This is a genomic window from Paenibacillus praedii (assembly GCF_049725345.1).
In the GTDB taxonomy this organism is placed as follows: Bacteria; Bacillota; Bacilli; order Paenibacillales; family Paenibacillaceae; genus Pristimantibacillus.
Window position 1 is genome coordinate 115,344 of sequence record NZ_JBMWAM010000005.1, and the last position, 57,671, is coordinate 173,014.

Sequence of the window (57,671 nt, forward strand, 5' to 3'; positions counted from 1 at the left end):
CGGGCGGTTATTTCGAGGTTCCGTTCATTCACGAAATCGACTTATTCGATGCGCCCGAATGGGCAAGGAACGCGGTCTTCTACCAAATCATGCCTGATCGCTTTGCCAACGGCGATCCAGACAATGATCCCGAAGGCGTTCAGCCCTGGGGCGAGCCTCCAAGCGGCGACTCCCACTTCGGCGGCGATTTGCAGGGCATCATCGATCATCTTGACCATTTATCAGATTTAGGCGTTAATGCCGTATACCTGACACCGATCTTCACAGCGCCAACGAATCATAAATACGATACGGTTGATTATAAGCAAATTGACCCGCAGTTCGGAGATACGGAGCTTCTCAAGAAGCTTGTACAGTCTTGCCACGAACGCGAAATACGTGTCGTGCTGGATGCGGTATTCAATCATACCAGCGAGCAATTTCCGCCGTTTCAGGATGTGCTCGAGCATGGGGAAAATTCCAAGTACAAGGATTGGTTCCATTTGCACGGTTTCCCGGTTGAAGTCAAGGACGGCATCCCTAACTATGCTGCGTTCGGCTTCTTCGGCAATATGCCCAAGCTTAATACGGCTAATCCCGAGGTTAAGCAGTATTTGCTCGACATTGCAGCCTATTGGATCAAAGAGGTCGATATTGATGGCTGGCGCCTTGACGTAGCGAATGAAATCGACCATACCTTTTGGCGGGATTTCCGGAGAGCCGTCAAGGCTGCTAAGCCTGACACTTTCATTATTGGAGAAGTGTGGGGCAATTCGCTGCATTGGCTGCATGGTGATCAATTCGACTCGGCGATGAATTATCCCGTTACGAACCAGATATTAGATTTTTTCTCGTCCTCCGATAGAAGAGGCTCCGATTTTGCAGAAGAAATCAACAAGTTGCTTATGAGGTATCCACAGCAGACAAATGAAGTTATGTTCAATCTGTTGTCGAGTCATGATATTCCGCGTGCGGCAACAAGAATGGGCGGCAATAAGCAGCGATTAAAGCAGTCCGTCGTGTTTATGATGACATACACAGGAGTTCCGTGCATTTATTATGGCGATGAGATTGGACTTGACGGCGATAATGATCCGGATTGCCGCAAATGTATGGAATGGCATCCCGATATGCAGGATCGTGAGCTGTATGATTTTTATAAAATGGTCATCGCGCTTCGCAAGGAGTTCGGCACGCTGCAGAACGGTCGATTCCGCTTCCTGCATGCGGATAACGAGATTGGAACGATAATCTATGAACGGCTGAACGGCATGCAGCATGTCACCGTCTGGATGAATAATACTGAGGATACGGTATTGCTGAAGCATCCGATGAAAGCAGGCGATTGGCGCGATGCGATGACAGGCGAAGACGTTCCGACGAACGAGGAGCAGCTTCAAATCGAGCTTGAACCGCTTGGCTTCCGGATATTATGCAGAGATATTTAAAAACGTTAAGAGCGCTTCCTCCTTACAGAAAAATGGAGGAAGCGCTCTTAAATGCAGGCTTATAAATTGCTCGTTTACAACAGCTGCTTGTAAAGCTTCTCGTATTGCTTAGCCGAATGTCCCCAGCTATAGTCTCCCTTCAACGCCCGCTCGAGCAGAAGGTTTCGGTGAACGGGATCGGACCAAATGCGTATGGCCCGCCGAATCGTAAATAGCATATCGTCGCCGTCAAACGCCGTAAACGAAAACCCGTTCCCTTCTCCCGTCGTCTCGTTATAGCTTTGCACCGTATCCTTTAAGCCGCCAACTTCTCTTACGATGGGCAGGCTTCCATAACGAAGCGCAAGAAGCTGGCTGATTCCGCAAGGTTCGAACAACGAAGGCATAAGGAATAAATCGGAGGCCGCATATATCCGTCGGGCGAGACCCTCATCAAAACCGATCCAGCTCACCAGCTTGCCGGTATGGCGGTGCTCCGCCTCGCGAAAGGCTTGCTCCAGATGCGGCTCCCCCGACCCAAGCAGCACGACTTGAACATGGTCCGTCAGCAGCAACTCATCGATTTTGTCCAAAAGCAGAAAGAGACCCTTTTGTTCAACCAGCCGTCCGACCAATCCGATGAGGGGGATGCCTCTGTCCACGGTTAGGCCAAGCTCCTGCTGCAAAGCTGTCTTGTTCTGCTGCTTCTTGGCCGCGCTCGTCTTATAACGGACAGCAAGGTGCGAATCCATAGCAGGGTCATACGCATCGGCATCAATTCCATTTACAATACCGATCAGTCGGTCACCCTTGCTCCGCAGCACCCCATCCATCGCATACCCGTATTCAGGGGTGCGTATTTCATTCGCATAGGATGGACTTACCGTCGTCACGCGATCGGCCAATTGAATGCCTGCCTTCATAAAGCTAACCTGGCCGTAAAACTCCACACCCTCTATTGTAAACAGCCAATCCGGAAGACCGAACAAATCTCCAAGCACGCCGTACGGGAAATTTCCCTGATACTGCAAATTATGTATGGTGTAAACGGTCTTTATACGGGAAAACTGTTCACGATTCCAATAATGATGCTTCAGCAGCGCGGGTATCATGCCGGTATGCCAGTCATGACAGTGAATGACCTCCGGATAGAAGTTAACCGCGGACAAAGCCTCTAACACCGCACGGCAGAAAAAGGCGAATCGCTCGCCGTCGTCAAAATGACCGTATGCGGAGCCTCTTTGAAAATACTGCTCATTATCAAGAAAATAATAAATGATGCCGTCAAGCTCAAGCTCCTTCACGCCGCAATAGGCATTTCTCCAGCCTACAGGCACACTTATCTCCGCTACCAGCTTCATCCTGTCCTTTTCATGCTGCGGGATAGCTGAATAATTAGGAAGCATTACTCGAACGTCCAGTCCTCTTCCGCGCAGTGCGCTGGGCAGCGAGCCCATCACATCGGCCAAGCCGCCTGTTTTCAGAAAAGGTACGCACTCCGCGCCGACAAACAGCACTTTCATGACATCTACTCCCTTATTTTTTTCAATGAAGTTCCTTCTTCTTCCGTTTCAAGATGACAACCGACAGAGGCGGCAGTGCGAGCTCAATGCTATGTCGCCTTTTGTGCCACAGCTTTCGTTCCGATGCAATTTCACTGCCTTCCTCCAGCCTGAGCGCCTCATAACCATTGCCGCCGTATTTCACTTCATCGCTATTAAGTGCCACGCGGTAACTCCCCTCGCTAGGCACCCCGATACGATAAGCCGGATGAGCATTGCTATGGAAATTGCAAACGACGATAAGCGCATCCTTACCAGCCTTCGCTTTGCGGCGATAAACAATGACGCTCTGCTCTACGTCAGCGTGGTCAATCCACTCGAAACCGCCGTGATCATGATCAAGCTGCCAAAGCGCTTTTTCATGACGATACAAGTGATTCAGCGCCTTGGTATATTCCTTCATCGTACGATGCTTATCATAGCGAAGCACCATCCAGTCCAGCTCTCCCTCGTCCTTCCATTCGTCGAATTGACCAAACTCTCCCCCCATGAAGAGCAGCTTTTTGCCGGGATGCGTCATCATATAGCCATACAATAACCTAAGGCCCGCAAATTTTTGCTCGTACGATCCAGGCATTTTGTTCAGCAGCGATTTTTTCCCATGTACGACCTCGTCATGCGATAGCGGCAGCGCATGATTTTCCTGCCACGCGTACCAAATTGGAAAAGTAAGCAAGCTGTGGCGATACTTCCGCCGATGAAACGGCTCCTCCATATAAGCAAGCGTATCGTTCATCCAGCCCATATTCCACTTGTAGTTGAAGCCAAGCCCCTCTAGCTCAGTCTTGGATGTGACACCGGGAAATGCATGGGATTCCTCCGCCATCATGAGCGCATGCGGATAATGATGAAACACTGTTTGATTAAGCTCCTTTAGGAAACCGATTGCCTCGAGATTTTCTCGCCCTCCATAAAGGTTAGGTCGCCAAGCCCCTTCAGGCTTGTCGAAATCATGATAAAGCATGCTTGATACCGCATCGACTCTTAGACCGTCAATATGATAGACTTCCATCCAAAACAGCGCATTGGAAATGAGAAAGCTGCGTACCTCCGGCTTGCTGTAATCAAAAGCAAGCGTTCCCCAAACCGGTTTCTCGGCTATCAGCGGGTCCTCGTGCTCGAATAGAGCAGAGCCGTCAAATCTTCTCAGTCCATGCTCATCCTTCCCGAAATGGCCGGGTACCCAATCGAGAATGACGCCAAGACCATTCTGATGGCAGCGGTCGATAAACAGCATAAATTGCTCGGGCGTGCCATACCTGCTCGTCGGGGCGTAATAACCGGTTGCCTGGTAGCCCCAGGAGCGGTCATATGGGTGCTCTGTAACAGGAAGCAATTCAATATGCGTATAGCCCATCTCAACAACATAAGCAATAAGCTCCAGCGATAATTCCTCATAGGTGGCAAAGCTCCCGTCCGGACGCTTCCTCCAGGTCCCCAAATGAGCCTCGTAAATGTTAATAGGACGATCGTAAGGCTGACGCCTTTTACGCATCCAATCCGTATCTCCCCAGCTATAACGGTCAAGCGATTTAACAATTGATGCTGTTCGCGGACGCACCTCGGCATAAAACGCATACGGGTCAGCTTTCAGCATTTTGTCGCCGTTCTGTGTGATGATCTCGTATTTATATAAATCGCCTTCCTGCATATCAGACATAAATCCCGTCCATAAGCCGGAACCCTTAAGTCGATACAAACGGTGATCCTTGCCATCCCATCCATTTCGATCACAAGCAATGCTTACTTCTGCTGCCGCAGGAGCCCACACCGTAAATTGAACGCCGTCCGAGCCCTCCTCATTCCGTATATGCGCCCCCAGCCTGCGGTAGCTTCGCTCGAAGTCTTCATCTTGAATCAGTGAAGCTTCCTTCGAATAGAGAGTATGTACAATCAATCTAATTCCCTCCGCTTCAAAAGATTTTTATTATTAAAACGCTCAAAACATATATTACACCCAAACACTTATTTTGACGCAACGGTTTCAAATTTCTTCCTATCGGTTATAGATACATACGAGATGCTAGAAACAATGCTCATAAAATAAAATAGGAGGTAATTATTTTGACAAATCATACTGACTGCTTAGCTATGCTGCTCGCGGGCGGAGAAGGTCGCCGTCTTTCCCCACTTACAAAAGAATTAGCCAAACCTGCTCTCCCATTCGGAGAACGGCTGCGCATGATCGATTTTCCGTTAAATAATTGCTTTCACTCGAACATTCATACGATTGGGGTGCTGACGCAATATTGTGCGGACAGCATTCATAATTATATAAATGAGAACCGTGCTTGTCAGCGCTTGGAAGCTGAGTCGGGCCGGGTTACCCTGCTTCCTTCTTCCCGAAAAAGCATGAACGGCTATGCCGGGACGGCGGATGCCCTATACCGGAATATCGATTATATCGATCAACATACCCCCGAGCATGTATTGATTCTGTCAGGTGACCATATCTATCATATGGATTATCGGCCAATGCTGGAATTTCACAAAACAAACCAAGCCTCAGCGACGATAGCCGTTAAGCCTGTAGCATGGCGTGAGGCGAGCCGATTCGGCATTCTTCATACTGACAAGCAGCACCGGATTATTTCATTTGAAGAAAAACCGGCAAAGCCGCAAAGTAATCTGGCTTCCATGGGAATCTATTTATTCAAATGGGCCGATTTAAGAGAATATCTGCTTCAGGATGCGGATAATCCTGATTCCAGCCATGATTTCGGCAAGGATATTATACCCGCTATTCTATCATCCCAGGCGAATATGGTTACTTATCCTTTTGAAGGCTATTGGCGCGATGTAGGTACGATCGACAGCTTATGGGAAGCTAATATGGATCTGCTGGATGGCGAGCTTAAGCTGGAAAGCAACGCTAGGGCCATACAAAATGGAACAAGCGATATCGTTGAGAAGCCATACTTGAGCCCCTATGCATCGATTACAGATTGTATTCTTCACCCCGATAGTGCAATAGAGGCGGATGTAGAACGATCAGTAGTCTGCTCCGGCGTTACCATCGGCCAAGGCAGCGAAATCCGCGAGAGCATCATTATGCCCGGAGCTAGAATCGGGAGGAATGTTACGATTCATCGCGCCATCATTGGCGAAGGGGCCATCATTCATGACGGAGCCGTTATAGAACGACTGGATGATGAAATAGCGGTCGTCGGTCCAGGCGAAGCCATAACCCTCATCTCATCGATGACTCAGAGGCACAAAACCGAGCCTTTAGTAAACCTAAACGACCTAGCTGACAAAACGACGTCAACATTGACATTATAGTTAAAACATAAAAAGGTCTTGCGCTAGAATGAAACCATTCGAAGCGCGAGACCTTTTTTGTTCGCTGTTCTATCCATGCTCAATTCGATGTATAAAGCTCTTTGGATGACGCCGCTCGCGTCTCACCAGTCTCTACCGCTTCAATGGCACTGGCCTGACCGATCTCAGCGCCAACTGCTGCACTTATAGCTGTATCATCTGTCAAAGCTTCCGTTTCCTCACTGCCTATATTTCGATGCCGCAGGCCGCTTACAGCAAGCTTTGTCTTATCGGCAATTTGCATGGCCTGACCGCCTATTTGCTTCGCGAAGCGTTCAGTCGTACCACTGACTTGCCCTGCAACCTTAACCGTCGTGTCGCTTACCTTCTGCGCTCCTGCCGAAATATCCTGACGCAGCTCTTTGCCGGCTTTCGGCGCTAGCAGCAATGCAGAAATTGAGCCTACAATCCCCCCTGCTATTGCGCCAAGCAAAAATCCCTTTGGTTGTTTACGTGTTGACATATTGATCGCTCCCTTCATTCTATGTGTGCTCTTCGTCGCGGCTTTTTGAAGCGGATACCGATTCGGATACGGGCTCATGCTCATCACATGCTGATCTTCGGTTAGTTTGCCACAGCTGCCAAGCCGCCATTCCGAGCTCAGCCCATTCCAGTGCTTCACCTGCTTGCCGCTTTGCCGCCGACCGCTTCGCATGCTGCTCAGCCGATTCAGATAACACGGATGTGACGCGCTCGACTGCCGATGTTGTATGTGCGATCGCACCCCCGACATGCCCTGCCGCTTCAAACAGCCTGCTAGCTGCTTGAAGCTGTTGATTAGCTCCTTGAAGCGTCTCCTCCGCTCGCTGGACAAGAGCGCTCAGCTCCGCTGTCAGCTTATGAAGATCCTGCTGCATCGCAGCAGCTGACGCTTGCACCAGCATCAATCGCCCTAGTGCCGTCCGCAATGCCATTAGTATGCCCGCCACTAAAAAAACAAATGCGCCTGCGGCAATAGCCGCGCTCCACGCGATGACCATGCCTCTCCCTCCCTATCCCGCTGTAAATTGCAAAGCAATAGGTTAGCCCGACTAGACGAATGCCCACTTGCGTAATGACAGTATAAGCAGTATGGGCTCGTCTTGACACAACATAATTAAATTACCATTTATTCTAATTGATTCCATGGTTAAATCAATAAAAAATAGGCTGCCTCAGCAAAATCCTCTTGGATCGCCAAAACAACCTATGTCCGTTATTAAACTCGTTAACCGATTCGATAGCTGCACTTGCCCCCGCCCTTAGCCAAACATTCTGTTCGCTCTACGGGCACGTCAAGCAATGCCTTGAACAAGGAAAGCTCGCATTTGCAAGCTTGCTGATACTTGCCGGCAACCTGCGCAATCGGACAATTATATTCGTACAGCATATAGCTGCCATCGCTTAGTGACTCGACGTCCACCATATAACCGCCGGCATTTTGAATAGAGGCCAGCTCGCTAATTCTCTGCTCCAAGCTTTTGTCCGTCATACGCGGCTCATAGCGTTCGAGCAGCTTCTTCTTCCGGCCTTCAAACATCCGCTCAATCAGCACCGCAGTTTCCGGGTCATCCGCCAGCTCATCAAGTAAATCTAACGCAAGCAAATGATATTTTTTTGGAAAAAGCTCATCCGCTTCAGCTGTAAGCTCGTAGACATGGAGCGGTCTTCCCATCGCTTGACGAACAGATACAATGCTCACGCTGCCTTCTTTCTCGAGGACATACATATGCCGCCGAATCGCCATTTCCGTTAGCTCAAGCTCCTGTGACAATTCGGCGGCGCTCATTCTGCCGCCTGTCTTAAGAAGCACCAATAATCGCTCGCGCGTCGTTCCGTCGCCACGAGACTCCACCAAAATACCGGCTTCGCGTTCTGCACCGCTGCGCTTCAACCCTTCACCACCCCTGCAGGCTTGATAGCGTCATTGTAACGTACTTTGTTGCTTTCGTAAATTAACAAACATTTCTGCTGCTGTCCTCTAGAGCTCGCGCTCCAAGTATTCCTCCACCGCCAGCTTGTAAGCCGGTAATAAGGAGGAGAGTGTCCTGCACAAAGGATGAAGCTCGCCTCTTGTCCATAGATGATAGTCCTGTACGAGCGGCTTGCGCAATTTCACCAGCTCAATCAGCGTATTCAGCATGTCCGCTGGAAATACGCCTTCCTCGCCAGTAATCTCGATGATGTCCTCATAGCTGCTCGCATCCCGCATAATAAATCCGTCGATTAGAAAGCTGCCGACATCCGTTACCGTTTCTATAGCTAAATGGAGTGCTCTTTCCTGCGCCAGGCCCTCCAGCATGCTGCCATGCCAATTATCCGCAAACGATTGCATCGTTGATGCGATGCCAGGCAGCGTCTCCAGCCTAATTGCAATTTGTTCGCGATTTACGTAATACATTGATCAATCGCCCGCCTTCAATCTTGTTTCTTTTTTTTCGCTCTTCGTTTTAACCAAGCTACCATAATAACGCTGCTGAGAATAATGACCAGCAAGTAAGTCAATATTTCATACACGTCCCTCATATCATCCATAAAACGTTAACCCGCCTCTCAGCTTTCGAAATCGACGGCCACAGATGCTTCTCGAACCTGCTGCATATGCTCGATTACTTTTTTATGTACAGGATGCACCTGATAAGCCTCCAATGCTTCCATTGATTCAAATTTTGTAACAAGTGCGATGTCATAAGAACGCTCAGAGTGCAAAACATCAATACCGACCTCAATCGACTTCAGCACATCAATTTTGCCCTCCATATCCTTCAATATTTGTGCAGTGCGAGCAACGCTCTCAGCGCTACCATCCTTCAATTTAAAACAAACGATATGAGTAATCATTTTTAATTCCTCCTTTGATTTATCGCATGGCTTTTATCCTTTTGTCACATAATAACCTAAGCAGTCGCATTACGGCAATCTTTAACGCGAAGGAGACTAGACGTCATGCGTTATCCCGTTACCATCGCAGCTACCCTTATCGGGGTTGCGATTTGCTTATTTAACTACACAGGCTATGACCCGCACAACTTTGTTTTCTTCATGCTGAGCATACCTGCATGGATTGTCGATTTGTTCGTCGATGTGCATGAGGTTAGTGTACTGTTTATGTACGTACTTACCATTATCTCATGGGCACTGCTTGGTTATATTGCCGATGTACTCATCGCCCGCGGACGCGAGCAGGATTCACCGCGCCGCACAGCAAGATAGCTGTCATTTCAACAAAAAGGAGCCTCGCGGCTCCTTTTTTGCATATTTACTGTTGTCCTACGCTGCTTCGATGATCAGCTTGGACTGCATCGTAGCATGTCCTTGACCGCATGGAATCGAGCAGTAAATAACGTACTCCCCAGGCTCAGTAAATTCCAAATCGGTTTCTGGGTTGTCGTTGTCCAAAACGACTTGAAGCTCATCAATGTGAACACCATGAATACCACTCTTATTCTGAAGCTTCAATCTTACTTTGTCGCCAACCTTTGCCGTATACACCTCTTGATCAAATACGAAATCATTTGATGCCACAACCTTCATCAGTGTCATACCCTCTGGCAATGAGGCTGCTTCATCGACCGGTCTCTCAGGCAGTGCGAATGTGAGCAAATATACGCCCAGCAACGACGCTGCTGTCATCAAAATAAACATAATCCACTTGTGCATTGCTATGTGCTCCCCTTTGCGATCATAATGTCTACCTCTTATATTACATAAGATCGTCCGAAGTTCTCAACCTTAAACTACAGAAAAAGGAAAAGTTTTTTTGCGTTTTTGACAAAACCATGAACAATTTCAAGTCCTGCAGGATAAATACTGCTTCAAGACGCGTTCGGACTCCGCCTTAACAAAACCCCAAAGCATAAAAAAATGATGATGGTAGCCGCGGCACATATAGTTGGCATGCAAGCCATCCGTCTGGCGCTTCTCCTCATATACTTTAATGCCCATCTCGCGAAATTGTCTTCTTATCGCAGCAAGATCAAGCAATACGCGATCCTGCATCCCTCTCAGCATCGATTCGTAGAACCTCGGCAGCTTGATTGCCGAGGTGCCGATGACTTTAATATCATGATCCAAAATCCGCATCACAATCCCGAGCAGCACATAGCGCTTAACGAGCCCCAGCTCCTCCTCGGTCTGTATGGGCGTATGCGGTGCCGTCTTCACCCCGCCTCGGGCTTCTTCCTCATTAGCGGCCATTGCCACCCCTCCACATCAGAACGTATGTTCTTATTATAGTCAGGGACGGCTGTTTCATGCAAGTAAAATTGCACATTGAAAAATATTCGGCATGCTACGTCAAGCGACCGAGCCCGGATCATCTGAAAATTGGCTATTATAAAGCTCTGAATAAAACCCGCCTTTCTCCAGGAGCTCCTCGTGTGTACCCTTCTCGATAACGTCGCCATGATTCATGACCAGAATAATATCGGCGTCCTTAATCGTTGACAAACGGTGAGCAATAACAAAGCTTGTGCGACCGTCCATTAGACGGCCCATCGCCTTCTGAATTTGCGCTTCCGTTCTCGTATCGACGCTGCTTGTCGCCTCATCGAGAATAAGGATGGCCGGATCCGCAAGTATCGCCCTGGCAATCGTAAGCAGCTGCTTCTGCCCCTGTGAGATGTTGGAGGCATCCTCATTGAGCAAGGTGTCATACCCATTAGGCAGCGTTCGAATGAAATGATCGGCATGCGCGGCTTGTGCCGCTTCAATAATATCCGCTTCGCTAGCCCCTTCGCGGCCATATGCGATATTATCGCGAATCGTTCCGTTGAAGAGCCATGTATCCTGAAGCACCATACCGAACAGCATCCGAAGCTCGCCTCTCTTCATCTGCGTAATATTTACGCCGTCTATCGTAATGCTGCCATCATTTATTTCATAAAACCGCATTAGTAAATTGACAAGCGTCGTCTTGCCGGCGCCGGTGGGACCTACTATAGCAACGGTCTGTCCCTGTTTCACATCAATGCTCATATCGCCAATAAGCGCAGTATCCGTCTTATAGCCGAACTTAACATGCTCGAAGCGGACATCGCCCTTAGGCGATCTGAGCGCGACCGCCTCCTGATCACTCGGTTCAGACGCCTCCTCCTGCTCGTCCAGCAGCTCGAACACCCGCTCCGCCGATGCAATCGTCGATTGAATAATGTTTGCGATATTCGCCGTCTGGGTTAAAGGCTGAGAGAATTGCCTTGCGTATTGAATAAACGCTTGGATATCTCCAATTTTAATCGCTTGACGCGTTACAAGAATACCTCCAACAACACTAATTAGCACGTATCCGATATTGTTAATAAACCCCATTAAGGGCATCATAATACCGGTAATGAATTGCGCCTTACGGCCGGAATGGTAGAGCCGGTCATTAATTTCATCAAATGCGGCAATCGATTTTTGCTCGCGTCCGAAAGCTTTAACAATTTTGTGACCGGTATACATTTCCTCAACATGTCCGTTCAATATTCCCAGCTCTTCCTGCTGTGATTTGAAATAGCCCTGCGACCGGGAAGCAATGGCTTTCACTACAACAAAGCTAAGCGGCAGCGTAAGCAGTAAAATAACGGTCAGCAGCGGACTGATCGTCAGCATCATAATGATAACGCCGATTAGCGTCGCGATAGAAGTGATAAGCTGTGTCAAGCTCTGCTGCAGCGTATTGCTGATGTTATCCACATCGTTTACTGTTCTGCTTAAAATTTCGCCATGCGTGCGGGAATCGAAGAATGAGAGCGGAAGCTTGGCAAGCTTCACGTTCACATCGCTGCGAAGTTCATAAACCGTTTTCTGGGCTACACCCGCCATCACATACTGCTGCACATAAGCAAACAGCGAGCTTAGCAAATATAGACCAATCAAAATAAGCACAATCTGCATTATCGCCTCAAAATCAACGCCGCCATTCATGATGCCTTCAAAAATTTCAGTCGTTGCATCTCCCATCAGCTTCGGACTGACGATTGAGAACACGGTGCTTAGCAGCGCCATCAGCACAACGATGATCAACTTCGTCCGCTGCGGTTTTAAATAAGCGAGTAATCTGCGAAGCGTGCCTTTGAAATCCTTTGCCTTCTGAACCTTCATGCCAAGCGCCCCCATCGGTCCAGCCCCGTGCCCCATTGGCCCTCTGCCGGGAGGACCGAAGCCAGGCCCGCCTCCTGTTGCATGCGGCCTTTTATCCTGCGGACGGTCACTCATGCAATCTCCTCCTCTGACAGCTGCGAGGATACGATTTCGCGATACACCTCGCATGCCTGCAACAATTCGCTATGCGTGCCGATGCCTGCAATCTCTCCTTCATCCAGCACAATGATTTTATCAGCGTGGATAACGGTGCTTACCCGCTGCGCCACAATAATGACCGCGGCATCCCGCGTCTCTTCCTTCAGCGCCGCTCTCAGCTGCGCATCGGTCTTAAAGTCGAGGGCAGAGAAGCTGTCATCGAATATATAAATTTCCGGCCGCCTTACCAGCGCCCTGGCAATGGAAAGCCGCTGCTTCTGACCGCCCGACACGTTCGTGCCGCCCTGGGCGATGACCGTATCGAATCCATCCGGCATTTCCGCAATGAAAGATGCTGCTTGAGCAATTTTCGCCGCATGGCTAACCTCTTCGTCCGAGGCGTCCTCTTTGCCGTAGCGGATATTTTCGCTGATCGTCCCTGTAAATAATACTGCTTGCTGAGGCACGTAACCTATCTTTGCCCGCAAGCTTTGCTGCGTAAGGTTTCGAATGTCCATGCCGTCAATCCGCACGCTGCCGGCCTCCACGTCATAGAAGCGGGGAATAAGATTTACGAGCGTGGACTTCCCTGAACCGGTCCCGCCAATAATCGCTGTCGTCTCGCCCCGTACCGCAGTGAACGAGATGCCCGACAACGCCGGTTTTTCCGCGCCCGGATAGCTGAAGGTAACCTCTCTGAATTCAACTGTCCCCTCTTTGACCTCTCTTCCCGTCGTTTGTCCGGTCGCCGCTGCATCCTGAATACCGGGCTTCATGCCAAGCACCTCGTTAATTCGAGCCGCCGATACAGAAGCGCGGGGCAGCATAATGAACATCATCGCCACCATAATAAGCGAAAACATAATTTGCATCGCATATTGTAGAAAAGCCATCAGATCCCCAATCTGCATATCGTTATTGCTGATCCGGATACTTCCGAACCATAAAATTGCCACGCTCGAAAAATTCAGAATGAGCATCATGATCGGCATCATAAACGCCATAATTTTGTTCACCTTGATCGCGGTCTCGGTCAGATCCTTATTCGCCGCGTCAAAGCGACGCTGCTCGAAGCCTGTCCGATGGAATGATCGTATGACGCGAATGCCCGTCAAGCCTTCACGAAGCACTAAATTCAGCTTATCGATTTTGAGCTGCATCGCTTTGAACAGCGCCACGCTTCTGGAACCGATCCACAGGATAGCTCCTGCCAGCACCGGCACAACAACAACGAAAACAAGCGACAGCGTCGCATCTTTGGAGACGGCCATAATAATGCCTCCGATACACATCATCGGCGCCATCACCATCATACGCAAAATCATAATCAGCACCTGCTGCACCTGTGTCACATCATTCGTCGTTCTCGTAATGAGCGATGCCGTTCCGATTTTATCGAATTCCTGCAGGGAGAAGTGCTCAACATGGCTGAACAGCTTGCTGCGAATGCGCTTGCCGAAGCTTGAGGCAATCGATGAGGAATAGTAACTGGCCGCTATCGAAAAAAGCACCCCAGCAGCAGTAACAAGCAGCATCAATCCGCCCAGCCTCAGTATATAACCCGTATCTCCTTCTAAAATGCCAATGTTTACAATATCGGCCATCAACGTGGGCAAATAGAGCTCTGACAGCGATTGCAAAAAAACGAGCAGAAACACGAAAGCGATCATTAGCCGGTATGTCTTTAGGTTGTTTCGAAAAATTTTTAACAGGACGCATCATCTCCGCTCATCTTCTATGCATTGCTAATTCTCATTCTAGCATAGCAATTTCATGAAATTCAAAGAAGGCTAAGCGGCAAAACGAGTAGTCTTATAAATACAAAAGGAATCATCGCTGTATTGGGCGTGATTCCTTCGGTGCTTCTTATTCAGCTTCGCCTGCTTTTCCTGCAAATTCGGCGTGCGTCTCATCGTTGGATTAACGCCCTGCCAGCTTCCCCTCAGTATTTCTGGCGTCAACTGTCCTTGCCGGACCAGCTTTTGTCTTGCTTTTTTCGCTTTGCTTATGGCCATTACCGTTGCCTCCTGAGCTGTATTTTGCATCCTAAACGAGCTTCACTTTATTATATGCTTAATATCGGTTTCATGGAAGATCCTGCTGCCGCAGCAGCGAGAAGATAAGCAGATCCATAAAACGGCCTTTCTCAAACTCATATTTCCTCATCTGGTCTTCTTGGTGAAAGCCAAGCTTTGTCAGCAGTCTGATCGAAGCTATATTCGCAGGCTCCACCTTAGCCTCGATCCGATTCAGACCCATCTCCCGGAACCCAAATGCTACAATCCGCGCTGCAGCCTCTGCCATCATTCCTTGTCTCCAGAAGCTTGGAGTCAGGTCATACCCTATCTCCGTCCGGCTGTTTTCCTTAGAATAATTAAGAAAACCGCAGCTCCCAATCACTTTGCCGGATTGTTTCTCTTCCATTACCCAGCGCAGTCCGATTTGCCGCGTGAAAATTTCCCAATGCCAATACATTTCCTGCACCGCATCCTCCTGCGTCGAGAATGGAGATAGCGGGGTGTACCGCATAACCTCCTTGTTGGAATAAAGCTCAAAAATATCCCGAACGTCCCACTCCTCCGACTTGCGCAAAATAAACCGATCCGTTTCCAATTGTGGAAATGATTGAAATGAGAACATCGTATTCATGTCTACTTCAGTCCCTTCAAAGCTGCGTAACTGCATAATTCATGTTCAAGAGTCTTTCTTTTTAATACCCTATATACTGCTGCTCCACCCAAAGAATGACCAATCAGCCATTCAAAAAGTAGAAGCCAACCTCTGACTCCCGTTAAATTTTTCTGATCCATCCTTATAAAATTGTTCATTTAACCGCATCCAATTGTGATAATATGTAGAGGTGATCATAAGTATAATCATGCTATACCCAATTGGAGGAGGAATAGATATGTCAATTACTTTCAAACAAATGGTGGCAAAAGCTCGTGAGAATGTACCTGGTGTTACTTCTGCAGAGGCTAGAGAGAAGATTAATGCCAACCCGAATACCTTTGTTATTGACGTGCAGGATGCAGACGCTGCAGGCGCATGCGGCTTGATTCCAAGCAGCGCGAATATATCATTGGGAATGCTGGGCATCCGTGCGGATCTGGAACTTCCTGAGCAAATGAGAGATTCACGCCTAGCAGATAGAAACCGCCCTGTTCTAGTCACTTGCGGAGCCGGTGGACAGGCTGCGCTTGGAGCTTATCTTTTACAACAAATGGGCTTTACAGACGTAGCATACATAGACGGAGGAACCACAGCGTGGAAGGCTGCCGGTTTTGAGGTTGAATAATTAGATCTAAATGGCTATGTAAAAAGGTCAGTCTGCTGATGCAAACTGACCTTTTATAGTTCTATTGTAAAAGCGCAGCACAACCTGTTTTATGACCTTTAGGTTCAGCTTCTAATGTACAAAATACATTAGAAGCAAAAAAGAAGTGCTCTAATCATAGGCCTACGTTATGATTTGTTTTTGAACTGATGAAATTTCACAAGCATATCTGATACAGCATCGATAGTAAGCGGTTTGCTCATGTAATTATCCATACCTTCTGCTAAATATCTTTCTCGATCTCCTTTTAATGCATTCGCCGTAACTGCGATAATATAAGGGCATCCCTCTGGCTTTAATGTTTCTCTTATCACTTTTGTCGCTTCAACACCACTCATCTCAGGCATTTGAATGTCCATAAAGATCATATCATACGTTTCGTATGCAACGGTTTGAATTACTTCTTTTCCGTTCGCGGCAATGCTTGCATCGTAACCAAGCTTCTTGAGCATTTTTTGTAACACCAGCTGATTGATTCGATTATCTTCAGCAATTAGAATTTTTAGAGACTTCGTTTCTCCTTGATTTCCTTCATCTGAAGCATCCTCTCGGACGGCATCTCGCTGTATTTCTTGCCAAAAATTGGCTGTGAATACGAAAACTGCCCCTGGTCCATCCGCAGGCTCAACCCATATATTTCCTCCCATGAGTTCTATGAGCCTTTTGCTGATGGCTAAGCCTAACCCGGTTCCTTCTACATTTCGCGTCATAAAATGCTCTGCCTGATAGAAGGGTTCAAATAAATGCTGGCGCTGTTCTTGGGGAATGCCGATCCCGGTATCTTTTATTGTAAACTGAATTTGCACCTGGTTATGGTCACAAATCTTATTTTGCACGGAAATGGCAACACTGCCGCTATACGTGAACTTAATCGCATTCCCTATCACATTAATAAGCACTTGTCTTAACCGATTAGAGTCCCCGGTCACATGCTGGGGAACTTCAGGACTAACCGTTACGGTCATTTCTAATTTTTTTTCCCGTACCTTGGGCGATAAGAGTTCAATCGTTTCTGTAATACAGTCCCTCATATTAAAAGGTTCTTCATTTAACGCTGTCTTGCCAGATTCAATCTTGGAAATGTCCAAAATGTCATTTATAAGGGTAAGCAGCTTATCTCCGCTTTTTTTGATAATATCTGCATATTCTTTTTGTTGTTCGTCCAATTCTGTCGTTTCCAGAAGCAAGTCTGTCATGCCAATGACCCCGTTCATCGGGGTTCGAATTTCATGACTCATCATAGCTAAAAATGCACTTTTTGTTTGGTTCATCCTCTCTGCCGTTTCCTTCTCAATCAATAGCTTCTTTTGCTCCGTAATATCCTTAGCAATAATATAATAACCGACTGATTGCTTATTAATAATGATGGGCGCTATCGTAGTTAACACCTCAACCTGATGACCATCTTTATGATTAATTTTATCAATATTTCTTTCAATAGCCGCAAGGTCCCTAGTATCCGAACGTAATTTGCTGAGATTGTCCACACCTATAAATGTTGAAATGCTCAAACTAACCATCTCTTTAACACGATAACCCGTCAGCTGTTCTGCGACTGGATTAGTGTTAATAATATTGCCTTCCAAATCAAGCGAGATGATTGCATCATGGTTGTACTTTTTTAACGATGTATATCGTTCAATGCTTTCTTCCAGTTTCAATTCTGCTTTTTTTCGTTCCGTTATTTCTTGCGTAGTTCCAATCACCTTCACAGGTGTTCCTATTTCGTCAAATTTTACCGACAAGCGTATATGTAAATACTTAACCGATTCATCAGGCTGTAAATTACGAAATTCAAAATCAAATGCATTCCCTTTCATGGCTTGTGCAAAGCAATCTAAATAGCGCTGCTGATCCTCTGGATGAATTAGATGGATGAGCTCGTCATTAGAGATGAGGTTTTTTTTGTCTAAACTGAATATTTTATAGCATTGATCAGATAATGTTACTTTATTTTGGAGGATATCCCATTCCCAGCTGCCAAGCGACGCAATTTGCTGTGCCTCGGCAAGATTATCCTCATAATTCTTTCGCTCCGTAATATCTCGCGCTATACCCAATACTTTCTGTACGTTGCCATGTTCATCTCTGATCGTTTTAATCGTTGTTTCAAACCAGATGTAGTTGCCATTTTTGTGACGCACACGACAAGAAAACAAATCATTGTCCGCATACGTTGTAGCTTGCATCACTTTCAAGTCATCAGGATGATAAAGCTCAAAATTAGCTTTACCGATGACCTCTTCCGGCTCATAGCCCAATAGTTCACGGATGGACGGAGAAACATAACGAGTTACGCCATCAGGGGTGATGTAGGTGATAAGATCTAATACATTTTCGGAAATAAGCTTAAATAATTCCCTGTATTCAAGCAATTCAAGCTCAGCATTTTTTTTTTCAGAAATATCAACAATATGAGTTAAAAAATACAAAGGGGCTCCTAACGTTTCATCACGAACTAGAGCAACATGTATACCCGTCCAAACCATATTGCCATTTTTTTGTATGTATCGTTTTTCCATCTCATAAAACGAGGAACCGCCATCCAACGCTTCTTTTCTGAGATCATTATTTTTTTCTAACTCGTCGGGGTGAGAAATGTCCCTAAACGTCAAACGCTTTAATTCCTCTTCTGTATACCCTAATATTTTACAAGCCATAGGATTAACCTTTATCCAACTTCCATCAATCGATACCAAGGCAATCCCAATTGGGGCGCGTGTGTATAACTGTTCAAAGAACGTATGATGATCGATCTGTAATTTGTCCAAATAAAGTCCCCCCCATCGCGAATATACCATTTACTCACAAAAAAATTCCTAATTATTAGTATACTATTTAAAAGTACAAAAGAAAGTTTTATATTTGATAGTATATCCCCCAGCAGACGTTGGATGGCATTCCCACTTTGCTTCCTGTCTTAATCCTCGTACATGTTCTCCTCGTCCGCAATGCTTTGAATATCCTCAGAGCTGATACTGATGTACGTGTAGCCCTCCGCCTGCTGCTTCTTCAGCGCTTTTTCCTTGAAAAACCGCGGACTGCCTTCACCTGCGTCTTCATCGTAAACGAGCAGGATGCCATCCGTTTTCCGGAACAACAGCTCGTCCCGCGCTGTGAACTGCCAGATGCCGCTGTACGGCTGATTGCTGACCGCCGCGTAATAATCGACTCCTTTTAACACCTGCTGGTAAAACTCCTTCTTATCGTCCTTCCATTTCTCTTCCGGATTGCTGTATGCGGACAGGATCGAGAGCCTCAACTGAGGATAGATCTCCTTGAGCGAAATGACGACCTCGCATGCCCAGAGATCAACACCGTATTGGCCGGGAGTGATGACCCATTCCAGTCCGTCTTCGATAAGCGGGACAAGCTTGGCCGTTAATATTTTTTTGATATAAACGATTCCCTCATGCTTCTGGCTAAAAATATTAAGCTCATGCGCGCGATAACCGGTAACGAGCAAGTTTTTCATGCGTTCAACGCCTTTTCGGATAATTATGGTTTACATCTCTCCAGTGTATGCTATAGTAGAAAAAAAACAAATTGAATATCGAATTTAATTCACTAGGGGAGTCTACCGACTGAGACGGAGCGCATGCTCCGGACCCTTGGAACCTGATCTGGATCATTCCAGCGGAGGGAAGTGGAGCAGACACTTTCATACATGCGCGCATGCGTTTTTGAAAATAATGACCGCTCGTTTCCTTTTGGAGACGGGCGGCTTTTTTTATAGAAGCTGACGCTAATTTGTAGAGACATAAACGGAGGAGAACATCCATGGCGACTCTAATCCATACAAACGAAAATGTTGAAACTGCACATAAAGCATTGACAATAGCCGGCTCGGACAGCGGCGGCGGCGCAGGTATTCAAGCGGATCTGAAAACATTCCAGGAGCTTGGCGCATATGGCATGTCCGTCATAACCGCTGTCACTGCGCAAAACACGCTAGGCGTGCAAGGTGTATATCCGATGGAGGCTGAGGCGGTCAGCATGCAGCTAGATTCGATTGGCGAGGACCTGACGCCTAATGCAGTCAAGACAGGAATGCTGTACAGCGCTGAAATCATTCAATTGATCGCGGACAAAATAGCCTTATATCAGTGGAGAAATCTGGTGATCGACCCCGTCATGGTCGCCAAAGGCGGCTCTCCTCTTCTTCAGCAGACTGCTATTCAATCACTAATAAAGCATTTGGTGCCGCTCGCGCTAGTCACAACTCCTAATATCCCGGAGGCCGAGCTGCTTACGAGAATGGCAATCCGCACACTAAGCGACCGAGAGGAAGCGGCAAAGCAAATGATTCAAATGGGCTCGCGATATGTCGTCATCAAAGGCGGACACGATACGGGCAGCCGGCTCGTCGATCTTGTGTATGACGGCGATCGCTTCACTTATATGGAGAGCGATCGTATCGATACCCGCCATACTCATGGCACCGGCTGCACCTACTCAGCCGCTCTAACAGCCGGGCTGGCAGCCGGCAAAACCGTAACGGAAGCAATTGAAACCGCAAAAAGCTTCATTCAAGCGGCGATCGAGGATCAGCTCGGCATTGGCGGCGGACATGGACCGACGAATCATTTCGCTTATCGTCGAATTCGCGTCTGATGGCTCAAAAAAAAAAAGAGCACTTGAGCTGCCGATTGCGGCATCGTTCAAGTGCTCTTTCAAATGCTAGCGATTGTCGACCTTCTCTGGGTAAAGATCGTGGTTCATGAGACGGTGCTCCGCCATCGACTCATATTTAGTGCCGGGTTGACCCCAGTTGCAGTAGGGATCGATGGAAATGCCGCCGCGCGGCGTGAACTTGCCCCAAACCTCGATGTAACGGGGATTCATGAGCGCGATGAGATCATTCATAATGATATTCATACAGTCCTCATGAAAATCGCCGTGATTACGGAAGCTGAACAAGTACAGCTTGAGCGACTTGCTTTCGACCATTTTGCGGTCGGGGATGTAAGAGATATAGATGGTCGCAAAATCCGGCTGCCCCGTCATCGGACAAAGACTCGTAAATTCCGGACAGTTAAATTTAACGAAATAATCCCGATTCGGATGCTTATTATCAAACGCCTCCAGCACGGACGGCGTGTAATTGAATAAATATGAGGTTCCTTGGTTGCCGAGCAGCGTTATGCCGCTCAGCTCTTCCTTGCTTCTGCCTTCCATGGTAGCTTCCGCCCTTCTTGTTTTATAGGTGTTAAACGCCCTTCTTATTGCCCCATACCCATGTATGAAGCTGAGGCAGCACATGCACCCGCTTCAAATCCGGATCAGGCATGACGCGCTCGATCAGCCACTCATAGCGCTCCAGCAGGTACGGAAGCATACGGTTCGGCTCCGTTTCCTGCAGATTGGCGTTGCCTGCCTGCACGTAGAATGGAACCTGCGGGTACCGCAAATGAACAAATGTCGCATATTCGAGGTCGATCTCATCGAACACGACCGTTTTTACGGAAAAGCTTCTCGAGCGTTCGTTCAGCTTACCGACAATGTCATCGAGTATACTCCAGTCGGTTTTCATACCGGAGCTTGGAGGCTTGGGAGAAAGCGTCAGCTCATCGATGCTCCAAAACCAATCCTGCCAGCGGCTACCCTGCGTCTCCAGCGCGACACTCATCCCTTCCTCATGAAGAAGATTGACTAACGCCCCAAGCTGCGGCAGCAGTGCCGGGTTACCTCCGGATATCGTCACATGTTCAAACGTGCTGCCCCCGGTTTCTTTAAGTTGTTCCACAATATCATGTGCCGTCAGCATGCGAATATCGTCCTTTGCGCTGCCGTCCCAGGTAAAGGCGGAATCACACCAGGAGCAGCTGTAATCGCAGCCTGCCGTGCGCACGAACATCGTTTTGCGGCCTATCACCATGCCTTCTCCTTGCACGGTCGGCCCGAATATTTCAATAACAGGGATTCGTTTCTCGCTAGTCGTCATGCGATCCCGCCTTCCGCTTAGGACGATAAATGCAATAGCTCGTCGGCGTTTCACGCAAATACACCTGTACGCACTGCGCGCCGTTTGTCACACCGTCCAAATGCTTCTGCACAAGCTCGCAAATGGTACGAGCCACCACCTCGGTTGTCGGGAAAAGCGCTGGATTGTCATCGCTGAAGTTCGATGTGTCATCATTCAGCACGGTGTGGTCGAATCGGTCGTGGATCAGCTTTTTGATGATGCCGAAGTTTACGAGAAAGCCTGCCGAATCGAGCTCGTCGCCTGCTATCGTTACGTTTGCAAAATACGTATGACCATGCATTTGACGGCATTTTCCCGCTTCCTCCGCAGGAATATAGTGAGCCGCAGCAAAATGGAAATCTTTATTAAGCTCATATTGAAAAGGATGATTAACGGCTGGATAAATTTGCTGCAGCATCAGGAGTCCGCCTCCTGACTGTCGCGGATTGTCAAATAATCGTTTAGCCCTTTTTGGCGCAGCAGACATGCTGGGCATTGTCCGCAGCCGTCGGCCACGATGCCGTTATAGCAGGTTAAGGTCCGCGTCCTCACGAAATCGAACGCCCCATGCTCGTCGGCCAGCGCCCACGTCTCCGCTTTGTTCAACCACATGAGCGGCGTATCGATGACAAACGGATAGTCCATCGATAGATTCAGCGTCACATTCAGCGATTTTACAAAAACGTCCCTGCAGTCGGGATATCCGCTAAAGTCCGTCTCGCACACGCCAGTGACGATATGGTTAGCGCCAATTTGCTTGCCCAGAATAGCTGCGAAGGTGAGGAAAAGCAGATTGCGTCCGTCGACAAAGGTTGTCGGGAGCTCGCCTTCCTTTTGTTCAATGGCGATATCATTTCTAGTGAGTGCGTTCGGCGCCAGCTGGCCCAGCAGCGACATATCGAGAATATGATGCTTGATGGAGAGCTCAGCCGCAATGCTCGCTGCGCATTCCAGCTCCTGCATATGCCGTTGTCCATAGTTGAAGGTAACAGCCTCAACCTCCTCGAATCGTTCCATCGCCCAGAAAAGGCATGTCGTGCTATCTTGGCCGCCGCTAAATACAACGATTGCTTTATCTTTTTTCATGCTCTTCTTCCTCTCTTGAATGAGAAGACAGAGATTGCCCGAATTCCTTCTTTGCTCGCTAAAAAAAACCAAAGAAACAGCGCGAAGCGGTGAAGCCCTCCTCGCGCCGAACGCAAAAACGACGATGTCTCCTTACGGGACAATCGTTTTGCATAGTTTTTTATAGAGGGAGTTCGCGAACCTCTCCCGGAAGCCCATCATGTCTAAGCACGAGACACCGGAATTTCTTCTTCAGTTGTTCATCATCTAGTACTATAGCACAGTGAACGCAGGATGGGAACAGAAAGGTTTTTTACAGCGCAATCTCTTGCAGCTGTTCAAGCGACAGCAGCATATGCTCGATGAGCTCTGGCAAATCCTCCATTTGCTCCTCGGTAATTTTACGATTAAAGCTGAGCTCGATCGTATTCGAATAAACAGGCGGCGACATGCCATGAACATAGCTGATCGTTTGGGTTGGCGCCGTATCCGGCTGCCAAACCCGCTGGAGAATTTGCTCTGCTTGCTCGCAAGAAAGCTGCACATCGTTTATCTTCATATAAAAGCGCAGTCGCAGCGTACATGCCGGAGTTTCTCCTTTCAGCTCCAAAATTTCGGCTGCCAGATCCTTAAGCGACGCACGCAGCTGTATCTCTGCAGTGACGCCGCTGCGATCCGCCAGCGCAAACTGCAGCGCGAACTCTCTGGACATCACCGCCAGCTCAAGCCGATCCCGGCGATTCGTGATGTCTATTCTTCGGTCCAGATTGTCTAAGTCATAAAGCTGATTCTCAAAGGCTACCTTCAGATTTTCAAATACTGTCGGGTCAAACATGATGCCTCCCTCGCTTATCCTGCTATGTTGTTGCAGCTATTATAACAGAAAATAGAGCCGCTCTTCGTTGGAACGTATAAGTCGAGTGGCTACAAAGTACCTCGACAACTACCTTGTATGGTTCTTGTTTGTAGACAGTCGAGGACATGAAAGCAGCAAACAGAACATCAATGATATGCTTATTTCTTCGTTTGCTTTTGAAATGCCCGAAATATTTAATAGTATCCGTTTGTCAGCTTTAAATTGGGCAAGTTAACGACAAAGGGGCTGGAAAAGTTTATAATATTCTTAGAGTTGAGCAGAGTTGAGTATAGAAAGGTGAGCTGAGAAAATGGCGCAAATTAAAGTTTATGGGGTTAACGAGAAGTTGAATCTTATTAAGGAAAACCTTTCGGAGGTAATCCACTCTTGTGTAGTTGATGCTTTTCAATTCCCTCCAGACAAAAGGTTCCATCGGTTTTTCCCAATGCAGAAAGAAGACTTTATTTTTGCAAATGGTCGTTCAGATGCGTATACAATCATTGAAGTCAGTATTTTTGAGGGAAGGTCAGTAGAGGCTAAAAAACAGCTAATTAATCTGTTATTCCAGCGAATTGGCGAATATGTGGGTATTACGCCGAATGACCTTGAAATTACGATTTTTGAAACCCCAATACAAAACTGGGGAATCAGGGGAGTGCCCGCAGACGAACTGCAATTAAACTATAAAGTGAATGTTTAAAAATGTTGAGCAGCCGAAAAGGGCTGCTCTTTACTTTCATATGAAATCAACAATAAATTTTAACAGAGCCTTAAAAATAAGGTAAGCGGTGACAAGCCAAGCTCGCGAATACCCTCGGCTACGAGTCCGGCGACCAATATGCCGCCATGCTCTTGGAAATGCGTTTCATCCTGCGCGCCTTCGACGGCTCATCCCCAAGCTCCTCATACAACGCTTTACTTTTCGCAGCGAGATCGAGTCATTGCAGCACCTTCCTATGCGTTTGATAGGCCAAACTCACTCCTTATGTTATCACTGCCCTTGAAGAAGCTAGTTTTTGGCTTATTTTAGCATAACAGAACGTATTCGAATATAAAGCCAATTAATCGACCTGTTTGTTCAAAAAACAGACCCGTGCAAGCCTCAATCCCTGCATTCTGACAAAATTTGCGTTAAGCACATAATTCCGTATACTTATAGATAGGTATTATGCACGATCTACTTACTGATTGAGGTGAAATGGTGGAGGAATTGAAACAAGCCTATCAGACAATGGGGCTGCCCGAATTTGCAGCCAAGGAGGAAGTGGAGAAGCGTTATACGACGCTTATGCGTCAAGCGCGCTCCAGATCGAAGCAGCAGGATCAAAACGCGGAGGACGCGGAGGCTTCCTTTGCGAAGATTACGCAAGCGTATCGGCTGATTTTGGAGCATGAGGACCGCAAGGTAACGGAAGCCTTCAACGAGCAGGAATACGGAAAGTACAAGAATATGGCGGGAAAAGCTCAGAAAATGGACCATTTCTGGCGCTATTACAAGTTTCATACGATTGGCGCCATTGCGGCGGTAGCACTTATTATTTATGGTATTATCAGCTTCATCGATTATCGTGCGGAGCAGGAGCGGCTTGCGAATCTGCCGCCTGTTGACTTGGATGTGGCTTTCATGGGCAATTTCATGCTGAAGGAAGAAGCGCCTAAGGATGAGCCTCTGGAAAACGCGCTTTTGACCGCGTTTCCTGATTGGAAACGGTTCGTGACGAAGGTGACCTTCGTTCCTCAGGATGATGCAGCGCAATTTGCCTATTTGCAGAAAGCCGTGCTTGAGCTGGCAACAGAAAAACCAGATGTGTATATTATGGACAAGAGTATTTTTGAATGGATCGGTATGCAGGGCATACTATTGAAGCTCGATGAAGCAGCAGAAGGCGAGCTCCAGCCGCTACTGAAGGACGGTGATGCGCTTATGCTGAAGACGGAGGACGATACTCAAGAGCATGTATATGGTATCGATCTGGGCGAGACCGCCATCGTCAACGATCTCCCGATCTATTATCAGGACATGATTATCGCCATCCGTGTCGATAGCCAAAGACCGGATAAAGCGTTGGCTTTTATGAAGAAGTATTTGAAGACCTCGAAGGAATAGTTTTTAATCAAGCCAGCCCTTTGCCATCAATTCAAGTTGATAGCAAAGGGCTGGCTTTTTCAATTCCAATTCTCAGAGTTATTTTTTCTTCTACGATCCGATTTTTCACACCGTTGATGTTATGATTAGAGACTGATAAAAGCACTCGATTTCTATAGGACTAGCCCTTCTGAAATCATTGCAATATTGCGCTTCGACAGCTTCTCCACATCTAGCAGCGGTATGGTGCTGCACCTCCAATCATGAACAGCTCGGGCTGCATCACGTGCAATAAACACTTTATAAGCATGGCAATTTTATCATCCTTTATCCAACAAGAAGCGCATAAACAATGCCAGGTCCATGGACGCCAATCGTCAGATCATTCTCTATATCGGAGGAACGGCTGGGTCCTGATATGAAATGAATACCCGCCGGCAGCTGTTCGCGTCCAGCTTCATCGAACTGGACTAGCACCTCTCCGAGCCTTGTTTTCAACCGCTCAACAGGAAGGATAATCATCAGCACGGTAGGCAGCAGACTGACGGAACGGCCTTTATTTTCCGCTGAAAGCACAGTTACCGACCCCGTATAGGCGACTGCATGATCAGCAATGACAATGCCGAAGTCCGCTTCTGCCGCTCGGGCGCGCCAGTATTGCTCCGAATCGGTATTCCACGCGGTCACCTGCGAATCGGACAGCGCTGCTTCCAGATCAAGAGCAGCCAGCTCAGGCTGATTTTGATGAATAACGTATTTGGCGCTCATTTCTTCAGCCTTCTGTACGATGAATTGTTTCGCATCGTCCATCGTTTGAAGACGGGCAACATGGCCCCCGACAGAGAGAAAATTGTCCGTGAACTCCTTAATTCGCTCCTCCTCAGTCCATTCGAACTCCTTCCAAAAATCCGGGGCGCCGCGGAAAGGATGGAGCGGCTTCTCAAACATTCTCGGATGCCTCAGCTTAGCTGCAATATCGTTCATGAACAGCTCCTGCTTCACGCGAGATTCCGCCTCCAGCTTATCCAGCCACTGCTTATGCGTATGATCAGCCATGTCCGTGCCCTCCTTTGCCTTCCTTCTGCTCTTGCTCGCGCTTTCGAACCAGCTCCTCCATCCGATTTTGCATCGATGGCTCCACATCCTTGAGGCCTTGCTTCAGCTCCTGATCGAGCGTCGCCCAGCGGTCGCGGAACGATTCCTTTGGAAGACTCGGCGTTACGCGGTAGGTGTTCCAGCCTTTGAGCGGTCCTAGCTTGGTTTTAATCATGCCGCTTCGGACGACTAGCTTCTGTCCCAGCTTGCCCAGTCGGAGCATACCCCCGAGGCGGGCGGAGCTGCCCATCACAGTTGCAAAGCCCTGCATGCCGATCGATTCCAGCTTGCTGCCATTGCCGCTCTCCACCTTGCGCCTGCGCAGGTAGACAAGCATATCATGCAGCGGAATTTTGACAGGGCATGCTTCATAGCAAGCGCCGCATAAGCTTGAGGCACTCGCGATGTCATCCCACTCCGCGATATTTTTATTAAGCGAGGGCGTCAGTACTGCGCCAATCGGACCACTGTAGGTGCTGCCATAAGCATGGCCGCCAATGTGGCGGTATACCGGGCATGCATTCAAGCATGCTCCGCAGCGAATACAGTTCAGCAGCTCTTGAAACTCGGGGTCGCCGAGTTGGAGCGATCGTCCGTTGTCTACTATAATAATGTGCATTTCGTCAGGTCCGTCGGCGTCCTTCACGCGGCGCGGTCCCGTAATGCCCGACATATACATCGTCAGCTTCTGGCCTGTTGCGGAGCGAGGCAGCAGCGTGGCCATCACTTCAAGATCTTCCCAGGAAGGAATAATACGCTCCATCCCCATCAGTGTAATTTGTGTCTTCGGCACCGTCGTCACCATACGTGCATTGCCTTCATTTTCGAATAGCACCATGGAACCCGTCTCCGCAATTGCGAAGTTGCAGCCGGTCATGCCAATCTCGGCCTCCAGAAACTTCTCCCTCAGCTTCTTCCGAACGAAGCCTGCTAAAGCGGTCGTGTCCGGCGGCAGCTCGTAGCCCGCTTCCTTCGATAATAGCTCCGCAATTTGGTATCGATTCTTGTGGATCGCAGGTATAACGATATGCGATGGCATCTCCCCTGCCAGCTGAATAATATATTCGCCGAGATCCGTTTCCACCGCTTCAACGCCGATCGATTCGAGCGCTTGGTTGAGATGCAGCTCCTCCGACACCATCGACTTCGATTTCACAACTGACTTCGCCGACGCATGCTCGGCAATGCCGAGAGACAGCCTCACCGCTTCCTCACCCGTATTGGCAAAATGAACATGCACACCGTTTGCCCGCGCATGATTGACGAACAGATTTAAGTAATAATCAAGATGAGCAATGGTATGAAGACGAATTTGCTTGCCGCGCTCCCGCCATTCCTCCCAGTTGCCATGCTCCTCAGATGCCTTTTTCTTTCCGTTGCGTAGCCGCTCTGTCGTGAAACGCACCGCTTTGCGAAGAAATTCATCATTTAGCGCAAGCTCCGCTCTCGCTTTGACCGTTGCTTCTGTCTTCGCTCCAGCCCCCATGCTACTGCACCCCTTCATAAAGCAATTCTGCCAAGTGCATCACTCTTACAGGCTCATTGCGATAGTGCAAATTTCCTGCAATGTTGAGCAAGCACGCCATATCGAGACCGACCAGCACCTCGGCTTCCGTCTCCAGCACATGATCTACCTTTTCCGTCACCATTGCACCGGAAATATCCGCCATCTTCACCGCAAACGTACCGCCAAAGCCGCAGCAATCCTCTGCGAAAGGCAGAGGTACAAGCTCAAGCCCTTTCACATTCTGAATAAGCGCGAGCGGCTCATCCTTAATGCCAACAATTCGGCTGCCGTGACAGGATGGATGGTAGGTAACCTTATGCGGAAAAGCCGCTCCAACGTCTGTCACGCCCAGCACCTGAACAAGAAATTGCGTAAACTCATAGGATTTGCTGTGTAATTTGTTTGCCCGCGCGAGCATAATCGGATCATCCTCAAACAGCTTCGGATAGTGATGTATCATGCCGGTACAGGAGCCAGAGGGTGAAATGACAAAGTCGCTGTCCTCAAAAGCATCGAGTATCGTCTTCGCCGAATCTCTTGCTTCCTTCCAATAGCCGCTATTAAAAGCAGGCTGACCGCAGCAGGTTTGCACCGTCGGAAACTCCAGCAAGACGCCGTACTTCGCAAGCAAACGCACCATCGCCTCGCCTACGCGCGGATACAGCGCATCGCTCAAGCAGGTAATAAATAACGAAACCTTCATCCCTGTACCCCTTTCATTACAATGATTTAATTTATAACAGGTTATCAGACAGGTTAAGCGAAAAAAGGAACGACGCGCTTGATTTACATGATGCTGCGCTCGAATCGCTCCGTTTTGTGCTATGCGATAATCAAGTATAAAGTATGCACCTCGTGTGGGAACATCTTGTCAGATCAGGTTGCTGGATAACTTGTTTTAGTTTCGTTAAAATCAGACGAAGCACGAATCAAATACTACCGGTAAGTTAGCTAAACCGTCGTTACGGTAATCTGTTTCTCCTGAAGCTGCGTCAGCAGCTCGCGAGACAATCTTCTGTCCGTAATAATCGCATCGACATCGCTCAGATCGGCTACATGCGTGAACGCCTGCACGCCGAACTTGCTGGAATCGGCCAGCAGGATGACCTGATCCGCCATACCGACCATTTTGTGCTTGATGCGTGCTTGGAGCTCATTCGATTCGCTAATGCCGCGTTCCAGATGAACACCCTTGCACGAGAAAAATACCTTATCAACATGATACGCATCGAGAGATCGCTCTGCCAGCGGTCCGACATAGGACAACGAGCGTGAAGCTAATATGCCGCCGGTTGAAATCACCTCGATTTTCCCCTTGCTGCTGAGCTCCATCGCTACTTTTATGGAATTCGTAAGCACAGTGAGCGGTATATCCGGCATGCTTGCCGCCATATACCACGCCGTCGTGCTCGCATCAAGCAGGATGCGCTCTTTTGGCTTAATCAGCTTAACCGCTTCCTCGGCGATTCGCTTCTTCTCATCGGCTTGCGTGACCTCTCGCTCGAAATAAGGAATTTCCGGCTGCTGATCCTTCACGCTAACCGCACCGCCATGGGAGCGGCGCAATCGTCCGGCTTGCTCCAAGCGGTCAAGGTCGCGCCGAATCGTTTCCTCGGTAACCTGACATTGCTCGCTTAGCTCCGTTACTCTAATGCTGCCTCTCTCATTAACCAGCTGTACAATTTTGTCGTATCGTTCCGCAACCAGCATAGCGTACCTCTTTCATATTTATAGATTTGAATGCGCAGCGAGCGCTTAAATGCCTGTCTTCTCTTTAAAAGCTGCGTAAACGCTCTCCCACTGTTCATGCTGCTCCGGTTCATACACGTCAACCGGAAAGGATTCGCGAATGACTTCACGCGCTTCCCATATATCCGCCAGCTTGCCGCTGGCTATCCACTGCACGACCATGTTGCCGATCGCGCTGCCCTCTACAGGCCCCGCCCATACCGGCTTGCCAATCGCATTCGCGGTCCACTGACAAAGCAATGTGTTTTGTATACCGCCGCCTACCATGTGCAGACCGTTGAACGAATGACCGGATAGCTGCTCCGTCAATTCAAGCACATGTCGGTATTTGAGCGCCAAGCTTTCCAATATGCAGCGCACGATTGCTCCCTCGCCCACCGGCACAGCCTGACCCGAGCGCAAGCAATACTCAGCAATTCTAGCCGGCATGTCCCCTGAATGAAGGAATATCGGATCGTCAGGATCAATGAAAGCAGCGAACGGCTTCTCTTCATCGGCCAGCTTAACTAATTCGGGGAAGCTGTATGAATTTCCTGCCCGCTCCCACGAACGTCTGCATTCCTGCAAAATCCACAGCCCCATAATGTTCTTCAGCAAGCGGAAGGTGCCGTAAGCGCCGCCCTCATTCGTAAAATTCAGCTCCTGAGCCAGCTCGTTAATGACCGGCTCACTAACCTCTGTTCCCATCAACGACCACGTACCGCAGCTAAGAAAAGCGAATGAATGCTCGAGTGCCGGTACCGCCGCAACCGCTGATCCCGTGTCGTGCTCAGCAACCGCAAACACAGGAACAGGCTCCATGTTCAATTCCTCGCATAGGGACGAGCGAAGCTGACCCACCTGCGTGCCTGGCTGAACGACCTTGCCGAACAGCTCAGGCGTGATGCCGATCGCGCGTATAAGCTGTTCATCCCATCCTCCAGCAACCGGATTAAATAGCTGCGTCGTCGTTGCATTCGAAAACTCATTGAACATTTCTCCAGTCAGAAAGTACCGAAGCAAATCAGGTATCATCAGAAAATGCTTCGCTTCCCGCAATAAGGGTGAGTCGGCCTGCTTCAAAGCAGCAAGCTGATAAATGGTATTAAACGGCAAAAATTGAATGCCTGTCTTCCCGAATATTTCAGAAGCCGACAGCTCCTGCATTACCCTATCCATAACCCCATCGGTATGATGATCGCGATAATGGTAAGGATTTCCAAGCAGCTCGCCGTTACTTCCGATGAGACCGAAATCGACCGCCCACGAATCAATGGCGATGCTTTCCAGCTTAATATCACGATGCTTAACCTTCAGCAAGCCCTGCTTCAGCTCATGGAGCAGCCGCAAAATATCCCATTGAAGCCGGTCTCCGAGCTGCACCGGATCGTTTGCAAACCGGTGCAGCTCCTCAACCTCGATCTTGCCTTCATGCAATCGGCCGAGCAGCGCCCTTCCGCTGCTCGCCCCGAGATCATAAGCGAGGATCGTCACCAGCTGGCACCGCCCTTGCCTCTCACAAGAATATCCTTGCCGTAGCTGCTGCTCAAATATGCCTTCATGGGATCGAGCGGCAAGCCCTGCTCTTCTCGGATCGCGTGAAGCAGCGGCGTCACGTCGAATTCGAAAGCGCGGCGGACGGCATCCTCTGCGCCCAGAACATCATTATTTTCAGCAGCCGCCTCTACTTCTTCATGGTTAATGAGCAGCGCCTTCGCGAACTGCGTTTGCACGTTCAGCACGGAACGAAGCATCGCTGGAATTTTTTGCTCAATGTTGTGGGATTGATCGATCATATAAGCGATATTTTCAACGTTTTTGCGGACACCCGCATCCGAGTCTCCCGCAGCGCTTAAAATTTGATAGAAAATTAAGAATAGCTCATAGGGATTAACAGAGCCCACAATGAGATCGTCATCCGCATATTTGCGGCTGTTGAAATGAAAGCCGCCGAGACGTTTCTCATCAAGCAAATAAGCCACAATATGCTCGATGTTCGCGCCTGGCAGGTGATGGCCGGTATCAACAAGCACCTCCGCCTGCGGTCCCAGCTTTTGCGCCATATTATATGCCATGCCCCAATCCGCGAGATCGGTATGGTAGAAGGCAGGCTCGAAGCATTTGTACTCAATCAGCATCCGCATGTCAGGCGTCATCGCTTTGTACATTTCTGAGAGCGCTTCAAACATCCAGCCCTTGCGCTTGCGGATGTTCCCTTGGCCCGGATAATTCGTGCCGTCTGCGAACCAAAGGCTAAGATCACGAGAACCGGTTTCCTTCGCAATGTCCACACACTCCAGCAGATGCTCCGTTGCTTTGCGGCGAATAGCCTCATCAGCGTTCGTTACGCTGCCAAGCATATAATCCTCATCCTGAAATAGATTTGGATTCACCGCACCGATAGATAGCCCAAGACTCTCGGCATGGCTTCTCAGCTTGCTGTAGTCCTCCACTTTATCCCAAGGAATGTGAATCGCAACAGACGGAGCGAGACCTGTCAAGCCGTGTACCTGGGCAGCGTCTTCGAATTTTTCGAATGGATTTCGGGGCACGCCTACCTTCTGGAAAACTTTAAAGCGGGTACCGGAATCGCCGTAGCCCCATGAAGGCGTTTCAATTTTTAGCGCTTTCAATTTCGCTTTTACTGCTTCTACATCAATGCCTCTTGCCTTCTGCTGCTCCTCAAAAAACGCATATGCTCGGTCGGACATCCCAAACACCCTTTCATCTATGAAAATAATTTATTGAATTGGATAAGCGATTGTGGACATAAGCGTGTTCTCCGCTTGTGTCGAATCGAGCCTGCTGTATTGCACAATGATCGGAATATCACTTAGCACCTCGATGGCGTAAGGAACGCCGACCGATTCATGGCTCGTTAGCGACCCCGTACTGTCCGGCGGAATATATCCGTCCGGTATAACCCAATGCTTTTCCCCTCGAGCTTGAAACATAACTATTCGCTCCTCTACTCTATCGAGTGAATGCCGCGGGCACGCCGCCGTCGATCGTCAGCATGCAGCCGGTTGTTTTGTCCGCTTTGGATGAAGCAAAGAAAGCAATGCCTTCCGCAATATCACGCGGATAGATGTTCACGAGCAGCGTTGTACGCTTGCGATAATATTCTTCCAGCTGATCCGGCTCAATGCCGTATGCCGCAGCGCGCTCATTGCGCCAGCTTCCGTTCCAAATTGCTGAGCCCTGCAGTATCGCATCCGGCAAAATCGTGTTTACGCGGATACCGAACTCGCCGCCCTCTGCCGCGATACAGCGGGCAAGATGGGCTTCCAATGCTTTTGCCGCGCTGTAGGCAGAAGCGTTTTTACCGGCATAAACAGAGTTTTTCGAGCCGATAAAGACCATGTTGCCGCCAATACTCTGCTGCTTCATTAATTTGAAGGCTTCTCGCGCGACCAGGAAGTAGCCTGTTCCAAGCACGTTCATGTTCAGGTTCCATTCCTTCAATGAAGTCTCATCGAAAGGGCTTGAGGTCGCTAGTCCCGCATTGTTCACGATAATGTCAACGCCGCCATAAGTAAGAGCGATGTCAGCGTATGCCGCAGCAACCTGCTCCTCGCTCGTTACGTCCATTTTAACAGCTGTCGCACGGTTCTCCCCGTATTTCTCGTTAATTTCTGCAGCTACCTTCTGAGCGCCTTCCAGGTTAAGATCAGCCAGCACAACATGAGCACCCTCCGATACAAGTCGGCGTGCCGTTTCGCTTCCAATACCGCCTGCGCCGCCTGTAATAAAAGCAACCTTGCGGGAGAACTCCGCTTCTGCTGGAGCGAGCGACAATTTGTACAGCTCAAGCGGCCAATATTCCACGTTATAGGATTCATTCTCGCTCAGCGACACAAAATCGCCAAGCGCCGTCGCGCCGCGCATGACGGCGATCGCACGGTGATAGAGCGCTCCGCTAACCTGCGACATTGCCCAGCTTTTTCCTGTATTGATCATACCGATACCCGGGATGAGGATCACGCGCGGAGCAGCTTCGAACATAACGTCGCCTTCGTTTTTATTGCGTTCAAAGTAAGCCTTATATTGTTCTTTGTACACAGCGATTCCCGCTAATAATTTCTCTTTAAGACCATCGATATCCTCTGCATTAGGAGTCCAATCAATAAATAGCGGAACAACCTTCGTATGCACGAGATGGTCTGGGCACGCCGCGCCAACCTGGGATAGTTCAGGCGAATTGTGACCGCTGACAAAAGCAAGCACGTCCGCTTCGTCATCGAAGGATAAAATCATTTTTTTCGTATCGCTTACCGCGCCGCGAATCGTTGGCATCACCTGCGCAGCTATGCTTCTGCGCACATCTTCTACGAGCACCTCATACTTCGCGCCGCCGAACAGCTTGGCTTCGTCGATCCGCGCCTCGATGAATGCTTCCGCTTCAGAGATGATTTTGATTGTTTGCGCATAACATGCCTCAGACGTTTCGCCCCAAGTAACAAGGCCATGCTTCTCCATGAGCACGAGCTCCGCGTTCGGGTTGGCAAGCACGCCTTCCGCAATCATTTTCGACAGATTGAAGCCAGGGCGTACATAAGGCACCCACACAAATCGATCACCGAAAATTTCCTTCGCAAGCGCTCTGCCATTATCCGCGCAGCAAAGGCTGATAATAGCATCCGGATGGGTATGATCCACATGCTTAAATGGAAGGAAGGCATGCAGCAAAGTCTCGATGGAAGCACGCGGGTGCTTGGCATCGATCATGCAGTTCGCCAAGTAAGCAACCATTTCCTCATCAGGCATCTCTTCAAGCTCGTACAATGGCCGAATATCATCCATACGAAGGCCTGTGAAATTACCCGGTTTCATTGTTGCCAGATCAGAGCCGCTGCCCTTCACATACATCACTTCAATATCCCGGCCGCGGAAATCCTTCACAATCGTTTTGGTCGACGTATTGCCGCCGCCGTAATTGCAGACGCGGCGATCCGCTCCTATTATGTTCGAGCGGTATACAAGCTCTGCCAAGCCGACCTCAAGCCTTGATGCTTCTTCCTTATTCCACAAGCTTTGTACCATGAATATACCTCCGAATAATATTTTGTTTTCATTTGAATCGATCGTATCACATTTGTTTATTTTTGAATATATATATTTCAAACAAAAACGGAAATAAAATTTCCGACATAAACAAAAACAAGCGAATCTTATAGGAGGTTTATTTATGAATTTCCATACTATTCGGGTCATTGATGATGAAACAGGTGAGGACGAAGGCGTAAAACGTTTCTATTTGAATGATCCGTTCGGTCATCGACTTGCATTTCTTGAGCAGCTTTAAAAAATAAAAAAAGCTTTATAAACAGAAAAAATGACGCACAAATTGTTGGCAATTTGTACGCCATTTTCTTGGTCAATTCATAAACATGACTTATGCACTTCGTAGAAAGAAATCGTGATCATCATGATCAGGCATCCGCTCACAAACATTTACATTGTGCTTCATACGCCCTATTCGTCTCTAAAACACCCTACTCACACCGAAGCGTTACTTCAATGTCCTGATTGTAATTCCCGAAGCCCTTCCCAAACAGCGTTACGCCGCCGCAGTTTTTGGCTGTGGCACTGGACGAGATGCGGAATAAAATCTCCCTGTCGTAAGCCAGCATGAGCTGATCGATCGTAACATCGGACACCTGTACCCCATCAATAAAGGAGCCCTGGCGGTTAACGCGAATCGTTTTAATCAAGCCGTGCTGAATGTTTTTGTTCCACCATGCTGGTGTATAGGCACCGCGGGTGCTGCCGAAATCGCCGGGATAGGTCCATGTGCCGATATTCACCTCATTTAACAAGAATGCAATGTCGGACGGCAAATGATTAACGGTACAAGGTGTCTCCGAGCAGATTTCCATCGATATTTCAAGCGACTCCGGTCTTTCATTATTGACCATATAATTCGGAATCCGATACTCAACAAATCCTGAGCCAAACCATAGCACCCTGGCCTGAACATGCTCAGGGTCCGCGAAATATCTAGGGTCGTCGCACATGCCGATCATTTGCGTTTCCGAGGCAAGTCCGCAGGTGGGCTTAATCTGAGAGGACGAATAATGCCCAATCGGCAGAGATACGAAATACCGTTTTGTTGCATCGACAGCGGGTACGCCTTTAAACAAGAGCATGGCATGCGTAAGCTGCAGATAACATATCTTCTGCATGCCGCGCTTTCCCGCTACACTTTCGCACCGCACGATCCCCGCTTCCTCCAGCATACGGATATGCCTCGTTACAATAGGAGACTTAATGTCTAGCGCCTCAGACAGGCTCTTTATATTAAGAGGCTGCACATTCAATAATTCGATTATTTTAACCCGGGTATGGGATGAGAAGCATTCAAGAAACTTCATATTTCGACTGCTTACTTCTATTTCCATGATTGCTTCCCCTTTATCCATCCATCTATTTACTCATTCATTATATAACTAAAAAGTTAACGTTTCAATCGATAAATGACCATCAACTTGACATTCCATCCCAATTTCACTAAAATAAACGCGTGTACATAACAAAAAAATAATATTTAGATACTTTTAAAGTTATCTAAATAATTACAGGAGGTAACAGATGAACAGCTTTCAATTTGTAAACCCGACTCATATCGTATTCGGAGAGGGCAGCGCTGATCAGGTTGGCCAATTAACCTCTAAGTATGGCAAAACAGTTCTCCTTGTATACGGCTCCGGCAGCGTAAAGAAGACTGGCTTATATGATCAAACGATCAAACATCTAAATGATGCAGGCATCACAGTTCACGAGCTTCCTAATATTGAACCAAACCCGCGGCTGTCAACTGTAAAAAAAGGTATTGCGATTTGTCGCGAAAATCAAGTGGACTTCATTCTCGCCGTCGGCGGCGGAAGCGTAATTGACGCGTCTAAAGCGATTGCTGCGGGCGTCCTATACGATGGCGATGTTTGGGATTTCTACACGAATAAAGCGGTTGTGGAAAAGGCGCTCCCGCTCGGCACAATTCTGACCCTAGCCGCGACCGGCTCGGAGATGAATGGCAGCACAGTTGTCACGAACTGGGAAGAAAATCTGAAGCGTGCCTTCGGCAGCCTTCATACCTACCCTAAGTTTTCAATTCTTGATCCAACGCTTACTTACACGGTCCCTCGCAATCATACGGTTTACGGCTCCGTCGACATCATGTCGCATGTGTTCGAGCAATATTTCAGCTTAACGGAAAATACGCCGCTGCAGGAGCGCTTCTGCGAATCCATTCTGCAAACGGTAATTGAAAATGTAGAAATCGCGCTAGCGAATCCTGAGGATGCAGCCGCACGCGCTAACCTGATGTGGTGCGGAACGATTGCGCTTAACGGGGGCCTCATTAGCGTCGGCATGGCCAACGACTGGGCTTCGCATGGCATTGAGCATGAAGTGAGCGCTATTTATGACATTCCACATGGCGCCGGTCTCGCGGTTATTTTCCCGAACTGGATGAAATATGTGTATGAGCAGCGCGTCGATCGTTTCGTTCAATACGCCGTTCGCGTATGGGGCATTGATCCGGAAGGTAAATCAGATAAGGAAATCGCGCTCGAAGGCATTCAGGCTACAAGAGACTTCTTCACGCGTATTGGCGCAGAATCCCGTCTCGCAGACTTTGGTATCGGCAGCGAGAAGCTTGACCGGATGGCAGAGGAAGCCGTTCGTTACGGCGCAATCGGATCGTTCAAGCGTTTGGAGAAGCAGGATGTCTATGCGATTCTAGAAATGTCACTATAATTGGGAGGAATGATAAAAATGAGTAAACCACTTACAGAATCCACAGTACTTAGCAATGGCGTGAAGATGCCTTGGTTCGGTCTTGGTGTATGGAAGGTTAAGGATGACGGCGAGGCGGAGAGAACGGTTGCCGCCGCTCTCGAAGCGGGCTACAGAAGCATTGATACAGCAGCTGCCTACAACAATGAAGAAGGCGTCGGCGCAGCCATTCGCAATAGCGGCATTCCACGCGATGAAATTTTCCTTACGACAAAAATCTGGAATGCGAACCAAGGCTATGAAACCACGCTGGCCGCATTCGAAGAAAGCAGGCGGAAGCTCGGCGTTGAGGTCGTTGATCTGCTGCTTATCCACTGGCCTGTAAAAGGCAAATATGTCGACACTTGGCGCGCGATGGAAAAGCTTTATCGCGACGGCTCCGTCCGTGCAATCGGCGTAAGCAACTTCCAAATTCATCACCTGAAGGATGTAATGGAAGCCGGCGAGATTGTTCCGATGGTCAACCAAGTGGAATACCATCCTCTTCTCACCCAAGAAGAGCTGCTTGCTTTCACGAAAAGCAACAATATCCAGCTCGAAGCTTGGAGCCCGCTCATGCAGGGCAACCTTGACCACAGCATTCTAGCCGAGATTGGTGCTAAATACGGCAAGTCTCCAGCTCAGGTCGTGCTTCGTTGGGATCTTCAGAACGGGGTCGTTACGATTCCGAAATCGACGAACCCGGTTCGCCTGAAGGAAAACGCGGATATTTTCGATTTTGCGTTAACGACAGAAGAAGTCGCGCAAATTAGCGCGCTTAATCAAAATCACCGTTTTGGTGCGGATCCGGACAACTTTGACTTTTAATAACATGATAAAATGAAATCAGGGCAGTCTCCGCAGCAACTACGCTGCTTGGGACTGCCCTTCTTTATTTTTTAAGCATCAAATCTCATTATAAGCGCGAAGCAGCGTGTAACGATTCGGTCTTACATGATGCGCCTCCCGCAGGCTGCGCATGAGCAGCTCATTATTGACGCCCAGCTCCTCGGTCGAGGAAGGCCCGCCAACCTGGCGGAGCCAGCCCCGAATATCCTGCTCCGTGGGAAGCGCCGCAATGGCTGCGCGTACCTTCTCTGGATTAGCCGTAAAGGCAAGACCTCCTTCCTCTCCAGCGAGACGATGATAAAGCTTGGAAATTTCCGCACAAGCTACGCCAACCTTGGCGCCGTGCAGCAGCTGTCTACGCCCGAGACGAATATATTCCATCTCCCAGAAGTGCGATAAATGATGCTCGGAGCCGGATGCGGAATGCGATTGGCCGAAAAGCAGCATCGCAAGACCCGACTCTATCAGCGCTTCAATTAGAATACGAATGCCATCCGGATTTCGGCTGGCAATTTGATCGATGTGCTCTACGCATTTGTTCAAAGCCAAACGGGTAATTTCTGCGACTTCATCGGAATAAGGCTCGCCGATCTCAGCCGCGCCAAAGCTCCAATCCAGCAAGGAGGTAAATTTACCGAGCATATCGCCGAAGCCAGCCGCTACCATTTTGGCAGGCGCCGCCGATAGGATAGCTAAATCTGCAAAAATAGCATCCGGGCCGATAGCAGCGATCGTCTTCTTCTCACCGCGGATAATGATAGGCGCACCTTTGGAATTAAAGCCGTCCACGGACGGCGCGGTTGGTACCGATACAAAAGGAATTTTTGCTGTATAAGCCGCATATCTGGAAATGTCATGGATCGTTCCCGAGCCAGCAGCAATAACGACCTCTGCTTCCCGCTGCTGGATGTCCAGCAGCAATTGAACAATCGATGCTTCGTCGGCTATGACATCGCCTTGACGATCAGGCATGATGATTGTTACATGCGTGGCAATCCCAAGCGCCGCAATGGCTTCCTCAAGCATTTTCCCTGCAACTTCATACGTAATGGCATCGGCTGCTACAATGACTCTCTTATAGCCCTGCTCCTTCAAATAGGGGGCAGCCTGATCTATCGCTCCTGATTCTATGAATAGAGGGTTAATTTCAATTGATCTAAGCGTCTGTTCATCAAAACCTGTAGCAAGCTTCTTCACTCTATCAACTAGTGCTGACATTCACCACGCCTCATTTCGTTTACGTCTATACTTCATTTTGCTATTTCCAGGCGCAGCCTGTCAACTTTTGTAAGGGAAGAAAACTGAAAGTATAGAGGAAGCGCGGCTAATCGCATTCATTCGCATAATGCTCGAAAAGGTCTTTTAAAGTCATTATCTGACGCTAAGTAAGTACTGCTTAACAGCAGCGTAAGGGTGAACAAATGACAGACATGGGAGAGTGAAACCGACCATGAAAAATTTCTCCGTTTCCCCCTCCCCAGTGTTACTAGTCTATCATCTATTTAAATTATTTTATTACCCTATTGCTGGACCGGTCATAAGGCCTTAGTTGCCTCTTACACTAAAGCTCCCGCATTTTGCACGACCTGCAGCGCTTTTTCATGATCCTCTTCCTCTACCACAACAGTCAAACATATGTCGCGTCCCGTCATTTGATTATCTGGCCCTCCAGAGCTCATTCCGCTTGCGCTGACGCTTGTTGCCGCTAATATGCCTGCGCTCGGCTCTGAAAAGTCTCCTCCCAGCGTAAGATAGCCCAGACCAGGAAAATCGCTGGTCAACGGATTCATGATATGATCGCTACCATCTCCGGGATACCCGTCAATCCGGTCAATTGAACTGTCAACGATACGCAGCGACTTTAATTGCTCCAAAGCCTTTTCCGCTTGCTCGGGACTTTTAAAAAAAGCCAGGATGTTTTTTTCACTCATCTTAAACTGCCTCCTTCATTCATATAGACGCCTAAACGCTATAAATCCATTCTGATCCATTATTTGTTAGCGGCTGCGGATTTATTCGCCGAGCTATTCTTAAGCCCAAAGGCCTCATAAAAAAACCGCATCAAAAAAGATTAAAACGGTCATTCTATAGGAGGTACGATGAAAAACGAATTATGAATGAGGTGGGATTGAGAATGGAAAATGTAAAAGCGATACAAGGGACAAACGAAGGAGCAGAAGCCTCTAGCAGCCAGCCAAAGATTGTAGCCCAGCTGCCGCAGGACAAAAAACTTAAGAGCCCGGAGGAAGCGGCGAAAAATGATGGATATCCCGGATCTTGTCAGATCGATTAAATGAGGTTGCCAGATACTTCCGGCGGATCTCTTTTTTATTTTCTCTCATAAAGCATTCATTCAAATCACATGATAATTTCAACGTCTAACATTAAAGGATAGGCACGCTTCATTTTTCCTGTTTGATAAAATGAAGCGTGCTTATCGTTATACCCGTCTATGCCTTAAACTTCGTAACCGTGCCGTTTAGCTCCATCGTCAATAATCGCAGCTTCTCAGTTGAAGCAGATATATCCTCCATATATCCGCTGCTAAGCTGAGCTACTATCCATAAAGTCAGCAATCATCACTTTACGTCCCGTCTTCGCACTATCTAGCGCGGCCAACACCATCGCCATGCTGTAGATGTTGTCGCTGCAATCTGTTTCGGGCTTACGGCCTTCCTCCAGTGAGGTGAACATTTCCTCAAGACAGCCATGGTGGCCAGTCTTGTCCATCGCCGGCAGCTCGCCATATACGCGTTCATAATCTCGCATAAACTTTCCGGTTTGATCACCTGCTGCCACGAACTCTGCATAAATTTCATCATGCCCATCCCAAATGGCTGTGCCCTTCTCACCGGTCACACGCCAGACTGCTTCCCAAGAAGTAGTCGCGCCTTCCGCGCACCACGAGCCGCGATAGTTGAACACCGAGCCGTCGGACATTTCGTAAATACAAATTGCCATCGCATTGCCCTCGTACCATGAGCCGGGAGGATTAAACTCATGGCAATAAACCGATACCGGATCCGCTCCGATAATAAACCGGGCTTGGTCGAACGTATGAATCGCCATATCCAGCAGCAGCGGGCTCTCCATCGCGTCGCGGAAGCCGCCGAAATGTGCGCCAAGAAAGAAATCCGCGCCGATAAAGCCTGGTTTTCCGATTGTGCCTTCCGTAATCAGCTTGCGATAAGCGCGTATGCGCGGATCGAACCTGCGGTTTTGCATCACCGCGTGTATGTTGCCTGTACTGCGGGCCAGACGCACGATATCCTTGCAATCGTCCATCGATTCCGCAAGCGGCTTCTCCCCAAAAACATGGCAGCCCAGCTCTAATGCCGTTTTGCCGATTGTATAATGGCTGGCTGGAATCGTCACGTCGAATACCATATTCGCATCGGTAGCCGCGATCGCTTCCTTCAGATCCGTAAAGGTTGGACATGCAAGCTCCTTCCGCTCCGCCATGGCCTCAGCAAATTCTTTTTTAATGTCAACAAGCGCAACGATTAATGTATCTTCTCTGCCCTTGGCATAGTCCACCCACGTATTTGCCATACCGCCGCAGCCTGCAACGACGACCCGATGCTTAATTGTCATTTTGCTCAAACCTCCCTAAACTGGATTCGGAACGAAATCGCCGCCGCGGCAGCGTTTTAAGTAATGTAATGCATGCACCTGACCTGTCATTTCGAGCTCGTCCTTGTAAACCGGATCATGCCAGCCCTCGATATCGATCGTGCCCCGATAGCCATTTTGTCTCAAAATCGTAATAATGTCCGCCCAATTGCTGTCGCCAAAGCCTGGCGTCCGATGCCATACATACGGCTTCGGTCCGTGTACGCCGTACTCTCTTACGACATCCCAAGCGATCGTCGCATCCTTACCGTGGACATGGAATACCTTGTCTACCCACTTGCGAAGCTGTGGAATAGGATCGATTAGGCTGACCATTTGATGGCAAGGCTCCCACTCCAATCCGATATTTTCCTCCGGTACCGCATTGAACATCAGCTCCCAGGCTGTAGGATTATGCGCAATGTTCCAGTCTCCCGTCGTCCACGTGCCGCCCATATCGCAGTTTTCAAAGGCAATGCGAACGCCGCGATCCGCCGCTCTGCGCGTCAGCTCGCCGAATACTTCCTTAAACTTAGGGATAGACTCGTCAATGGGCTGGCCCGTCAGTCGCCCCGTGAAACCGGATACAATATTGGCCCCAAAGAGGTGTGCATGGTCGATCAGCCGCTCCCAGCTTGCAAGCGTATCTGCATTGTCCCCTGCTCCCGTCAATGGATTGCCAAACACGCTGACTGCCGGAATAATGAAATCATGCTCCTCAGCGAGTGCCTTGACCCGCTTCGCCATTTCTACCAAGTCTGTCTTTCCAGTCGTCTGCCAAAAGGTGAGGTTAAACGATTCGAAGCCGTGCCGTACAATTTGCGGAATGACCTGATCCGCATTTCCTCCGCCTACTAATGTTCCGATACGCAACTGGTTATTCATCCTTGTATATCACTCCAATATTGGCTTATAGTTGTTGTAACAACTCCATTATAGCTAGGAGTTATGCAGATTACTCTACACAATCTTGAGCAAAACTAGTCTAATCTTGTGGTGGTGGTGAATAACGCAGATGACCTATCCAAGAGAGCTATGGGAAAATACGCGTCTTGAGCATAAAACGAACCCCATTCAGCTATTTCAGAACCGCTGCTACAGCATGAAGCCGAATGATTGCATGCTGTATTTGCATTGGCATGAGCATTTTGAAATTATCGTCGTACGGGAAGGAAGCGCGCTGCTGCATATCGACAGCCGCCCCTATATCGTAACGGCTGGTGATGTCGTGATCATCCCGGGGGGAAGCCTTCATGTCGGCTATGCGCTGCGATATGAGGATATTCATTATGATTGTATTGTCTTTAACGCATCATTGTTTAATGATTGGGTGCATGATCCCGTTCATTCGCAGTTTGTCGCTCCTTATTTGGAGGGACGCTTGCGATTTCCCGTCAAGCCGGTCGATCAGGATAAAGCTTGTCTCAGCTTCACCTCCTTGCTGGATGAAGTCATTGCGGAGCTTGCCGAGAAGCCGCCTGCCTATCAGCTAATCGTTAAGTCAAAGCTGCATTCGTTCTTTACTTTGCTGTCCCGCACCTTCAGGCCGCGGCAGCTTGCCGACAAGCAAGCGGAGTCGTATTTCGCGAACCGGGACCGTTTTAAGCTGCTTATCAGCCGAATTGAATCTGACTTCAAGGAGAAAATCACAATTGAGCAGGCCGCGAAGCAGGTCAGTCTCAATCCTTATCATTTCTGCAAGCTATTCAAAAAGCTCACCGGACGCACTTTTGTCGAATACGCCAATGTATGCCGCATGAATGAAGCGGAGCGGCTTCTTCGCGAGAGCAGTGACACTGTCACCGAAATCGCGGCCAAGGTCGGCTGCGACAACCCGAACTATTTTACGAAGCTGTATAAGCAGTATAAAGGGACGACGCCTTCTCAGGTAAGGAAAAGAAATTTATGAGCCTTGCTGCGCAGGGCGCAGGGCTCACACAAATAAGCTGAGGCTGCATTTAAGGTAAAATAACCTTTCAAGGCAGTCTCAGCTTTTTATCCATGTTCCTTTAGATGCGATCGTAGCTCCTTTCCCTATTTCGTCCTCTGCTTCAGCAAGCATACGGGCACAAAGCCCAAGACTTTTCGCATGCAGTATCGAACGAAGTGAGAGGTGAGGATTCATTTTCCTGAGGACATGCTCATTGTGTCATTTGGCGATCTGGAACCGAATTCAGAGGTCGAGTCGCGCATGCGTACATGTCTGGCGTTTCTCCGCCGGAAATCTGTAGGCGCTTGGCCGCTCCATTTGTGAAACTGCTTGCTAAAAAACAGTGGGTCATTGTAGCCGACAGAGGCTGCAATCTGTGCAATCGTCAGCTCGCTGTCGAGCAGCACCTCCGCCTTTTTCATCCTCACCTTGAATAAATACTGCATAGGAGACAAGCCCGTTGCATCCTTGAACAATTTGTTTAAGTGCGCACGATGATAGCCTAGCGTTCGAGCAATCCCTTCAATGGACAGCTGCTGTCCATATTGCAAAGAAAGCAAACGAATCGCTTGATCAATCTGACGATAGGAGCGGGACGGAAATATTTTTTGCTCCGCCGTCTCCCTCCTCTGCAGCTTCCCCAGCTCATGCATAATTAGTCGCAGCCAGGCCGATGCCTCCATATTTCCGAGCGCCGGATCATCGGCTTCCTCCATACCTTTGCGCAAGCGCCGAAACATTTTTCGCAGCTTCGGCAGAGAGCCATCGCGAATGACCGCCCTGTCCGGCGTTATGCCGATCGAGCTCAGCGACGTCTCCACAATGTCGCCTGAGAATCCAATCCACATATATTCCCACGGATTGCTCATGCTCGCTTCATATTTAACTAGAATATCCGGAAAAATGACGAACATATCCCCTGCTCTGCACGAGTATGTCTCTCCGAGCGTTTCAAATTCGCCCTCCCCGCCCAGCACCACATGGATCAAATAATTATCATGTACGGCCGGTCCGATAAAATGACCTGCCATTGGCCGCCCCTCACCGACAAACAAAACCGACATTTCTCCCTTTAAGGGAGCTGCATTAAAGCTCAATGAATGACTATGATGCATTTCCAATTGAGTACCTCCAACAAGCTAGCTCTCATCATCATACTAAATGCTGCAACATTTCTCCATACAATACTTCGTTCCTTCCATATTCATTTATGTCGGACATCCTTATACTGAAGGAGTCAGCAATCATCCAATAGGAGGCTAACCAATTATGTCGAAAATTACATTTATCGGAGCAGGAAGCACTGTATTTGCGAAAAACATTCTCGGCGACGTCATGCAGACGCCTGCGCTGCAGGGCTTTGAAATCGCTTTATTTGATATTGACGCAGAGCGTTTGAATGACTCCGAGCAAATGCTGCTCAACCTGAAGCAAACGAGCGGCAGCACCTGCCGGATCAAAGCGTATTCCGATCGCAAGGAAGCGCTGCGCGACGCCAAATACGTCGTCAACGCCATCCAGGTCGGCGGCTATGATCCATGCACCATTACCGATTTTGAAATTCCAAAAAAATACGGCTTACGCCAGACGATTGCTGATACGATCGGCATAGGAGGCATCTTCCGCAACCTGCGCACGATTCCGGTCATGCTTGATTTTGCTAAGGATATCAACGAGGTTTGTCCAGATGCTCTGTTCCTGAACTATACCAATCCGATGGCCGTTCTGACTAATGTGATGAACACTTACGGCGGTGTACAGACCGTCGGTCTTTGCCACAGCGTTCAAGTTTGCGTACCGCATCTGTTCGAGCACCTTAACATCGACCCGACAGGCGTCAAATATAAAATCGCAGGCATTAACCATATGGCTTGGCTCCTTGAAGCGAGCAAGGATGGCGTCGACCTCTACCCTGAGATTAAGCGCCGCGCCGCTGAGAAACAAAAGGAAAAGCACCATGACATGGTTCGTTACGAGCTCATGCTGAAATTCGGCTATTATATTACAGAGTCGTCCGAGCATAACGCCGAGTACCACCCTTACTTTATTAAGCGCAGCTATCCAGAGCTTATCGAACGCTTCAATATTCCGCTTGATGAATACCCGCGCCGCTGCGTCAACCAAATCGAAGGCTGGAAATCGATGCGCGATTCCTTGGTCAACGATCGAAATCTTGAGCATTCCCGAACCCATGAGTATGCCTCGTACATTTTGGAAGCAATCGAGACAAATACGCCATTCAAAATCGGAGGAAACGTCATGAATACCGGATTAATAACGAACCTGCCGAAGGAAGCCTGTGTCGAGGTCCCTTGTCTTGTCGACGCGAACGGCGTTACGCCAACCTTTGTCGGCGACCTTCCGCCGCAGCTGGCTGCACTCAACCGCACCAACATCAACACGCAATTGTTAACGATTGAAGCGGCTATCACAGGTAAACGCGAGCATATTTACCACGCTGCGCTTCTCGATCCGCATACGTCCGCTGAGCTGTCGATGGATGATATTGTATCGCTTTGCGATGAATTGATTGAAGCGCATGGCCATTGGCTTCCAACCTATAAATAAACAACGCCAATCAGCAAGAAGGGCAGCTCCGCAAAGATCTCTATAGATCTAAGGGTGCTGCCCTTTTCACGTTAATTGAATCCAAACATAAAAATGCTCATGCATGCTTCTCCCAGCGACTGTCCCCAGGCAGAGGACATGCGCGGTCCCTGTATTTAGCGGCAATTCGCACGAAGCAGCCACACATGGCGCAGGTCGTGCCGGATTGGAGCTTTGGACAACCGCCGCACTGCTTCAGCCGGTGCACATACACTTCATCGGGTACGCAAAGCTCCGAACCGGCTTGGAACATTGGCGCAGACAAAATCCGGTCAATCTGCTCATCTGTCACACGGTAATCGTCGCTGCAGCCCTTGCAATTGCCATTGCTGCTCATGTTGAAACACCTATTCCGCCGAAATAAGCTCAAGCACCGTAACGGACATCGGCGATAGCTTCGCGCTAATCGTAGTCCCTTCAACGGAGAAGGCATGATAGTCGGTTGGCTTTACCGTGTCTGGCTGCTCGAACGTATTGTGGGCATCTTTGACCGAAGCTGTCAGCTCTGTGCCTGTTACCTTCAGGCTGGATCCAGCAAGTCCGCGAAGATCAATCTGAACATCTGCCCCGGCATGATTGTCTAGGTTGCAGAGGCTGACGTGTATACGGCCTTCCGCATCCTTCGAAGCGCTAATGGATACCTGAGGGATTTTCTGATCGTTATGCGCATATTGCTCGCTCTCCAACTTTGTCGAAAGCAGTGTCGCGTCCTGATGCACCTTGTACATATCAAAAACATGGTACGTCGGCGTCAATATCATCTTCTCGCCTTCTGTTAGAATGACGGATTGCAGAACGTTGATGACCTGCGCAATGTTCGCCATTTGCACCCGGTCGCAATGATCATGAAAAATATTAAGCGTGACGCCGGCAACCAGCGCATCGCGAATCGTGTTTTGCTGGTAGAGGAAGCCCGGATTCGTTCCCGGCTCCACGTCGAACCAAGTGCCCCACTCGTCTACAATAAGACCAACGCGCTTGTTTGGATCATATTTGTCCATGATGGTGGAATGACGCTTAATGAGTTCATCCATCCAGAGTGCTTTCTTAAGCGTGGAGTACCATTCATCTTCAGAAAAGCCCGTAGCCGCACCTTTGCTCGTCCAGAACTCGCCTGGAACTGTATAATAGTGAAGCGAGATCGCATCCATCATCCCATGCGCTTCTCGCATAACGGTCTCCATCCAGCGGTAATCGTCCACGTTTGGTCCGCAGGCGATTTTATGAATTTTATTCTCACCGTAGTTACGCACGTAAGTTTGGTATCTTCTATACTCATCTGCATAATATTCTGGACGCATGTTGCCGCCGCAGCCCCAGTTCTCGTTGCCTACGCCGAAATATTTCAGCTTCCAAGGCTTCTCTCTGCCGTTTTCCTTACGCCACTCCGCCATCGGCGACACGCCGTCGAACGTCATGTACTCCACCCACTCCGACATTTCCTGAACGGTGCCGCTGCCTACGTTGCCGGATATGTAAGGCTCGCATTCGAGCATTTCGCACAGCATTAAAAACTCATGCGTTCCGAAATGATTGCTCTCGACAACGCCTCCCCAGTGGGTGTTGATCATCCGTTTGCGTCCCTCGCGCGGTCCGACGCCGTCTTTCCAATGGTATTCATCGGCAAAGCAGCCGCCTGGCCAGCGAAGCACCGGAATTTTAATATTTTTGAGCGCAGCCACGACATCGTTGCGAATCCCGTTCGTATTCGGTATCGGTGAATCCTCGCCTACCCAGATCCCTTCATAAATGCACCGGCCCAAATGCTCGGAGAAATGCCCATAAATATTGCGGTTAATTGTGCCTTCCGCCAAATCGGCGTTAATCGTTACGCGGTTTGCCATAATGTAATCGCCCTCGCTTTTGTATGATTTTATAAATTGGCTAAAAAAAATAAACAGGATTAATATTTATATTTATTCTTGAATATAAATATTAATCCTAAATAAATCATAATCGCAGCGTTTGTATTTTGCAACCCCTTTCAAAAACATTATCGTCAAAAAAATACAATACCGCGTTATCGTATTTTCATCGCAATTCTCGGCTGATTTCATCCGTATTTATGACAACCAATTTCACTATGAGACGCAGCGCTATCTTCTGAAGTGGACGCATAATAAAGAAAACAGCCGAACAGAATTACAAAATCTGATCGGCTGCTTTGGATGATTATTTTCTCGCTGCAAATACTCGTCTTACTTCTCTAGAGGCAGCCAGCGCAGGAAATGCTGAATATGCGTGTCCCAATAGCCCCACTCATGGGTGCCGGGGCCTTCCTCATAGGTGAGCGGGTAATCGGCATCCGCACAAGCGTCGCGAAATGCGAGATTATCCTCGTAAAGGAAATCGTCCGTCCCGCAGCACTGGTAGAGCGCTGGCATCGGAGCATCAGTCGCGGCCAATTGCTTGACGACATGCAGCAAATCATCGTCTGTTCCTTCAATATCCTTCTCGCCATAGATTAGTCGGAAATACGGCACCATATGCGGATAGGCGGGGTCCTTGATGTGTTTAGCCATATCAACCGCGCCGGACAGGCTGCCCGCAGCCGAAATTCGGTCCGGATGACGGAGCGCCCATTTGAACGCGCCATAGCCGCCCATAGACAGGCCTGCAACGAAATTGTCCTCCCGTGCGTCGGATAACGGAAAGAACGAGCGTGCTATAGACGGCAGTTCCTCGGTCAGGAACGTCCAATATTTATTGCCATATTCCATATCCGTATAAAAGCTCTGATGCACATTCGGCATGACAACAGCCAATCCAAGCTCTGCAACATACCTTTCGATGGATGTTCTTCTCAACCATATCGTATCATCGTCAGACAAGCCATGCAGTAAATAAAGCGTTTTATGCAACGATTGACTGCTGCGGTTGTTCAATCCAATTTGCGTGGAAGTCTGCTGCGGTAAAATAACGGTCATAGACGTGCTTAAGCCTAACACCTCTGAAAAAAAGTTACAGGTAATAAGAGCCATACATACTTCCTCCCTACTAATCATATAAACAATTGTCCTTTGTAATGTAGCATCAAAATGAAACGCTTGCAATTGTAATACTGTCATTCCTCCTCCCTCTCTCTCTCTATTGTGCCATAAGTGTAGTTAGTGAACTTTTTTTCAGTGCTTATATGATTTGAGAATGAAAGGTATAATAGTAACCGTCTCAAGTCGGACAATAATGATATGGAGTTGATGGAAAATGAAATTGATGCCCTTAGAGCGCCGCGGAATTTCGAATAGCCGTCTTGCGCTAGGCTGTATGGGACTAGGCGGAAGCTGGAATGCTGCTGAAGCCTTTACGGCTGAGCACGTCCGCCAGGCGGAGAAAGCAATTGAGGCCGCGCTGTCGATCGGCATTACTTTTTTCGATCATGCAGATATTTATACTCAAGGGAAAGCGGAAGCTGTTTTCGGTCAGGTCCTCAAAAATCAGCCAAAGCTGCGTGAGCAAATCGTCCTCCAATCCAAGGTTGGCATTCAGCTTGCCGACGGCTATCTGCCGGGCCGCTTTAATTTCTCGAAGGAGCATATTCTGTCCTCGGTAGACGGCATACTAGAACGGCTCGGCACCGAATATTTGGACGTCCTGCTGCTTCACCGTCCGGATCCGCTCATGGAGCCGGATGAAATCGCGGAAGCCTTCACGAAGCTGAAGCTGTCGGGCAAGGTGCGCAACTTCGGCGTATCGAATATGAGTCCAGGACAAATTCGCTTCTTGCAGCGCGCGCTGCCAGATCCAATCGTTGTAAATCAGCTCGAAATGAGTCTGCTCCGTCATGACTGGGTCGATCAAGGCGTCCATGTTAATCAAAAAGCAGGCTTAAAGGATAATTTCCCAGAGGGGTTAATGGAAATGATGCAAATGGAGGACATTCAGATCCAGGCATGGGGACCGCTTGCTCAGGGTAGATTTTCCGGAAAGGTGTCGGAGAACGCTTCTGAGGAAGAGGTTAACACAGCTGCACTTGTTAAAAAGCTTGCAAATGAGAAAGAGACTACGCCGGAGGCCATCGTCCTAGGCTGGCTTATGAAGCATCCAGCGCGCATTCAGCCGGTTATCGGCACAGTTAATGCGGAGCGCATTATCTCCTGTCAGGATGCGGTTCGTCAGTCTGAGCTTATGACGAGAGAGGAATGGTATACGCTGCTCGTGAGCGTAAGAGGCGTCAATTTGCCGTAAATCCTTGCCTTTATCATCTTTGCAAGCCAAATTTTATTAATATTTTTTCATTTATTTCTCATAATTGCTGGTTTCCCTTTGTTTTGCTGTGTTTTCATTCTCATATGCAAAATTTCCCTGTTTCAACATGTGTTATAGTCAAATACATAAAACGAAACGCGGAGGGACATCCTGACAGCATGAGAAAATCGAACCTACTAAAATCGATTGCCAAAGCAGGCATTTGCAGCGCGATCGTACTATCGACTATCACATTAGGCGCTTTTGCGCAAAAAACGGAAGCAGCAACACCAGAAACAATGAATCTGATTACAAACAGCAAGCAACTAATCGGCACACCCTATAAATTCGGTGCACCAGCTGGCGTTACATACGCTTTTGATTGCTCCTCATTCACGCAATTTATTTTTAAGGGGTTAGATATTAATCTGCCTCGCACCTCGGTCGGTCAAGCATCGGTCGGAAAGAAGGTCGCCAAAGGCTCGCTTAGCATGGGAGATCTCGTCTTCTTCAAGACTAACGGGAAATCCATCAGCCATGTGGCTGTATATGCAGGCAATAATAAAATCCTGCACAGCTCCAGCAGCAAAGGTGTAACGATCTCGGATATGAGCTCCGGCTATTGGGCGAAGTACTATGTTACGGCTAGACGTGTAACCTAATCCATGAATAAACGCTATATTTTTTTAAGGAGCAATGACTGCTGCAAGCGGTCATTGCTCCTTTCTCTTTCCTTTAACACAAAGACAGGCTGCAGGAAAGACGCTATGAGAAAAGGTGATAAACATGTCCTTCCGCATACCTTTCATTAATGACCTTCAGCCAGCTTTCATCGTGCCCTGCCAGATAGAAGCTGTCCTTCCTTTTGCAAGCAACGCCTTCAAGCTCTGAGCGCTTAACGAGCTCAAAGAGCCGCGTCCCTTAGAAAAGAAACTTCCCTTTAGCCGAAAAAATCGTTAAAATGGGATAGAGTTGTCTACTTTCATCTATTACATAAGCTGATTCTATTTGAGAAAGGAATATTCCAATATGATTATTCAACCGAAAACTCGCGGTTTTATTTGCACGACCGCACATCCGGAGGGCTGCGCACAACAGGTGCAGCGTCAAATCGACTATGTACAAGGACAGCCGGCTATTGAAGGGCCTCGCAACGTGCTTGTAATCGGCGCTTCCACAGGGTACGGATTAGCTTCACGCATCGTGTCCTCTTTCGCCGCAGGCGCGAATACGGTCGGTGTATATTTCGACAAAGCGGCTGAAGGCGCTCGTACCGCATCTGCGGGCTGGTACAACTCGGCAGCATTCGAAGCAGCCGCTTCCGCAGCGGGGCGCAAATCGTACAGCATCGTTGGCGATGCGTTCTCTGATGAAATTAAAGCCAAAACGATCGACCTGATTAAAAATGAGCTAGGAAAAATCGATCTCGTCGTATACAGCGTAGCTTCTCCTCGCCGTACGCATCCGAAGACGGGCGAAACCTTCGCTTCTGTTATTAAGCCGCTTAACGACACCTATTCGAACAAAACCGTTAACTTCCATAATGGTGAAGTAACTACTGCTACAATCGAGCCTGCAACCGAGGACGAGCTTCGTCAGACAATCGCAGTTATGGGCGGCGAGGACTGGCAAATGTGGATCGATGTGCTGCAGCAGGCTGGCGTGCTTACTGAAGACGCTACTACCGTCGCTTATTCATACATCGGTCCGGAAATTACGCATGCTGTTTATCGCGAAGGAACCATCGGCGCTGCCAAGAACGACCTGGAAGCAACCGCTCGCCGACTGAATGAGCAGCTTGGCGCGAACGGCGGACGTGCATATGTATCTGTGAACAAAGCGCTCGTTACGCAATCAAGCTCAGCGATTCCTGTTGTGCCGCTTTACATTTCCGCACTTTACAAGGTTATGAAGGAGCAAGGCATTCATGAAGGCTGCATCGAGCAAATGTACCGTCTCTTCTCTGAGCGTCTGTACGGCAAAGGTGAGACGCTTGTTGACGAGAAGGGCCTTATCCGCGTTGACGATTGGGAAATGAGACCTGAAATTCAAGCGGAGGTTGCGAAGCTTTGGGCCGATCTGACGACAGAGAATGTCTATGAGCTATCTGATCTCGAAGGCTATCGCCGTGAGTTTTTCCAGCTGTTCGGCTTCGAGACTGACGGCATTGATTACGAGGCTGACGTGAATCCAGACGTGAACATCCCTAACCTGCGTTAGGAGCAAATAAGAAGCCAGTTAGACCCGTTGATCCGGACTATCTGGCTTCTTCATTTCGTTTTCTTGCTAAAAGAACCAAAAATATCGCCGAATACCTTACTAAGGTGTCCGGCGATTTCTCATTTAGCCTATTGCAGCTTTACGATTTGCCAAAAAATCGATCATCGAGCGGGCCTGCACCTTGCCTGCTGCTGCGGGCTTGCTTATCGCCTCACCGCTTACACGGAAGCGGAATTCCACGGTTTTGGAAACGCCTGGAATGAGGTCGAAGTAATTGTCGCTGAACAGCCCTTCTCCTTCAGCCGTCAACCATACTTGCTTCGCTAACACATCTGTCTCCAGCGTAAATTTCGTACCTGCGCTTCCTGCGACTTCTGTGATACGAACGCTGCTTTCCGTAAGCTTAAGCTCTTTGGCATGAACAAAATAAAACGCTTTACTGTCCACCTTTTGCCCGCCTGCTGTAAGCTCAGCGTACAACACAACGCTGCCCGCGTCGAGGCCTTCGAGCCACTCTTGCTCGTTTAGTGTAAACATAACTGCCGCACTATTGCCTTGAAGCATTGCTTGAACGGTTTCCTGCTTCAGAACCGAACCATTAAAATCATACAGCGTCACACGAAGATCGCCTGCTAGCGGTGTCAATACATCTGTTACGACATATACTTGAATCGATCCATCGTCCGTACGATCGAAAGATAACATCGTGTCGGCAAAGCTCTTTTTCGCGTAATACTGCATAGCTTTCCACTTTCCGTAGTAATCCATGCCCGCCCATGAAGCGACCGGCCAGCAATCGTTCATTTGCCAGTACAGCGTACCCATGCAGAAAGGCATTTTGCGGCGATGCGCTTCGATCGCCATCTTCATTGCCTCTGCCTGGAGCACCTGACTCATATAAAGAAAGGATGGGAAATCCTTCGGCTCGCTCATATAGATATCCATATATTCCTTAATTAGACGATTGCCGTCCCCGTTCTTCTGATGCGCCCTCATCACCTTCGAGTCCAGCTCTAAATCCTGCTCTACCGCGAAAGTCATGACCGTTTCATATTCCGGGAAGGACTGGAATCCATACTCGCTCATAAAACGTCCGACTTTTTTATTGTAATTTTCGAACGGTTCAACCGCATGCCAGACGCCCCAATAGTGAATATCTCCTTCTGAGGAGAGGGGATGCGCATGTTGATTAATATCTCCAGACAACGAGATGAGCGGCGATGAAGGCCAATAATCGGTTCCCGGCGCGAACGCTGAGACTGTATCCGGAAGAATGTCATGGAACACAGCCTCATAGTCGGCCCAAATCTTCTCCCTCTGCTCTGCTGTATAGTTTTTCTTCCAGCCCCATCCACCTGTCTCATCATATTGCGCCCAAGCCGAGTCAATCTCGTTGTTGCCGCACCACAAAGCGATGCTAGGATGATTGCGCAGACGCTTCACGTTTTCTTCCGCTTCAAGACGAACATTAAGAAGGAATGCGTCGTCTCCCGGATACATGCTGCAGGCAAACATAAAGTCCTGCCATACCAGAATGCCATACTCGTCACAGAGCTCATAGAAAATTGACTGCTCATAAATACCGCCGCCCCAAACGCGCAGCATATTCATATTGGATTCAACTGCTGTTACAATTTCATGTCTGTAGCGTTCCTCTGTCACGTCTGTAATGAAGCTGTCATTTGGAATATGATTAGCTCCTTTGGCAAACACAGGCACACCATTCAATTCAAAATAAAAGCTTGCCCCCGCCGCATCTTTGTCCCGTACTAGGCGGATCGAGCGTAAGCCGGTGCGGACAGATTTGTCAGCAATTACCTTATCCTCACGCAGCAGCTCTGCCGTAAAGGTGTATCGATGCGCATCTCCCAGACCTCTGCTCCACCATAGCTGCGGCTCCTTGATCACAGCCGGCACTTGAACCTTATTTAAACCTTGCTTCAAGTCTACCTCTTGCTCCCAAGCATGGCCTTGCGTGCTCAGCTTAATCGTGCCCGCCCAATTCTGCTCGGCTTCAACCTCCACGGTGATTGTCAAGCTGGCCTCAGCTGCGGTTACATTGTCCTTCTGTACATAGACATCGTTTATTTTGCTGTCCGACCAGCCTTCCAGCCTCGCATCACGCCAAATTCCGCTCGTTACGAAGCGCGGACCCCAATCCCAACCATAATGATACGGCGCTTTTCGGGCAAAAATACTAATCTTCTGCTCTCCCAGACCGCCAAGCTCAGATTGATCGTTCGTAGCCGGCAAGTTGTAGCCCAGCTTATCGATTTTCGGAAGATCCTCCTGAACCGGTGACCGGAAGCGGATCGACAGCTGGTTATTTTTTTCTGTCGCGATTGCTTTCACATCAACCTTCCAAGTTCTGAACATATTATCGGCGGATAACACATGTTTTCCATTCACAAAAACATCGGCATACGTATCTAGACCATCGAACACAAGCTCTAGCTTAGTGGAGCTGTAAAGGCTCGCCGGAATGTCAAAGAAAGACTGATATTCCCAATCTATCTTGTCTATCCATTGTAAATCATGCTCATTTGTTGCATAGAATGGATCTGCAATAACGCCATTGCGCAGCAAGTCAGTATGGACACAGCCCGGTACTGTTGCTTTCAGCCATTCCTCATCCTTGCATGCTTTAAACTTCCAATTGCTTAGTGCTTGTGTCATCTGTCCCATAATATCCTCCTAGGTGCTTAATGCGCATAATTACTCGTTTGACAATAACATGTTATTATATCTGTTTTTATATTACATAACAAAGGTTATCACCAAGTGCTTCATTGGTCAATTTCGTTTTTAAATATATTCATTAAATCGAGCATTTAAACGGTGTAGTTATTCAAAAAAATCAGTTATACTGATAGTAGGAATGACCAAATTAACAGATAACAAAGGATGAATGTCGTGAAGGGAAAAGTTACGATACAAGAGATCGCTGACCATATAGGCTTGTCGAAATATGCTGTATCCAGAGCGTTATCGGGAAAATCAGGCGTAAGCGCACAAACGAGAGAACGAATTATGAAGACTGCAGGCCAGCTTGGTTATTTCAAGGATTTGCCCGGCACATCTGTTTCTTCAGAGCTCATTGACCTCGATACGAGGACATGGTCAGGGACGATTCTCGTGTTATTTCCGAATGTTCGGTACCAGAACACCGACTCCTTATACTGGGGTCCGATATTTAACGGCATTTCTGCGCGGCTGAATCAGAAGAAAATTAATATCGTTACGCTTACAGAGCCGGAGGATGACTCGATGTTCACCTTGCTTAACCCGGAAGCGATCATGGGCATCATTACAGTGGGCTCGATCTCCAGCTCCATACTGTTTGATATCAAGCGCCTCGGTATTCCCGTGGTTATGGTTGATCATCTGGATCGCAGCTTTCAGTCCGATTCGATCTTTGCAGATAACTTGTCCGCTATGCGGGAAATGATAGGTGTGCTTATACGCAAGGGGTTTAAGAAATACCGATTTGTCGGCAATATAAAAGAAGCTCAAAGCTTTCAAGAAAGGTGGATCGGCTGTCGGGCCGAATTAGAAGATGCTGGACTGGATGGCAATGCTCATCCGATTCCAATCGGGGACGATCTTAACGCATTTGCCGATGCTATGGCTGCAGTCATCGAACAAGAAGGGTTGCCTGATGCATTCATATGCGTGAATGATATTTCCGCAAAGTTTGTGATTGAGGCGCTAGAGGGCTTAGGTGTCAGCTTGCCAGGGCAAGTAATCGTTACCGGCTTTGACAACACTCATCCCACGATTCCAATAACGGCTACGGTCAATGTCGACAAGGAGCTGCTTGGCAAGCGGGCAGTGGATCAAATTTTATGGCGAATTCTTAATCAAAGCTCCAGCTATGAGAAGAAGCTTATCCAAGCGGAGGTTATCTTCCGCAATTAATGTGTAAACCAAAAAGAACTGCTTCCGGGGGTCTGGATGACCTTGTGGCGCAGTTCTTTTTCTATGCGTAATCATACTTGGCTTTCTATTTGCACTATTCGGTCACAGATTACAGCTGCGTCATCCTTATCATGCGTAACAAGAATGCAGGTCATGTCAGCCGCGCGCAGCATGCGCTTAAGCTCTTCCCGAATACTCTGCTTCAAATCCGCGTCCAAGCTGCTGAACGGCTCGTCCATTAAGAGAAGCTCAGGAGCAGGAGCAAGCGCTCGGGCAAAGGCTACGCGCTGCTGCTGTCCTCCGCTCAGCTCATGCGGATACCGTTTGCGAAATGGCTGGAGCTGAATGAGCTCGAGCATTTCATCCAATCGCAGCAAACGTTCCTTCTTGGTCAACCCGTGCAGGCCAAACAAAATGTTTTGTGCTACGGTTAGATGCGGGAACA

The 57,671-nt window shown here is 48.5% G+C and carries 55 protein-coding genes, 1 pseudogene and 2 riboswitches (2 of these 58 cut by a window edge); of the genes and pseudogenes, 17 read left to right on the forward strand and 39 right to left on the reverse strand.

Annotation, left to right across the window (positions count from 1 at the left end; genetic code table 11):
- On the forward strand, positions 1–1,427 hold the 3' portion of the coding sequence (locus tag ACO9K6_RS06885; RefSeq protein WP_424766802.1) for an alpha-glycosidase. 319 nt of this gene lie to the left of the window's left edge; the window shows 1,427 of its 1,746 coding nt (coding positions 320–1,746); its start codon lies off the left edge, out of view; it ends in the stop codon at positions 1,425–1,427.
- 74 nt (positions 1,428–1,501) lie between these two features.
- On the opposite strand, the gene glgA is transcribed toward ACO9K6_RS06885, so the two are convergent.
- Both glgA and glgB read right to left on the reverse strand, forming a co-directional pair.
- Positions 1,502–2,929: a glycogen synthase GlgA gene (gene glgA / locus ACO9K6_RS06890; RefSeq protein ID WP_424766803.1), complete on the reverse strand. Its 1,428-nt coding sequence runs from the start codon at positions 2,927–2,929 to the stop codon at positions 1,502–1,504.
- A 22-nt stretch (positions 2,930–2,951) separates the two neighbouring features.
- Positions 2,952–4,862, reverse strand: coding sequence for a 1,4-alpha-glucan branching protein GlgB (gene glgB, locus ACO9K6_RS06895; RefSeq protein ID WP_424766914.1), 1,911 nt, complete (start codon positions 4,860–4,862; stop codon positions 2,952–2,954).
- A 170-nt stretch (positions 4,863–5,032) separates the two neighbouring features.
- On the opposite strand from glgB, the gene ACO9K6_RS06900 reads away from it, so the two are divergent.
- Entirely contained in the window at positions 5,033–6,250 is a 1,218-nt protein-coding gene (locus ACO9K6_RS06900; protein WP_424766804.1) for a sugar phosphate nucleotidyltransferase, read from the forward strand.
- A 79-nt stretch (positions 6,251–6,329) separates the two neighbouring features.
- Here the strand turns inward: ACO9K6_RS06900 and ACO9K6_RS06905 are convergent, their stop codons facing one another.
- The 5 genes from ACO9K6_RS06905 to ACO9K6_RS06925 all read right to left on the reverse strand — a co-directional run bounded on the left by ACO9K6_RS06905 (position 6,330) and on the right by ACO9K6_RS06925 (position 9,109).
- A complete protein-coding gene (locus tag ACO9K6_RS06905; protein ID WP_424766805.1) occupies positions 6,330–6,752 on the reverse strand; it encodes a YtxH domain-containing protein in 423 nt (140 codons plus the stop codon).
- 19 nt (positions 6,753–6,771) lie between these two features.
- A complete protein-coding gene (locus tag ACO9K6_RS06910; protein ID WP_424766806.1) occupies positions 6,772–7,269 on the reverse strand; it encodes a DUF948 domain-containing protein in 498 nt (165 codons plus the stop codon).
- A gap of 227 nt (positions 7,270–7,496) precedes the next feature.
- Positions 7,497–8,162 carry a helix-turn-helix transcriptional regulator gene (locus ACO9K6_RS06915; RefSeq protein ID WP_424766807.1) on the reverse strand — a complete coding sequence of 222 codons (666 nt, stop codon included), beginning with the start codon at positions 8,160–8,162 and terminating at the stop codon, positions 7,497–7,499.
- A gap of 87 nt (positions 8,163–8,249) precedes the next feature.
- Positions 8,250–8,669, reverse strand: a complete 420-nt coding sequence (locus ACO9K6_RS06920) for a DUF86 domain-containing protein (RefSeq protein ID WP_424766808.1) — start codon at positions 8,667–8,669, stop codon at positions 8,250–8,252.
- Between the two features lie 152 nt (positions 8,670–8,821).
- Complete coding sequence (locus tag ACO9K6_RS06925) at positions 8,822–9,109, reverse strand: Dabb family protein (protein WP_424766809.1); 288 nt, start codon at positions 9,107–9,109, stop codon at positions 8,822–8,824.
- 105 nt (positions 9,110–9,214) lie between these two features.
- Between ACO9K6_RS06925 and ACO9K6_RS06930 the strand changes: the two genes are divergently transcribed.
- Positions 9,215–9,481 carry a hypothetical protein gene (locus ACO9K6_RS06930; protein ID WP_424766810.1) on the forward strand — a complete coding sequence of 89 codons (267 nt, stop codon included), beginning with the start codon at positions 9,215–9,217 and terminating at the stop codon, positions 9,479–9,481.
- A 57-nt stretch (positions 9,482–9,538) separates the two neighbouring features.
- Here the strand turns inward: ACO9K6_RS06930 and ACO9K6_RS06935 are convergent, their stop codons facing one another.
- From ACO9K6_RS06935 to ACO9K6_RS06960, 6 genes are all read right to left on the reverse strand, one after another.
- Positions 9,539–9,928: a cupredoxin domain-containing protein gene (locus ACO9K6_RS06935; RefSeq protein WP_424766811.1), complete on the reverse strand. Its 390-nt coding sequence runs from the start codon at positions 9,926–9,928 to the stop codon at positions 9,539–9,541.
- Between the two features lie 129 nt (positions 9,929–10,057).
- The gene (locus ACO9K6_RS06940; protein ID WP_424766812.1) at positions 10,058–10,465 is read right to left on the reverse strand and encodes a hypothetical protein; all 408 of its coding nucleotides are present in this window, start codon (positions 10,463–10,465) and stop codon (positions 10,058–10,060) included.
- A gap of 99 nt (positions 10,466–10,564) precedes the next feature.
- Positions 10,565–12,466 carry an ABC transporter ATP-binding protein gene (locus tag ACO9K6_RS06945; protein WP_424766813.1) on the reverse strand — a complete coding sequence of 634 codons (1,902 nt, stop codon included), beginning with the start codon at positions 12,464–12,466 and terminating at the stop codon, positions 10,565–10,567.
- Positions 12,463–14,202, reverse strand: a complete 1,740-nt coding sequence (locus ACO9K6_RS06950) for an ABC transporter ATP-binding protein (protein WP_424766915.1) — start codon at positions 14,200–14,202, stop codon at positions 12,463–12,465. The genes ACO9K6_RS06945 and ACO9K6_RS06950 overlap by 4 nt, the downstream gene beginning before the upstream one ends.
- 78 nt (positions 14,203–14,280) lie before the next feature.
- Positions 14,281–14,505: a hypothetical protein gene (locus ACO9K6_RS06955; RefSeq protein ID WP_424766814.1), complete on the reverse strand. Its 225-nt coding sequence runs from the start codon at positions 14,503–14,505 to the stop codon at positions 14,281–14,283.
- Between the two features lie 70 nt (positions 14,506–14,575).
- Complete coding sequence (locus tag ACO9K6_RS06960) at positions 14,576–15,139, reverse strand: GNAT family N-acetyltransferase (protein WP_424766815.1); 564 nt, start codon at positions 15,137–15,139, stop codon at positions 14,576–14,578.
- Positions 15,140–15,398: 259 nt separating this feature from the next.
- Here ACO9K6_RS06960 and ACO9K6_RS06965 point away from each other — a divergent pair, with 259 nt between their 5' ends.
- The gene (locus tag ACO9K6_RS06965) at positions 15,399–15,788 is read left to right on the forward strand and encodes a rhodanese-like domain-containing protein (protein ID WP_424766816.1); all 390 of its coding nucleotides are present in this window, start codon (positions 15,399–15,401) and stop codon (positions 15,786–15,788) included.
- A gap of 167 nt (positions 15,789–15,955) precedes the next feature.
- On the opposite strand, the gene ACO9K6_RS06970 is transcribed toward ACO9K6_RS06965, so the two are convergent.
- Both ACO9K6_RS06970 and ACO9K6_RS06975 read right to left on the reverse strand, forming a co-directional pair.
- Positions 15,956–18,598 carry a PAS domain S-box protein gene (locus tag ACO9K6_RS06970; protein ID WP_424766817.1) on the reverse strand — a complete coding sequence of 881 codons (2,643 nt, stop codon included), beginning with the start codon at positions 18,596–18,598 and terminating at the stop codon, positions 15,956–15,958.
- Between the two features lie 149 nt (positions 18,599–18,747).
- Positions 18,748–19,302: an SLOG family protein gene (locus ACO9K6_RS06975; protein WP_424766818.1), complete on the reverse strand. Its 555-nt coding sequence runs from the start codon at positions 19,300–19,302 to the stop codon at positions 18,748–18,750.
- A gap of 84 nt (positions 19,303–19,386) precedes the next feature.
- A riboswitch (TPP riboswitch) is annotated at positions 19,387–19,489 on the forward strand.
- 118 nt (positions 19,490–19,607) lie between these two features.
- Here ACO9K6_RS06975 and thiD point away from each other — a divergent pair.
- The gene (thiD, locus tag ACO9K6_RS06980) at positions 19,608–20,441 is read left to right on the forward strand and encodes a bifunctional hydroxymethylpyrimidine kinase/phosphomethylpyrimidine kinase (RefSeq protein ID WP_424766819.1); all 834 of its coding nucleotides are present in this window, start codon (positions 19,608–19,610) and stop codon (positions 20,439–20,441) included.
- A 66-nt stretch (positions 20,442–20,507) separates the two neighbouring features.
- Here the strand turns inward: thiD and queF are convergent, their stop codons facing one another.
- The 5 genes from queF to ACO9K6_RS07005 all read right to left on the reverse strand — a co-directional run bounded on the left by queF (position 20,508) and on the right by ACO9K6_RS07005 (position 23,692).
- On the reverse strand, positions 20,508–21,005 hold the full coding sequence (gene queF, locus ACO9K6_RS06985) for a preQ(1) synthase (RefSeq protein ID WP_424766820.1): 498 nt from the start codon (positions 21,003–21,005) through the stop codon (positions 20,508–20,510).
- 31 nt (positions 21,006–21,036) lie between these two features.
- Positions 21,037–21,771, reverse strand: a complete 735-nt coding sequence (gene queE, locus ACO9K6_RS06990) for a 7-carboxy-7-deazaguanine synthase QueE (protein WP_424766821.1) — start codon at positions 21,769–21,771, stop codon at positions 21,037–21,039.
- Positions 21,761–22,210, reverse strand: a complete 450-nt coding sequence (locus ACO9K6_RS06995; protein WP_424766822.1) for a 6-pyruvoyl trahydropterin synthase family protein — start codon at positions 22,208–22,210, stop codon at positions 21,761–21,763. The genes queE and ACO9K6_RS06995 overlap by 11 nt, the downstream gene beginning before the upstream one ends.
- Positions 22,210–22,878, reverse strand: a complete 669-nt coding sequence (gene queC / locus ACO9K6_RS07000) for a 7-cyano-7-deazaguanine synthase QueC (RefSeq protein WP_424766823.1) — start codon at positions 22,876–22,878, stop codon at positions 22,210–22,212. Before queC ends, ACO9K6_RS06995 begins: the two co-directional genes overlap by 1 nt.
- Before the next feature lie 146 nt (positions 22,879–23,024).
- A riboswitch (PreQ1 riboswitch) is annotated at positions 23,025–23,068 on the reverse strand.
- Positions 23,069–23,170: 102 nt separating this feature from the next.
- Positions 23,171–23,692, reverse strand: coding sequence for a hypothetical protein (locus ACO9K6_RS07005; RefSeq protein ID WP_424766824.1), 522 nt, complete (start codon positions 23,690–23,692; stop codon positions 23,171–23,173).
- 79 nt (positions 23,693–23,771) lie between these two features.
- Here ACO9K6_RS07005 and ACO9K6_RS07010 point away from each other — a divergent pair.
- The 3 genes and pseudogenes from ACO9K6_RS07010 to ACO9K6_RS07020 all read left to right on the forward strand — a co-directional run.
- Positions 23,772–23,948: pseudogene (locus tag ACO9K6_RS07010) on the forward strand (IS1595 family transposase); the annotation flags it as partial.
- A gap of 75 nt (positions 23,949–24,023) precedes the next feature.
- Positions 24,024–24,413: a tautomerase family protein gene (locus tag ACO9K6_RS07015; RefSeq protein ID WP_424766825.1), complete on the forward strand. Its 390-nt coding sequence runs from the start codon at positions 24,024–24,026 to the stop codon at positions 24,411–24,413.
- A 501-nt stretch (positions 24,414–24,914) separates the two neighbouring features.
- Positions 24,915–25,820: a J domain-containing protein gene (locus ACO9K6_RS07020; protein WP_424766826.1), complete on the forward strand. Its 906-nt coding sequence runs from the start codon at positions 24,915–24,917 to the stop codon at positions 25,818–25,820.
- 306 nt (positions 25,821–26,126) lie between these two features.
- Here ACO9K6_RS07020 and ACO9K6_RS07025 read toward each other — a convergent pair whose 3' ends face one another.
- From ACO9K6_RS07025 to ACO9K6_RS07065, 9 genes are all read right to left on the reverse strand, one after another.
- Positions 26,127–26,855: a LutC/YkgG family protein gene (locus ACO9K6_RS07025; RefSeq protein ID WP_424766827.1), complete on the reverse strand. Its 729-nt coding sequence runs from the start codon at positions 26,853–26,855 to the stop codon at positions 26,127–26,129.
- A complete protein-coding gene (locus tag ACO9K6_RS07030) occupies positions 26,848–28,380 on the reverse strand; it encodes a LutB/LldF family L-lactate oxidation iron-sulfur protein (protein WP_424766828.1) in 1,533 nt (510 codons plus the stop codon). Before ACO9K6_RS07030 ends, ACO9K6_RS07025 begins: the two co-directional genes overlap by 8 nt.
- Position 28,381: 1 nt before the next feature.
- A complete protein-coding gene (locus tag ACO9K6_RS07035; RefSeq protein ID WP_424766829.1) occupies positions 28,382–29,104 on the reverse strand; it encodes a (Fe-S)-binding protein in 723 nt (240 codons plus the stop codon).
- A gap of 248 nt (positions 29,105–29,352) precedes the next feature.
- On the reverse strand, positions 29,353–30,111 hold the full coding sequence (locus tag ACO9K6_RS07040) for a DeoR/GlpR family DNA-binding transcription regulator (RefSeq protein ID WP_424766830.1): 759 nt from the start codon (positions 30,109–30,111) through the stop codon (positions 29,353–29,355).
- Between the two features lie 45 nt (positions 30,112–30,156).
- Complete coding sequence (locus tag ACO9K6_RS07045) at positions 30,157–31,623, reverse strand: rhamnulokinase (RefSeq protein WP_424766831.1); 1,467 nt, start codon at positions 31,621–31,623, stop codon at positions 30,157–30,159.
- Positions 31,620–32,840: an L-rhamnose isomerase gene (rhaI, locus tag ACO9K6_RS07050; protein WP_424766832.1), complete on the reverse strand. Its 1,221-nt coding sequence runs from the start codon at positions 32,838–32,840 to the stop codon at positions 31,620–31,622. The genes ACO9K6_RS07045 and rhaI overlap by 4 nt, the downstream gene beginning before the upstream one ends.
- Before the next feature lie 30 nt (positions 32,841–32,870).
- Positions 32,871–33,083: a sensory rhodopsin transducer gene (locus ACO9K6_RS07055; RefSeq protein ID WP_424766833.1), complete on the reverse strand. Its 213-nt coding sequence runs from the start codon at positions 33,081–33,083 to the stop codon at positions 32,871–32,873.
- A gap of 19 nt (positions 33,084–33,102) precedes the next feature.
- Positions 33,103–35,172, reverse strand: a complete 2,070-nt coding sequence (locus ACO9K6_RS07060) for a bifunctional aldolase/short-chain dehydrogenase (protein WP_424766834.1) — start codon at positions 35,170–35,172, stop codon at positions 33,103–33,105.
- A 452-nt stretch (positions 35,173–35,624) separates the two neighbouring features.
- On the reverse strand, positions 35,625–36,530 hold the full coding sequence (locus ACO9K6_RS07065; protein ID WP_424766835.1) for an ArsR/SmtB family transcription factor: 906 nt from the start codon (positions 36,528–36,530) through the stop codon (positions 35,625–35,627).
- A 190-nt stretch (positions 36,531–36,720) separates the two neighbouring features.
- Here ACO9K6_RS07065 and ACO9K6_RS07070 point away from each other — a divergent pair, with 190 nt between their 5' ends.
- Together ACO9K6_RS07070 and ACO9K6_RS07075 are read left to right on the forward strand one after the other, a co-directional pair.
- Positions 36,721–37,887, forward strand: a complete 1,167-nt coding sequence (locus ACO9K6_RS07070; RefSeq protein ID WP_424766836.1) for an iron-containing alcohol dehydrogenase — start codon at positions 36,721–36,723, stop codon at positions 37,885–37,887.
- 18 nt (positions 37,888–37,905) lie between these two features.
- Positions 37,906–38,733 carry an aldo/keto reductase gene (locus tag ACO9K6_RS07075; RefSeq protein WP_424766837.1) on the forward strand — a complete coding sequence of 276 codons (828 nt, stop codon included), beginning with the start codon at positions 37,906–37,908 and terminating at the stop codon, positions 38,731–38,733.
- A gap of 78 nt (positions 38,734–38,811) precedes the next feature.
- On the opposite strand, the gene ACO9K6_RS07080 is transcribed toward ACO9K6_RS07075, so the two are convergent.
- Together ACO9K6_RS07080 and ACO9K6_RS07085 are read right to left on the reverse strand one after the other, a co-directional pair.
- Complete coding sequence (locus ACO9K6_RS07080) at positions 38,812–39,972, reverse strand: sn-glycerol-1-phosphate dehydrogenase (RefSeq protein WP_424766838.1); 1,161 nt, start codon at positions 39,970–39,972, stop codon at positions 38,812–38,814.
- A gap of 338 nt (positions 39,973–40,310) precedes the next feature.
- Positions 40,311–40,685: a hypothetical protein gene (locus ACO9K6_RS07085; protein WP_424766839.1), complete on the reverse strand. Its 375-nt coding sequence runs from the start codon at positions 40,683–40,685 to the stop codon at positions 40,311–40,313.
- A gap of 203 nt (positions 40,686–40,888) precedes the next feature.
- Between ACO9K6_RS07085 and ACO9K6_RS07090 the strand changes: the two genes are divergently transcribed.
- Positions 40,889–41,047 (forward strand): hypothetical protein, encoded by a 159-nt coding sequence (locus tag ACO9K6_RS07090; RefSeq protein ID WP_424766840.1) that lies wholly within the window; start codon positions 40,889–40,891, stop codon positions 41,045–41,047.
- 251 nt (positions 41,048–41,298) lie between these two features.
- Here ACO9K6_RS07090 and ACO9K6_RS07095 read toward each other — a convergent pair whose 3' ends face one another.
- Together ACO9K6_RS07095 and ACO9K6_RS07100 are read right to left on the reverse strand one after the other, a co-directional pair.
- Positions 41,299–42,348, reverse strand: a complete 1,050-nt coding sequence (locus ACO9K6_RS07095; RefSeq protein WP_424766841.1) for a Gfo/Idh/MocA family protein — start codon at positions 42,346–42,348, stop codon at positions 41,299–41,301.
- Between the two features lie 15 nt (positions 42,349–42,363).
- On the reverse strand, positions 42,364–43,251 hold the full coding sequence (locus ACO9K6_RS07100; RefSeq protein WP_424766842.1) for a sugar phosphate isomerase/epimerase family protein: 888 nt from the start codon (positions 43,249–43,251) through the stop codon (positions 42,364–42,366).
- 130 nt (positions 43,252–43,381) lie between these two features.
- Between ACO9K6_RS07100 and ACO9K6_RS07105 the strand changes: the two genes are divergently transcribed.
- Complete coding sequence (locus tag ACO9K6_RS07105; RefSeq protein WP_424766843.1) at positions 43,382–44,275, forward strand: helix-turn-helix transcriptional regulator; 894 nt, start codon at positions 43,382–43,384, stop codon at positions 44,273–44,275.
- Positions 44,276–44,487: 212 nt separating this feature from the next.
- Here the strand turns inward: ACO9K6_RS07105 and ACO9K6_RS07110 are convergent, their stop codons facing one another.
- A complete protein-coding gene (locus ACO9K6_RS07110) occupies positions 44,488–45,411 on the reverse strand; it encodes an AraC family transcriptional regulator (RefSeq protein WP_424766916.1) in 924 nt (307 codons plus the stop codon).
- A gap of 154 nt (positions 45,412–45,565) precedes the next feature.
- On the opposite strand from ACO9K6_RS07110, the gene melA reads away from it, so the two are divergent.
- Complete coding sequence (gene melA, locus ACO9K6_RS07115; protein ID WP_424766844.1) at positions 45,566–46,864, forward strand: alpha-glucosidase/alpha-galactosidase; 1,299 nt, start codon at positions 45,566–45,568, stop codon at positions 46,862–46,864.
- A 97-nt stretch (positions 46,865–46,961) separates the two neighbouring features.
- On the opposite strand, the gene ACO9K6_RS07120 is transcribed toward melA, so the two are convergent.
- From ACO9K6_RS07120 to ACO9K6_RS07130, 3 genes are all read right to left on the reverse strand, one after another.
- Entirely contained in the window at positions 46,962–47,240 is a 279-nt protein-coding gene (locus ACO9K6_RS07120) for a hypothetical protein (RefSeq protein WP_424766845.1), read from the reverse strand.
- Between the two features lie 10 nt (positions 47,241–47,250).
- Positions 47,251–48,747, reverse strand: coding sequence for an alpha-N-arabinofuranosidase (locus ACO9K6_RS07125; RefSeq protein ID WP_424766846.1), 1,497 nt, complete (start codon positions 48,745–48,747; stop codon positions 47,251–47,253).
- A gap of 354 nt (positions 48,748–49,101) precedes the next feature.
- Complete coding sequence (locus ACO9K6_RS07130) at positions 49,102–49,884, reverse strand: alpha/beta hydrolase (protein ID WP_424766847.1); 783 nt, start codon at positions 49,882–49,884, stop codon at positions 49,102–49,104.
- Between the two features lie 223 nt (positions 49,885–50,107).
- Here ACO9K6_RS07130 and ACO9K6_RS07135 point away from each other — a divergent pair, with 223 nt between their 5' ends.
- The 3 genes from ACO9K6_RS07135 to fabV all read left to right on the forward strand — a co-directional run bounded on the left by ACO9K6_RS07135 (position 50,108) and on the right by fabV (position 53,308).
- A complete protein-coding gene (locus ACO9K6_RS07135) occupies positions 50,108–51,088 on the forward strand; it encodes an aldo/keto reductase (protein WP_424766848.1) in 981 nt (326 codons plus the stop codon).
- A gap of 179 nt (positions 51,089–51,267) precedes the next feature.
- Positions 51,268–51,750: a C40 family peptidase gene (locus tag ACO9K6_RS07140; protein ID WP_424766849.1), complete on the forward strand. Its 483-nt coding sequence runs from the start codon at positions 51,268–51,270 to the stop codon at positions 51,748–51,750.
- A gap of 367 nt (positions 51,751–52,117) precedes the next feature.
- A complete protein-coding gene (fabV, locus tag ACO9K6_RS07145; RefSeq protein WP_424766850.1) occupies positions 52,118–53,308 on the forward strand; it encodes an enoyl-ACP reductase FabV in 1,191 nt (396 codons plus the stop codon).
- Positions 53,309–53,431: 123 nt separating this feature from the next.
- On the opposite strand, the gene ACO9K6_RS07150 is transcribed toward fabV, so the two are convergent.
- Positions 53,432–55,993 carry a beta-mannosidase gene (locus tag ACO9K6_RS07150; protein ID WP_424766851.1) on the reverse strand — a complete coding sequence of 854 codons (2,562 nt, stop codon included), beginning with the start codon at positions 55,991–55,993 and terminating at the stop codon, positions 53,432–53,434.
- A gap of 228 nt (positions 55,994–56,221) precedes the next feature.
- Here ACO9K6_RS07150 and ACO9K6_RS07155 point away from each other — a divergent pair, with 228 nt between their 5' ends.
- A complete protein-coding gene (locus tag ACO9K6_RS07155) occupies positions 56,222–57,226 on the forward strand; it encodes a LacI family DNA-binding transcriptional regulator (RefSeq protein ID WP_424766852.1) in 1,005 nt (334 codons plus the stop codon).
- Between the two features lie 71 nt (positions 57,227–57,297).
- Here the strand turns inward: ACO9K6_RS07155 and ACO9K6_RS07160 are convergent, their stop codons facing one another.
- Positions 57,298–57,671: the 3' portion of an ABC transporter ATP-binding protein gene (locus ACO9K6_RS07160; protein WP_424766853.1), read on the reverse strand. Its footprint extends 274 nt past the window's final position; only the last 374 of its 648 coding nucleotides appear in the window; the start codon falls outside the window, past its right edge; it ends in the stop codon at positions 57,298–57,300.

Coding starts and splice junctions, on each gene's coding strand:
- ACO9K6_RS07025 (WP_424766827.1), bottom strand. CDS start 26,855: ATGGCTGATCATACGCATAAGCAGTGGCTGGATAAGCTGGAGGCGGAA.
- ACO9K6_RS06930 (WP_424766810.1), top strand. CDS start 9,215: ATGCGTTATCCCGTTACCATCGCAGCTACCCTTATCGGGGTTGCGATT.
- ACO9K6_RS06905 (WP_424766805.1), bottom strand. CDS start 6,752: ATGTCAACACGTAAACAACCAAAGGGATTTTTGCTTGGCGCAATAGCA.
- ACO9K6_RS06975 (WP_424766818.1), bottom strand. CDS start 19,302: ATGAAAAACTTGCTCGTTACCGGTTATCGCGCGCATGAGCTTAATATT.
- ACO9K6_RS07085 (WP_424766839.1), bottom strand. CDS start 40,685: ATGAGTGAAAAAAACATCCTGGCTTTTTTTAAAAGTCCCGAGCAAGCG.
- queF (WP_424766820.1), bottom strand. CDS start 21,005: ATGGAAGGCAGAAGCAAGGAAGAGCTGAGCGGCATAACGCTGCTCGGC.
- queC (WP_424766823.1), bottom strand. CDS start 22,878: ATGAAAAAAGATAAAGCAATCGTTGTATTTAGCGGCGGCCAAGATAGC.
- glgA (WP_424766803.1), bottom strand. CDS start 2,929: ATGAAAGTGCTGTTTGTCGGCGCGGAGTGCGTACCTTTTCTGAAAACA.
- melA (WP_424766844.1), top strand. CDS start 45,566: ATGTCGAAAATTACATTTATCGGAGCAGGAAGCACTGTATTTGCGAAA.
- ACO9K6_RS07065 (WP_424766835.1), bottom strand. CDS start 36,530: ATGGAAATAGAAGTAAGCAGTCGAAATATGAAGTTTCTTGAATGCTTC.
- queE (WP_424766821.1), bottom strand. CDS start 21,771: ATGACGACTAGCGAGAAACGAATCCCTGTTATTGAAATATTCGGGCCG.
- ACO9K6_RS07040 (WP_424766830.1), bottom strand. CDS start 30,111: ATGCTGGTTGCGGAACGATACGACAAAATTGTACAGCTGGTTAATGAG.
- ACO9K6_RS07120 (WP_424766845.1), bottom strand. CDS start 47,240: ATGAGCAGCAATGGCAATTGCAAGGGCTGCAGCGACGATTACCGTGTG.
- ACO9K6_RS07070 (WP_424766836.1), top strand. CDS start 36,721: ATGAACAGCTTTCAATTTGTAAACCCGACTCATATCGTATTCGGAGAG.
- ACO9K6_RS07080 (WP_424766838.1), bottom strand. CDS start 39,972: ATGTCAGCACTAGTTGATAGAGTGAAGAAGCTTGCTACAGGTTTTGAT.
- ACO9K6_RS07055 (WP_424766833.1), bottom strand. CDS start 33,083: ATGTTTCAAGCTCGAGGGGAAAAGCATTGGGTTATACCGGACGGATAT.
- ACO9K6_RS06925 (WP_424766809.1), bottom strand. CDS start 9,109: ATGATTACTCATATCGTTTGTTTTAAATTGAAGGATGGTAGCGCTGAG.
- ACO9K6_RS07135 (WP_424766848.1), top strand. CDS start 50,108: ATGAAATTGATGCCCTTAGAGCGCCGCGGAATTTCGAATAGCCGTCTT.
- ACO9K6_RS07090 (WP_424766840.1), top strand. CDS start 40,889: ATGGAAAATGTAAAAGCGATACAAGGGACAAACGAAGGAGCAGAAGCC.
- ACO9K6_RS07100 (WP_424766842.1), bottom strand. CDS start 43,251: ATGAATAACCAGTTGCGTATCGGAACATTAGTAGGCGGAGGAAATGCG.
- ACO9K6_RS06965 (WP_424766816.1), top strand. CDS start 15,399: ATGTCAATTACTTTCAAACAAATGGTGGCAAAAGCTCGTGAGAATGTA.
- thiD (WP_424766819.1), top strand. CDS start 19,608: ATGGCGACTCTAATCCATACAAACGAAAATGTTGAAACTGCACATAAA.
- ACO9K6_RS07015 (WP_424766825.1), top strand. CDS start 24,024: ATGGCGCAAATTAAAGTTTATGGGGTTAACGAGAAGTTGAATCTTATT.
- ACO9K6_RS07125 (WP_424766846.1), bottom strand. CDS start 48,747: ATGGCAAACCGCGTAACGATTAACGCCGATTTGGCGGAAGGCACAATT.
- ACO9K6_RS07075 (WP_424766837.1), top strand. CDS start 37,906: ATGAGTAAACCACTTACAGAATCCACAGTACTTAGCAATGGCGTGAAG.
- ACO9K6_RS06955 (WP_424766814.1), bottom strand. CDS start 14,505: ATGGCCATAAGCAAAGCGAAAAAAGCAAGACAAAAGCTGGTCCGGCAA.
- ACO9K6_RS06910 (WP_424766806.1), bottom strand. CDS start 7,269: ATGGTCATCGCGTGGAGCGCGGCTATTGCCGCAGGCGCATTTGTTTTT.
- rhaI (WP_424766832.1), bottom strand. CDS start 32,840: ATGTCCGACCGAGCATATGCGTTTTTTGAGGAGCAGCAGAAGGCAAGA.
- ACO9K6_RS06940 (WP_424766812.1), bottom strand. CDS start 10,465: ATGGCCGCTAATGAGGAAGAAGCCCGAGGCGGGGTGAAGACGGCACCG.
- ACO9K6_RS06935 (WP_424766811.1), bottom strand. CDS start 9,928: ATGCACAAGTGGATTATGTTTATTTTGATGACAGCAGCGTCGTTGCTG.
- ACO9K6_RS07140 (WP_424766849.1), top strand. CDS start 51,268: ATGAGAAAATCGAACCTACTAAAATCGATTGCCAAAGCAGGCATTTGC.
- ACO9K6_RS07150 (WP_424766851.1), bottom strand. CDS start 55,993: ATGGGACAGATGACACAAGCACTAAGCAATTGGAAGTTTAAAGCATGC.
- ACO9K6_RS06945 (WP_424766813.1), bottom strand. CDS start 12,466: ATGAGTGACCGTCCGCAGGATAAAAGGCCGCATGCAACAGGAGGCGGG.
- ACO9K6_RS07105 (WP_424766843.1), top strand. CDS start 43,382: ATGACCTATCCAAGAGAGCTATGGGAAAATACGCGTCTTGAGCATAAA.
- ACO9K6_RS07030 (WP_424766828.1), bottom strand. CDS start 28,380: ATGGGGGCTGGAGCGAAGACAGAAGCAACGGTCAAAGCGAGAGCGGAG.
- ACO9K6_RS07130 (WP_424766847.1), bottom strand. CDS start 49,884: ATGGCTCTTATTACCTGTAACTTTTTTTCAGAGGTGTTAGGCTTAAGC.
- ACO9K6_RS07110 (WP_424766916.1), bottom strand. CDS start 45,411: ATGCATCATAGTCATTCATTGAGCTTTAATGCAGCTCCCTTAAAGGGA.
- ACO9K6_RS06920 (WP_424766808.1), bottom strand. CDS start 8,669: ATGTATTACGTAAATCGCGAACAAATTGCAATTAGGCTGGAGACGCTG.
- fabV (WP_424766850.1), top strand. CDS start 52,118: ATGATTATTCAACCGAAAACTCGCGGTTTTATTTGCACGACCGCACAT.
- ACO9K6_RS07095 (WP_424766841.1), bottom strand. CDS start 42,348: ATGACAATTAAGCATCGGGTCGTCGTTGCAGGCTGCGGCGGTATGGCA.
- ACO9K6_RS07035 (WP_424766829.1), bottom strand. CDS start 29,104: ATGAAGGTTTCGTTATTTATTACCTGCTTGAGCGATGCGCTGTATCCG.
- ACO9K6_RS06960 (WP_424766815.1), bottom strand. CDS start 15,139: ATGAATACGATGTTCTCATTTCAATCATTTCCACAATTGGAAACGGAT.
- ACO9K6_RS07060 (WP_424766834.1), bottom strand. CDS start 35,172: ATGGTACAAAGCTTGTGGAATAAGGAAGAAGCATCAAGGCTTGAGGTC.
- ACO9K6_RS06995 (WP_424766822.1), bottom strand. CDS start 22,210: ATGCTGCAGCAAATTTATCCAGCCGTTAATCATCCTTTTCAATATGAG.
- ACO9K6_RS07005 (WP_424766824.1), bottom strand. CDS start 23,692: ATGTTTGACCCGACAGTATTTGAAAATCTGAAGGTAGCCTTTGAGAAT.